The 57,671-nt window shown below is 39.9% G+C and carries 50 protein-coding genes, 2 tRNA genes, 1 other RNA gene and 1 other annotated feature (1 of these 54 running past the window's edge); of the genes, 9 read left to right on the forward strand and 44 right to left on the reverse strand.

What is annotated here, in order from left to right:
* Positions 1–71 precede the first annotated feature (71 nt).
* The 4 genes from I1J71_RS04870 to I1J71_RS04885 form a co-directional block, all read right to left on the reverse strand.
* Positions 72–2,357: a DNA translocase FtsK gene (locus I1J71_RS04870; protein ID WP_324248682.1), complete on the reverse strand. Its 2,286-nt coding sequence runs from the start codon at positions 2,355–2,357 to the stop codon at positions 72–74.
* A 140-nt stretch (positions 2,358–2,497) separates the two neighbouring features.
* Positions 2,498–4,453, reverse strand: coding sequence for a fructose-specific PTS transporter subunit EIIC (locus I1J71_RS04875; RefSeq protein ID WP_195183922.1), 1,956 nt, complete (start codon positions 4,451–4,453; stop codon positions 2,498–2,500).
* Positions 4,450–5,361 (reverse strand): 1-phosphofructokinase, encoded by a 912-nt coding sequence (gene pfkB / locus I1J71_RS04880; RefSeq protein WP_195183923.1) that lies wholly within the window; start codon positions 5,359–5,361, stop codon positions 4,450–4,452. Before pfkB ends, I1J71_RS04875 begins: the two co-directional genes overlap by 4 nt.
* Complete coding sequence (locus I1J71_RS04885; protein WP_006152490.1) at positions 5,358–6,098, reverse strand: DeoR/GlpR family DNA-binding transcription regulator; 741 nt, start codon at positions 6,096–6,098, stop codon at positions 5,358–5,360. Before I1J71_RS04885 ends, pfkB begins: the two co-directional genes overlap by 4 nt.
* Positions 6,099–6,259: 161 nt before the next feature.
* Here I1J71_RS04885 and I1J71_RS04890 point away from each other — a divergent pair.
* Positions 6,260–6,347, forward strand: a tRNA-Ser gene (locus I1J71_RS04890).
* A gap of 80 nt (positions 6,348–6,427) precedes the next feature.
* Here the strand turns inward: I1J71_RS04890 and I1J71_RS04895 are convergent.
* From I1J71_RS04895 to I1J71_RS04915, 5 genes are all read right to left on the reverse strand, one after another.
* Positions 6,428–7,762, reverse strand: coding sequence for an Nramp family divalent metal transporter (locus I1J71_RS04895; RefSeq protein WP_195183924.1), 1,335 nt, complete (start codon positions 7,760–7,762; stop codon positions 6,428–6,430).
* A gap of 327 nt (positions 7,763–8,089) precedes the next feature.
* Positions 8,090–8,437: a transfer-messenger RNA gene (ssrA, locus tag I1J71_RS04900) on the reverse strand.
* A 60-nt stretch (positions 8,438–8,497) separates the two neighbouring features.
* Positions 8,498–9,133: an SGNH/GDSL hydrolase family protein gene (locus tag I1J71_RS04905; RefSeq protein WP_195183925.1), complete on the reverse strand. Its 636-nt coding sequence runs from the start codon at positions 9,131–9,133 to the stop codon at positions 8,498–8,500.
* A gap of 1 nt (position 9,134) precedes the next feature.
* Positions 9,135–9,962, reverse strand: coding sequence for an HAD family hydrolase (locus I1J71_RS04910; protein ID WP_195183926.1), 828 nt, complete (start codon positions 9,960–9,962; stop codon positions 9,135–9,137).
* Between the two features lie 24 nt (positions 9,963–9,986).
* Positions 9,987–11,306, reverse strand: a complete 1,320-nt coding sequence (locus tag I1J71_RS04915) for a CapA family protein (protein WP_195183927.1) — start codon at positions 11,304–11,306, stop codon at positions 9,987–9,989.
* Between the two features lie 147 nt (positions 11,307–11,453).
* Here I1J71_RS04915 and def point away from each other — a divergent pair, with 147 nt between their 5' ends.
* Both def and rlmB read left to right on the forward strand, forming a co-directional pair.
* A complete protein-coding gene (gene def / locus I1J71_RS04920; protein WP_195183928.1) occupies positions 11,454–12,065 on the forward strand; it encodes a peptide deformylase in 612 nt (203 codons plus the stop codon).
* Between the two features lie 44 nt (positions 12,066–12,109).
* A complete protein-coding gene (rlmB, locus tag I1J71_RS04925) occupies positions 12,110–12,838 on the forward strand; it encodes a 23S rRNA (guanosine(2251)-2'-O)-methyltransferase RlmB (RefSeq protein ID WP_195183929.1) in 729 nt (242 codons plus the stop codon).
* A 179-nt stretch (positions 12,839–13,017) separates the two neighbouring features.
* Here the strand turns inward: rlmB and trxB are convergent, their stop codons facing one another.
* The 7 genes from trxB to I1J71_RS04960 all read right to left on the reverse strand — a co-directional run bounded on the left by trxB (position 13,018) and on the right by I1J71_RS04960 (position 17,373).
* On the reverse strand, positions 13,018–13,929 hold the full coding sequence (gene trxB / locus I1J71_RS04930; protein WP_195183930.1) for a thioredoxin-disulfide reductase: 912 nt from the start codon (positions 13,927–13,929) through the stop codon (positions 13,018–13,020).
* Between the two features lie 65 nt (positions 13,930–13,994).
* The gene (locus I1J71_RS04935) at positions 13,995–14,219 is read right to left on the reverse strand and encodes a DUF4059 family protein (RefSeq protein ID WP_195183931.1); all 225 of its coding nucleotides are present in this window, start codon (positions 14,217–14,219) and stop codon (positions 13,995–13,997) included.
* A 79-nt stretch (positions 14,220–14,298) separates the two neighbouring features.
* Positions 14,299–15,042, reverse strand: coding sequence for an amino acid ABC transporter ATP-binding protein (locus I1J71_RS04940; protein ID WP_195183932.1), 744 nt, complete (start codon positions 15,040–15,042; stop codon positions 14,299–14,301).
* Entirely contained in the window at positions 15,042–15,842 is an 801-nt protein-coding gene (locus tag I1J71_RS04945) for an amino acid ABC transporter permease (protein ID WP_195183933.1), read from the reverse strand. The genes I1J71_RS04940 and I1J71_RS04945 overlap by 1 nt, the downstream gene beginning before the upstream one ends.
* A gap of 156 nt (positions 15,843–15,998) precedes the next feature.
* Positions 15,999–16,355, reverse strand: a complete 357-nt coding sequence (locus I1J71_RS04950; RefSeq protein ID WP_006148818.1) for a Spx/MgsR family RNA polymerase-binding regulatory protein — start codon at positions 16,353–16,355, stop codon at positions 15,999–16,001.
* Between the two features lie 12 nt (positions 16,356–16,367).
* Positions 16,368–16,859 (reverse strand): methylated-DNA--[protein]-cysteine S-methyltransferase, encoded by a 492-nt coding sequence (locus tag I1J71_RS04955; protein ID WP_195183934.1) that lies wholly within the window; start codon positions 16,857–16,859, stop codon positions 16,368–16,370.
* A gap of 13 nt (positions 16,860–16,872) precedes the next feature.
* Positions 16,873–17,373 (reverse strand): GNAT family N-acetyltransferase, encoded by a 501-nt coding sequence (locus I1J71_RS04960; protein ID WP_195183966.1) that lies wholly within the window; start codon positions 17,371–17,373, stop codon positions 16,873–16,875.
* Between the two features lie 133 nt (positions 17,374–17,506).
* On the opposite strand from I1J71_RS04960, the gene I1J71_RS04965 reads away from it, so the two are divergent.
* Both I1J71_RS04965 and trhA read left to right on the forward strand, forming a co-directional pair.
* Entirely contained in the window at positions 17,507–17,962 is a 456-nt protein-coding gene (locus I1J71_RS04965; RefSeq protein WP_195183935.1) for a DUF1836 domain-containing protein, read from the forward strand.
* The gene (trhA, locus tag I1J71_RS04970; RefSeq protein WP_195183936.1) at positions 17,952–18,599 is read left to right on the forward strand and encodes a PAQR family membrane homeostasis protein TrhA; all 648 of its coding nucleotides are present in this window, start codon (positions 17,952–17,954) and stop codon (positions 18,597–18,599) included. The genes I1J71_RS04965 and trhA overlap by 11 nt, the downstream gene beginning before the upstream one ends.
* A 33-nt stretch (positions 18,600–18,632) precedes the next feature.
* On the opposite strand, the gene pdxT is transcribed toward trhA, so the two are convergent.
* From pdxT to I1J71_RS05000, 6 genes are all read right to left on the reverse strand, one after another.
* Positions 18,633–19,205 carry a pyridoxal 5'-phosphate synthase glutaminase subunit PdxT gene (gene pdxT, locus I1J71_RS04975; RefSeq protein WP_195183937.1) on the reverse strand — a complete coding sequence of 191 codons (573 nt, stop codon included), beginning with the start codon at positions 19,203–19,205 and terminating at the stop codon, positions 18,633–18,635.
* Positions 19,206–20,081, reverse strand: coding sequence for a pyridoxal 5'-phosphate synthase lyase subunit PdxS (gene pdxS / locus I1J71_RS04980; RefSeq protein ID WP_006153788.1), 876 nt, complete (start codon positions 20,079–20,081; stop codon positions 19,206–19,208).
* Between the two features lie 137 nt (positions 20,082–20,218).
* Positions 20,219–20,851, reverse strand: a complete 633-nt coding sequence (locus tag I1J71_RS04985; RefSeq protein WP_195183938.1) for a Pr6Pr family membrane protein — start codon at positions 20,849–20,851, stop codon at positions 20,219–20,221.
* A 2-nt stretch (positions 20,852–20,853) separates the two neighbouring features.
* The gene (locus I1J71_RS04990) at positions 20,854–21,192 is read right to left on the reverse strand and encodes a zinc ribbon domain-containing protein YjdM (protein WP_004253903.1); all 339 of its coding nucleotides are present in this window, start codon (positions 21,190–21,192) and stop codon (positions 20,854–20,856) included.
* Between the two features lie 138 nt (positions 21,193–21,330).
* Positions 21,331–22,002, reverse strand: a complete 672-nt coding sequence (gene cmk / locus I1J71_RS04995) for a (d)CMP kinase (protein ID WP_006148832.1) — start codon at positions 22,000–22,002, stop codon at positions 21,331–21,333.
* Between the two features lie 8 nt (positions 22,003–22,010).
* Positions 22,011–22,502 (reverse strand): SAG1386/EF1546 family surface-associated protein, encoded by a 492-nt coding sequence (locus I1J71_RS05000; protein WP_195183939.1) that lies wholly within the window; start codon positions 22,500–22,502, stop codon positions 22,011–22,013.
* 45 nt (positions 22,503–22,547) lie between these two features.
* On the opposite strand from I1J71_RS05000, the gene I1J71_RS05005 reads away from it, so the two are divergent.
* On the forward strand, positions 22,548–22,751 hold the full coding sequence (locus I1J71_RS05005; protein ID WP_195183940.1) for a ferredoxin: 204 nt from the start codon (positions 22,548–22,550) through the stop codon (positions 22,749–22,751).
* A gap of 251 nt (positions 22,752–23,002) precedes the next feature.
* Here I1J71_RS05005 and galE read toward each other — a convergent pair whose 3' ends face one another.
* The 5 genes from galE to I1J71_RS05030 form a co-directional block, all read right to left on the reverse strand.
* Positions 23,003–24,022, reverse strand: coding sequence for a UDP-glucose 4-epimerase GalE (galE, locus tag I1J71_RS05010; RefSeq protein ID WP_195183941.1), 1,020 nt, complete (start codon positions 24,020–24,022; stop codon positions 23,003–23,005).
* Positions 24,023–24,122: 100 nt separating this feature from the next.
* The gene (locus I1J71_RS05015) at positions 24,123–25,223 is read right to left on the reverse strand and encodes an NAD(P)/FAD-dependent oxidoreductase (protein WP_195183942.1); all 1,101 of its coding nucleotides are present in this window, start codon (positions 25,221–25,223) and stop codon (positions 24,123–24,125) included.
* Between the two features lie 15 nt (positions 25,224–25,238).
* A complete protein-coding gene (locus I1J71_RS05020) occupies positions 25,239–26,036 on the reverse strand; it encodes a Nif3-like dinuclear metal center hexameric protein (protein ID WP_195183943.1) in 798 nt (265 codons plus the stop codon).
* Entirely contained in the window at positions 26,023–26,700 is a 678-nt protein-coding gene (locus I1J71_RS05025; RefSeq protein ID WP_195183944.1) for a tRNA (adenine(22)-N(1))-methyltransferase, read from the reverse strand. Before I1J71_RS05025 ends, I1J71_RS05020 begins: the two co-directional genes overlap by 14 nt.
* Before the next feature lie 101 nt (positions 26,701–26,801).
* On the reverse strand, positions 26,802–29,138 hold the full coding sequence (locus tag I1J71_RS05030) for a cation-translocating P-type ATPase (RefSeq protein ID WP_195183945.1): 2,337 nt from the start codon (positions 29,136–29,138) through the stop codon (positions 26,802–26,804).
* Between the two features lie 131 nt (positions 29,139–29,269).
* On the opposite strand from I1J71_RS05030, the gene I1J71_RS05035 reads away from it, so the two are divergent.
* Entirely contained in the window at positions 29,270–30,019 is a 750-nt protein-coding gene (locus I1J71_RS05035; protein WP_229026647.1) for a lysophospholipid acyltransferase family protein, read from the forward strand.
* A 106-nt stretch (positions 30,020–30,125) separates the two neighbouring features.
* Positions 30,126–30,198, forward strand: a tRNA-Thr gene (locus I1J71_RS05040).
* Between the two features lie 306 nt (positions 30,199–30,504).
* Here I1J71_RS05040 and pyk read toward each other — a convergent pair.
* The 15 genes from pyk to I1J71_RS05115 all read right to left on the reverse strand — a co-directional run bounded on the left by pyk (position 30,505) and on the right by I1J71_RS05115 (position 49,129).
* The gene (gene pyk, locus I1J71_RS05045) at positions 30,505–32,010 is read right to left on the reverse strand and encodes a pyruvate kinase (RefSeq protein WP_195183947.1); all 1,506 of its coding nucleotides are present in this window, start codon (positions 32,008–32,010) and stop codon (positions 30,505–30,507) included.
* A gap of 65 nt (positions 32,011–32,075) precedes the next feature.
* Positions 32,076–33,083: a 6-phosphofructokinase gene (gene pfkA, locus I1J71_RS05050; protein ID WP_049494870.1), complete on the reverse strand. Its 1,008-nt coding sequence runs from the start codon at positions 33,081–33,083 to the stop codon at positions 32,076–32,078.
* Positions 33,084–33,164: 81 nt separating this feature from the next.
* Positions 33,165–36,266 carry a DNA polymerase III subunit alpha gene (locus tag I1J71_RS05055; protein WP_195183948.1) on the reverse strand — a complete coding sequence of 1,034 codons (3,102 nt, stop codon included), beginning with the start codon at positions 36,264–36,266 and terminating at the stop codon, positions 33,165–33,167.
* Positions 36,267–36,422: 156 nt separating this feature from the next.
* The gene (locus I1J71_RS05060; RefSeq protein WP_195183949.1) at positions 36,423–36,854 is read right to left on the reverse strand and encodes a hypothetical protein; all 432 of its coding nucleotides are present in this window, start codon (positions 36,852–36,854) and stop codon (positions 36,423–36,425) included.
* A 209-nt stretch (positions 36,855–37,063) separates the two neighbouring features.
* A complete protein-coding gene (locus tag I1J71_RS05065) occupies positions 37,064–37,444 on the reverse strand; it encodes a VOC family protein (RefSeq protein WP_195183950.1) in 381 nt (126 codons plus the stop codon).
* A 56-nt stretch (positions 37,445–37,500) separates the two neighbouring features.
* Positions 37,501–37,860: a 50S ribosomal protein L20 gene (gene rplT / locus I1J71_RS05070; protein ID WP_000124834.1), complete on the reverse strand. Its 360-nt coding sequence runs from the start codon at positions 37,858–37,860 to the stop codon at positions 37,501–37,503.
* A gap of 49 nt (positions 37,861–37,909) precedes the next feature.
* Positions 37,910–38,110: a 50S ribosomal protein L35 gene (gene rpmI / locus I1J71_RS05075; RefSeq protein WP_003003453.1), complete on the reverse strand. Its 201-nt coding sequence runs from the start codon at positions 38,108–38,110 to the stop codon at positions 37,910–37,912.
* Between the two features lie 33 nt (positions 38,111–38,143).
* Positions 38,144–38,674 (reverse strand): translation initiation factor IF-3, encoded by a 531-nt coding sequence (gene infC, locus I1J71_RS05080; RefSeq protein WP_006149857.1) that lies wholly within the window; start codon positions 38,672–38,674, stop codon positions 38,144–38,146.
* A gap of 15 nt (positions 38,675–38,689) precedes the next feature.
* Positions 38,690–38,820 (reverse strand) — a sequence feature (ribosomal protein L20 leader region).
* A gap of 88 nt (positions 38,821–38,908) precedes the next feature.
* Positions 38,909–40,303 (reverse strand): peptidoglycan-N-acetylglucosamine deacetylase PgdA, encoded by a 1,395-nt coding sequence (pgdA, locus tag I1J71_RS05085; protein ID WP_195183951.1) that lies wholly within the window; start codon positions 40,301–40,303, stop codon positions 38,909–38,911.
* Between the two features lie 115 nt (positions 40,304–40,418).
* Positions 40,419–42,146, reverse strand: a complete 1,728-nt coding sequence (gene ezrA, locus I1J71_RS05090; RefSeq protein ID WP_195183952.1) for a septation ring formation regulator EzrA — start codon at positions 42,144–42,146, stop codon at positions 40,419–40,421.
* Positions 42,147–42,226: 80 nt separating this feature from the next.
* Positions 42,227–44,173, reverse strand: a complete 1,947-nt coding sequence (gene gyrB / locus I1J71_RS05095; protein ID WP_195183953.1) for a DNA topoisomerase (ATP-hydrolyzing) subunit B — start codon at positions 44,171–44,173, stop codon at positions 42,227–42,229.
* 14 nt (positions 44,174–44,187) lie between these two features.
* On the reverse strand, positions 44,188–44,751 hold the full coding sequence (locus I1J71_RS05100; protein ID WP_324248680.1) for an HAD family hydrolase: 564 nt from the start codon (positions 44,749–44,751) through the stop codon (positions 44,188–44,190).
* A 111-nt stretch (positions 44,752–44,862) separates the two neighbouring features.
* Positions 44,863–45,411 (reverse strand): DJ-1 family glyoxalase III, encoded by a 549-nt coding sequence (locus tag I1J71_RS05105; RefSeq protein WP_195183954.1) that lies wholly within the window; start codon positions 45,409–45,411, stop codon positions 44,863–44,865.
* A 10-nt stretch (positions 45,412–45,421) separates the two neighbouring features.
* Entirely contained in the window at positions 45,422–46,645 is a 1,224-nt protein-coding gene (locus I1J71_RS05110) for an FtsW/RodA/SpoVE family cell cycle protein (protein WP_195183955.1), read from the reverse strand.
* A 33-nt stretch (positions 46,646–46,678) separates the two neighbouring features.
* Positions 46,679–49,129 (reverse strand): bifunctional DnaQ family exonuclease/ATP-dependent helicase, encoded by a 2,451-nt coding sequence (locus I1J71_RS05115; RefSeq protein ID WP_195183956.1) that lies wholly within the window; start codon positions 49,127–49,129, stop codon positions 46,679–46,681.
* 120 nt (positions 49,130–49,249) lie between these two features.
* On the opposite strand from I1J71_RS05115, the gene I1J71_RS05120 reads away from it, so the two are divergent.
* A complete protein-coding gene (locus I1J71_RS05120; RefSeq protein WP_195183957.1) occupies positions 49,250–49,435 on the forward strand; it encodes a hypothetical protein in 186 nt (61 codons plus the stop codon).
* 23 nt (positions 49,436–49,458) lie between these two features.
* Here the strand turns inward: I1J71_RS05120 and I1J71_RS05125 are convergent, their stop codons facing one another.
* Together I1J71_RS05125 and I1J71_RS05130 are read right to left on the reverse strand one after the other, a co-directional pair.
* Positions 49,459–50,307 carry an NAD(P)H-hydrate dehydratase gene (locus tag I1J71_RS05125; RefSeq protein ID WP_195183958.1) on the reverse strand — a complete coding sequence of 283 codons (849 nt, stop codon included), beginning with the start codon at positions 50,305–50,307 and terminating at the stop codon, positions 49,459–49,461.
* Positions 50,308–50,437: 130 nt separating this feature from the next.
* A protein-coding gene (locus I1J71_RS05130) for an SIALI-17 repeat-containing surface protein (RefSeq protein WP_195183959.1) crosses the window boundary here: on the reverse strand, positions 50,438–57,671 show its 3' portion. Its footprint extends 56 nt past the window's final position; 7,234 of the gene's 7,290 nt are visible here — the last part of the coding sequence; its start codon lies beyond the right edge, outside the window; it ends in the stop codon at positions 50,438–50,440.

The following is a 57,671-nucleotide window of genomic DNA, read 5'->3' on the forward strand; positions in this document are numbered from 1 at the left end:
CGAAAAAATAGAGTAGATTATCCCAATTTCGAAAGGTAATTTCTTGAATTTTTATTCTATTTTCAAACAATTTATTGTTGTAAAACTTTACGAGGTTTTGTTCCTTCAGCAGGTCCAATAACACCTGCCATCTCTAATTCTTCCATCAATCGAGTGGCTCGGTTAAATCCAACCGAAAGACGGCGCTGGATCATGGATGCACTTGCTTTTTGAGTTTCAATAACTAATGCCTTGGCTTCTTCAAAGAGTGGATCCCCGCCCTCATCGCCAGAGCCAGAATCACCATCAGTCTCAGATACTTCTCCTGGGTCAAAACTGTCATCATAATCCGCATCAGCTTGAGCCTTAATGAAATTTACGATGCGTTCCACATCATCATCTGAGATAAAGGAACCTTGCAAGCGAACAGGATGGTTTTCATCAATTGGTTTAAAGAGCATATCCCCTCGGCCGAGTAATTTCTCCGCACCATTTTCATCCAAAATCGTACGTGAATCTGTTCCTGAAGAAACAGCGAATGCTACACGTGACGGCACATTTGCCTTAATCAAACCAGAGATAACATCCACTGAAGGACGCTGGGTTGCAAGAATCATGTGAATACCAGCCGCACGCGCCTTCTGTCCAAGTCGGATAATGGCATCTTCTACTTCCTTACTAGCAACCATCATGAGGTCAGCCAACTCATCCACAATCACGATGATTAAAGGTAGAGGTACTTGTTTGTACTCTGATTGAGCGTTGAATTCCTCAACCTTAGCATTAAAACCAGCAATATTTCGAACTCCAACTTTGGCGAAAAGCTCATAGCGATTTTCCATCTCATCAACGACTTTTTGAAGGGCCTTGCTGGCCTTACGAGGGTTGGTCACAACTGGAATCAAGAGATGAGGGATATCGTTGTAAACGGATAACTCGACCATCTTAGGGTCCACCATCATAAACTTAACTTGATCAGGACGAGCCTTCATGAGAATACTTGCGATGATTCCGTTGACTGCAACGGATTTACCAGAACCAGTCGAACCAGCTACAAGTAAGTGAGGCATTTTAGCCAAATCAAAACTACGAGCCTTACCATTGACTGCTTTCCCAAGAGGAATTTCTAATAGATTTTCAGGTTTTGTTTGTGATTGTTCCCAAAGTTCACGGAAGGATACCGTTGCAATTTCAGAGTTTGGAACTTCGATACCGACCAAGGATTTTCCTGGAATTGGTGCCTCAATACGGACGTCCTTTGCAGCCAAGGCTAGAGCCAAGTCGTCTGCTAGATTGGAAATACGGTTGACACGGACACCAACTGCAGGTTTAACCTCATACTTGGTCACCGACGGACCGATTTCTGCTCTTTCTACAGTCACTTTAATACCAAAACTTGCGAAGGTCTCTTCCAAAATTTTGATATTTTCTCGTACGATTTTCTTTTCCTTGGACTGGTCTTTGGGCTTATCTGGTGCAAAGAGTTGCAAGCTTGGAAGCTTATACTCCAAGGCCTTTTTAGCAGAAAAATCTACTTCTACCTCTTCATCATCATCATCTTCTTCAGAGAAAACTTCTTCCTCTGGATAGTCTCCTTCTTCAGGGTAATCAAAATCAGCTTGCGGGAGAATAATCTCAGGTTCCACCCATTCCTCCTCTGGAAGCGGAGGAAATTCTTGCAGTGGTTCGTCTGATAAGATTTCTCCTGTTTCCATATCTACAGGCTGCATGCCAAGCAAAGCCTGCTCTTCTCTTTCTTTTTCAAGTCTTGCTTGCTCTTCTGCCTCTCTTCGTGCCTTCTCCTCTTCACGCTTGATAAAGCGTTCTTGTTTTTTCTGTTCACGGCGTTCCATCCAGATAGCAAATCGAGCTGAAAGAAAATCAGCAATATCATAGATAGACCATGGACTCATTAAAAGAGCCCCGATTAGGATTAAGATTGCCCCTATGAAATAGGTACCGATGTTTGAGAACAAAAAGGCTACCGGAATGTAGAGACCTACCCCTAACAAGCCTCCCCCTGCAAAACTGGTTACTTGAAAACTGGTTAAATCTTTAAAGATTTGTCCAATCGTTCCTTGAAAAACAGCATTTGCCATGCTAAGCTTCCAGACAAGATAAGCTTGAAAGATGAGGAGCAAGCCTGCAAAAATAAAGAAGAAACCTGCTAGCAAGCCTTCTTGTTTATGAATCCATTTAAAGAAGAATAGATAAATCAAGAGAGAGAAAATAGCTAAGTATGCTAAACTCCCTACGAGTAAGCGAATCAGGTTATAAACAGTGATTCCGACAGCTCCCCATTTTAGAGCTGCAAAAATTAAACAGATAGCCAAAGCTAAGGAAATCAGCATTCGTTGAATCGCTTGTTTTCTTTCCAATTCTGCTTTAGACGGTCTTCGTCTTGTTTTAGTTGTATTCTTGTTTGCCATGCTTCTATTATATCATATTTCAGAAACTTTTCGAGGGGTTAAAAAATGACTGCCCACTTTCGTGTTCAGTCATTTGAATGTGTTTGTGATTATTTTTCTAATGGTTTACGAAGGTAACCGTAAACGACACCACTGACAATTGCTCCTACCAAGACAAAGGCAAGGTAAAGAAGAGCATTTGAAGTAAGGGCGATAACGAAGATTCCTCCATGAGGAGCCATGAGTTTGATATTTGCAAGACCAACAAGTCCACCTGCTACTGCTGAACCAAGGATAAAGCTTGGAATAGCACGAGCAGGGTCTGCTGCACCGAACGGAATCGCACCTTCAGTGATGAATGACAAGCCCATAACGATATTTGTCAAACCAGAGTTACGTTCTTCTTTAGTAAATTTATCTTTGAAAAGAAGAGTTGCCACAAAGATTGCTAGTGGTGGAACCATCCCTCCAGCCATAACTGCTGCCATGGCTACTGAACCACCTGTTGCCACTGTTGCTGCAAGAGTACCAGTACCAAAGACGTAGGCTGCTTTATTGACAGGTCCACCCATATCGACAGCCATCATTCCTCCAAGAACGACTCCAAGAAGAACAGCTGATCCACCTTCAAGACCACCAAGGAAGTTGTTCATACCAGTGTTGATTGCGGCCATTGGGATGTTAACAGCAAGCATGACAAATCCTGTCAAGACTGTTCCAAGAAGTGGCAAGAGAAGGATTGATTTTGCACCTTCAAGTGAGCGAGGAACCTTCACGTATTTTTTAACTAAGAGTACCAAGGCACCTGCGATAAATCCACCAACAAGAGCTCCAAGGAAACCTGATGATACTCCTGCAAGAGCTGAAGTTGCTTCACCGCCCTGAGCGTAAGGGATTTTACCAAAGGCATAACCTTCTTTAGCGATAGCACCAGCTACGAAACCGGCTACCAAACCTGGTTTTTCAGCGATTGAGTAAGCAACATATCCAGCAAAGACTGGAAGCATCAAACCAAAGGCTGATCCACCGATTTTCATGAACATCGAAGCGAGTTCATGGTAAGAACCAAGATTTCCAAGGCTCTCATTAGGCACACCCATAGCACCATCAATCAAGAAGGCGAGGGCAATCATGATACCACCACCAATAACGAATGGCAACATTTGAGATACACCACTCATCAAGTGTTTGTAGAAGGCACCACCGATGCTTTGTTTTTCATTAGATGCTGTTGAAGCTTGCACTCCATTAGCAGCACGGTAAACTTCAGCATTTCCAGAAAGAGCCAAGTTGATCAACTCTTCTGTCTTACGAATACCGTCTGCTACTGGACGATTTACCAATGGTTTGCCATCGAAACGATCCATTTCAACTGCTTTATCTGCAGCGATAATTACAGCTTTAGCCTTACGGATATCTTCTGCTGTCAATTTGTTGCCAACACCGCTGGCACCATTAGTTTCAACCTTGATACCAACACCCATTTCTGCAGCCACTTTTTGAAGTGCTTCTTGGGCCATGTATGTGTGGGCAATTCCTGTTGTACAAGCTGTAACTGCTACGATAAAGTCACCAGATTCATTTGCAGAAGCTTGAACTGGTTCCTCAGCTTTTTCTGAAGCTTGGTCAAAGAGTTCAATGACTTGATCAGCTGATGTTACTTGACGAAGCTTATCAGCAAATCCGTCTTTCATCAAATATTGTGACAATTCTGCTAAGGCAGCCAAGTGAGTATCATTGGCACCTTCTGGAGCAGCAATCATAAAGAAGAGGTCAGTTGCTTGCCCGTCTAAACTTTCGTAGTCAACACCCTTGTTTGACTTAGCAAAGAGAACAGTTGCTTCTTTAACTGCAGCATTTTTGCTGTGTGGCATAGCGATACCGTCGCCCAAGCCTGTAGAAGTCAAAGCTTCACGCGCTAAAATTCCTTCTTTAAAGGTTTCAAAATCTGTCACGTATCCATGCTCCACCAAGCTATGAATCATTTCTTCGATAGCTGCTGTTTTTTCAGTTGCTTGCAAATCAAGTAACATGACATCTTTTCTCAATAAATCTTGAATTTTCATCTTTTTTCTACCTCAACTTTTTCATAAGTTTCTTTAATAAATGCTGCAGTTGCTAAATCATCTGAGAAGGTAGTTGCTGTTCCACAAGCCACTCCCCACTTGAAGGCTTCTACTGCATCTTTTGATTTGACAAACTCACCCGTAAATCCAGCAACCATAGAGTCACCAGCCCCCACTGAGTTTTTCACTGTTCCCTTGATTGGTTTAGCAAAGTATGCTCCATCTGATGTTACCAGAAGGGCACCATCACCAGCCATAGAGATAATCACGTTTTGAGCACCCTTAGCCAGCAATTCTCGAGCGTATTTCTCTATTTCATCAAGGCTTTCAAGCTTGACTCCAAAGATAGCTCCCAGTTCATGATTATTTGGTTTGACCAAAAGTGGTTGATAATCCAAACTATCAATCAAGGTTTGACCTTCAAAGTCACAGACTACTTGTGCGCCTGTCTGACGGGTCAAGGCAATCAAATCCTTATAGATGACATTACCCAAGTTTTTAGCACTCGAACCTGCAAATACAACTGTATCTTCTGCTGTGAGACTTGAAAGAATGGCTTTTAACTCTTCAAGTTGTTCGGGCTCAACATTAGGACCTGTCCCATTGATTTCAGTTTCTTGGTCTGCTTTGATCTTGACATTAATACGCGTATCTTCTGCCACTTGGACAAATTGCGTTTCAATTTGTTCTTCAGTTAAAGTATCTGTGATAAATTTTCCAGTAAAGCCTCCGATGAAACCTGTCGCTGTATTTGGAATATCCAAACGCTTCAAGACACGGCTAACATTGATACCTTTACCGCCAGCAAACTTATCATCACTATCCATACGATTAACACTACCAACTTCCACTTTGTCCAAACGGACAATGTAGTCTATAGATGGATTGAGTGTGACTGTATAAATCATACTTCTATTACCTCCGTTTTCTCTTTGATAGCTGACAAGAGCTCGTGACCCTTGCTTGTAATGACAATAGCACGTTTTATAGGAGCTACCTTAGCGAAACAAGACTGACCAATCTTGGATGAATCTGCTAGAACATATGTCTGTTTAGAATTTTCTAAGATAGCACGCTTGACGGCGCCCTCCTCCATATCTGGAGTTGTAAAGTAACCTTCATCTACACCGTTCATACCAATAAAGGCACGATCAAAGTGCAGTTGGTTAATCTGATTGAGAGCTACTCCTCCGATACTGGCATCAGTTGTCATCTTGACTCCACCACCGATAATGACTGTTGGAATTTGCTTATCCACTAATTGAACCGCATGGTGAATGGAATTAGTTACTACTGTAATGTCTTTTCGCTCCAATTCTTTAATGAGAAATGCTGTCGTACTTCCTGCATCCACAAAGATAACATCTTTTTCTTTGATGAGGGAAGATGCTCTTTGAGCAATCAACTTTTTCTCTTGAAGGTTTTTGACAGATTTTTCTTGAATGGTTTCTTCTTCTTGCAAGGAGTGAGGCAACTCTGCTCCTCCATGCACTCGACGAAGTTTATTTTCAGACTCCAATTCATCTAAATCACGTCTGACCGTTGATTCTGAAGTATCTAACAAGCCTACCAATTTCTCTAGAGAGACGATTTTATGCTGTTTCAATTCTTCTAAAATCAACTTTTTTCTCTCACTTTTTAGCATTGGTTTACCTCCTGTTAACGATTACATTATTCATTTTATCATAAAAAAAATCAAAGTCAAGCATTTTTTGTCACTTTCTTTCATTTTCTATCGCTGACTCCTCAACTTTAAATAAATTTGCAAGAAAGTAGGCTTTGTGGTAGACTAGGTTAGTAACTATTGGAAGATTACTCAAGAGGCTTAAGAGGCCGTGTTGGAAACGCGGTAGGCGTGTTAAAGCGTGCGTGGGTTCGAATCCCATGTCTTCCGTTTATTTTCTAAAAAAGATACCCAAGAAATCTTGGGTATCTTTTTTCTTATATGTTTGTTTTCTAACTTGGGTGAATTTCTTAGAAAATATCAAATAACAATTTCACATTGAGAATTGTTAAGATAATGGAAACAATATAACCAAGGATGGTATTCCATTTAGCATTGGTAAATTCGCCCATCAGTGATTTCTTAGAAGTTAGATAAATCAAAGGGAAGATTGAAAATGGAAGAGCGATTGAAAGAAAGACCTGCGAATAAACCAATAACTGATCCAAGGTTTTTTCCTGATGACCAAACACAACTGCTACAATCATGACAGGCAACAAGGCAAAGAGACGAGTTGCCAAACGAATGAACCATTGAGGCAATCTCATATGCAAGAAACCTTCCATAACGATTTGTCCAGTCAAGGTACCCGTAATTGTCGAATTCTGACCACTGGCTAATAAAGCCAAGGCAAACAAGGTTGATAAGGTTGAGCTAGCTATAGCTCCTGCAATAGTAGAATCCTGCAAGGCATTATACATTTGAGAGAAGGCAGAAATCTCGGATGCATGGCCGAAAAAGAGAGCCGCCCCGAGAATTAATAGAAGGGAGTTAACGATAAAGGCCAAGGACAGTTGAAGATTTGAATCCCAGGTCATAAAGCGCACGGCTTTTCGAACATCATTCTTGTCCTTGTGATTGATTTTCCGAGTTTGAGACAAGGAAGAATGCAAATAGAGGTTATGGGGCATCACTGTCGCACCCACGATACCTAACGCCAAGGTTAATTGACTTTCATGCCCTGGCAAAGGACTTTCAAATAAGGTTGCATTCGGTAGATAACCCTCAACGATTCCTTGGAAGCTTGGATGTGACAAAGCTACCAGATAAGTAAAGATTGCTAAAATCGTTAAAATCAGTGTTGTCACAATAGCTTCAATCTTCTTAAAGCCAAATTTCATCAAAAGCAATAAGAGAAAGACATCTAGAACCGTCAAAAGGATGGCTATCATAATCGGAATCTTAAAGAGAAGATTGAGAGCAATCGCTGAACCTAGAACTTCTGCCAGATCTGTCGCCATCAAGGCTAATTCTAAAATCACCCATAGACTATAACGAAGCCATTTAGGTGAATGATGAGCCGTTGCTTGAGCCAGGTCCATCTGGGTTACAATACCAAGCTTTCCTGCCATCTGCTGAAGTTGCATGGCAATGAGAGATGAAATCAAGATAACAAACAAGAGACTATACTTATAGGAAGCACCACCGACTACACTGGTAATCCAGTTTCCTGGATCCATATAACCAACTGCGACAAGAGCACCCGGACCTAAAAAGGCCTTTAAATTTTGCCAGAAATGATTGTTATTTGGAGTATCGATAGATTGATTAATCTCAGAGAGTGACATTTTTTTATGAGAAAACATAGATACTTACCTCTTTCTAAACCTACTTTTTCATTATTTTCTATTAGAGAAAAATAAGATTGACTTTAAACTATTAAAACAATGAAAACTATATGAAAAACATTTAGTTTTTTCATTATTTTTCTTAAGGCACCTTAATATTTTTCTTAAGGCACCTTAATTATAACAGAAAATATGATAAAAACTTAAGAAAATTCAGGACTTGATTTAATATTTAGGATACAACAAAATGTTGTATTCTTTTTTTGCAAAAGAATACCAAAGAATAAAATAAAAAACGTTGTAAAAACAACGTTTTAGAAAGATTTACAAAACAATGTAAATTATCAATGGAGCCGGTGGGAGTCGAACCCACGTCCAAACACCTGCTAACATATTTGTCTACAACCATAGGTTATGTATTGTTTTAACAATCCCTCGACACATAACTCAAGCCTAGGAACTGCGAGTCTATAAATCTCTTACCAAACTGCTAGACAAAGCTTGATCGTATCTCGCTAATAATAAGACCTGTCATCAGACACGAGCAATCCGAATCGGGTCACGCCTGCTGGTTTTTAGGCAGCTAGAGCGTAAGAAGTGTTATTTTTTGCAGTTATATTTAACTGAGCGTTTACGTCGCCACACGAGTCGCAAAATATGCCTCATAATGCCTGTCGAATCCGTAACGACCCCAAAGACTATAAAGATATTATACCTTATCTAGGTTAAAAAAGCAAAAATGCAAGTAGATGTCTAGAAAAGTCTAGTTTTCAAGGTTTCTGATAGAGCCTGATAGCCAGAAACGCTAAGGTGAAGCCCATCTGTTGTATAGTCAGATTTGAGTTGCCCTTCCTGATCGAGTAGCTCTTCAAAAGCAGACACATATTCTACCTGCATGTATGCAGAAGCTAGCTCTTGATAGGCTTGGTTCCAGGCCTTGATTTTCTCATTTGTGCGAATATAAACTGTCTGTTTGTATTCTTCCCCTTGATGAACTGGCATAATAGAAACTAGCTTAATCTGTGACAGCGGATAGTCACGAGAAATACTTTGAATTACACTTTCAAGATTCGTTAATGCTTGACTCATTGGAACATCTTTCCCGATGTCATTGGTCCCAATCAAAATCACAATTTGATCCACTGCATCACCATAGAGGTGGGCATCAAGGTTATCTAGTAAAAGTCCAGTTTGATAGCCTCGAATACCTCGGTTCACAATGGTCTTTGTTGTCCCTAGTAATTCTTGCAAGGGATAATACTCAACAATAGAATCTCCAATAAAGATGATATCTGGTTCAATTACAGAAATCTGGTTGAGTTCACGATACTTGGTTTGGATTTTCTCCTGCTCTTTTAAGAGCCAATTTTCTAATAGCTGTACTGCCAAGTTATTCTCCTCTTTCTAGCCAGTTCTCTAAAACTTTGTAAACACCCGCCTGACTGTTGGCTGGAGCTACTTTTGTCGCAACTCTCTTAACAGCCTCTTCTGCATTTTCCATAGCGTATGAAATTCCTGCCAACTCTAACATTTCAATGTCATTTTCACTATCACCGAAGGCCATGATTTGTTCAGGTTTTAAGTTCCAACGTTTGAGTAATTCTACTAGCCCCCACGCTTTATGAATCCCATCTTGTAAGATATCAATACAGCCATAACCGCTGGAAACAGCTCGCACATGCCCATCAAATAGGTCATTAATTTCCTGTAAAACCGAATCCAATCGCTCTTCACCAACTACCATGCTCATCTTGAGAACACCACCGAAGAGATTAGAGTCAAATTCATCGACAAAGTTCATTCGTTGATAGAGCTTCTCAATCATCTCTGGAGTCATAAATTTATCAAGTTCTGTAAAAACAGTACCTTTCTTTACAAAACCACCATTCATCGCAGTTACGACAAACTGATTCTGACATTCTCTACCTTTAAAATGAGCTAAAGCCCTATCAACCATGGCATCATCCCAAGTTTGTGCTTGAATCAATTCATTATTTTCGAATATCCGAGCACCATTAGCAACTACCAGAACGACTCTTTCTGCTAGATGTCCCAGTAATTGTCGCATACGATGAACTTCATTTCCAGTCGCAATGACAAACCGAACGCCACGGTGGTCCAGCTTATCTAAAATTTTCTCTAAGCGAGGAAGGTCTAGTTGACCTCTTGGATCTAACAAAGTACCATCCATATCCGTTGCTACTATCTTAATTTCCATTTTGTCTCCTTGAGATTCGAATCACTACCACTTCAAACCTACATGTTCATTCATTTCTTTATAGGCTGTATCAATCCGTTCCTTGGTAGCCTCGTCTAACTGACTACGGTATTTCCCACCCTCAATAAAGTCTTCCAGGATATAAGTTTGGTAAAGATAGAGTGGGTATCCTTCTGGAGAATAGCCTCCCTTTGGAGTACGACTCACCCAGCTTGGATGGGCTTGGGCAGTTTCGATAGTCGTTTTACCGGATTTCTTCTTAATGGTCACATCCATGAGAACTCCACGTTCCGTCCACTTGGCATTTTCAACATCCTGCATGGTTTCAATCCGTTGATTTGAGATGAAATTCCCCATAGAGTAAATGATAAGCTTTTTATCACCTTCTTTTTCAACCGTTTCAGCTGGTTCAACAACATGAGGATGACCACCAAAGATAATATCAGCACCCCAATCAATCATTTTATGGTAAAGTTTCTTTTGCTCCTCAGTCGGCTCAATTTGATACTCAACTCCCATCTGAGGCATGATAATTGTAATATCTGCCTCTTTCTCTGCTCGCTCAATTTCAGCCTTCATTTTATCTTCATCTAAGTCTGAAAGATAGCGATTATAATCCTCTTGAGAAATGCTTTGTTCAATGCCATTAAAACCATAGGAATAGGCTAAAATAGCAACTTTAATTCCATTGACTTCCTTGATAACTAAAGGCGCCTCACTTCTAGATTCATGAGTATAAACCCCGACTGGTGTCATTCCTGCCTTTTCAATAGCATCCGCAGTTGATACTACTCCCTCAATCTGAGAATCCAAGATATGATTGTGAGCCAAGTCTAGCACTTGATAGCCTGCATCTTTTATAGCATTCATAACTTCACCAGGTGCATTAAACAAAGGATAACCTGCAAGATAGTGGTCTTTATTTACGGTTCCTTCAAAATCACCAAGAACTAAGTCAGCTTGCTTCAGCCAAGGTTTTACGTATTCAAAGTTTTCATGAAAATCGTAGGTACCGTCTGCCTTTTTTGCTGAAATGTAGATGATGTCATGGTAAAGCAAATCACCATTTGCCATGATGCGAGCACTTGTTTCCTGTTCCGTTACAGTAGTTTTCTCCTTAGAATCAGCACTCTGACTCACTGTAGTTACACTACTATTCACTAATGGAACTCCCTTAATTCCTTGAGCTAATAAAGTCAAAGCCATCGAAATCGCAACAACAATCAACAACACAACAACAAAGGTTTTATTACTCCATTGGCGATAGTTTCTAAAAAAACGAATAAATTTTCTGACAAGTCCTAAGACAGGATCTTTTTGATTTCTACTACTGCGTTTTTCCATCTTTTCTCTCCTTGCTTTTTAATGCAAGTCTCCTTACTTTATTATACCACAGACAAATTGGTATTTCCTTTTATTAGCAACTTCTGTGACTTTCTTTCTCAACTATTTTGTGTTATCATGGAATTGTAATGGAAGGAAGGAGAGAAGATGTCTGCTATAGAACGTATTACAAAAGCTTCACATTTAATCGATATGAAAGATATTATCCGCGAGGGCAATCCAACCCTACGTGCAGTTGCCGAGGAAGTCAGTTTCCCATTGAGCAATCAAGATATCATCCTTGGTGAGAAAATGATGCAATTTTTGAAACATTCACAAGACCCAGTTATGGCTGAAAAGTTAGGGCTACGTGGAGGAGTCGGACTTGCTGCACCACAACTAGATATCTCAAAACGCATCATTACTGTTTTAGTTCCTAATATCACCGAGGAAGGTGAAACACCTCAAGAAGCCTATGACTTACAAGCTGTTATGTACAATCCTAAGATTGTCTCACACTCAGTCCAAGACGCTGCTCTAGGAGAGGGAGAAGGTTGCCTATCAGTCGATCGTGCTGTCCCAGGTTATGTTATCCGCCATGCTCGAGTAACTGTCGACTACTTTGATAAGGACGGTGAAAAACATCGCATCAAGCTAAAAGGCTACAACTCCATCGTTGTCCAACATGAAATTGACCACTTAAATGGTATTATGTTTTACGATCGAATTAACGAAAAAGACCCCTTTGAAATCAAAGAAGGCCTACTCATTCTGGAATAAAGAAAATCCCGTTGCAAGACGGGGTTTTATGTTATAATAGAGCCATGAGAATAAATGATATTGTCTATGGCGTTCACGCCGTTACCGAAGCACTGTTAGCAAATACTGGAAACAAACTCTATCTCCAGGATGATTTACGAGGTAAGAATGTAGAAAAAGTCAAGGAACTGGCAACTGAAAAGAAAGTGTCCATTTCTTGGACTTCAAAAAAATCTCTTTCCGAAATGACTGAAGGAGCTGTTCACCAGGGCTTCGTGTTACGTGTTTCTGAATTTGCCTATACTGAACTTGAGCAGATTCTTGCTCAGACTCGCCAAGAAGAAAACCCACTAGTATTGATCCTCGATGGACTAACTGACCCTCATAACTTAGGTTCTATCCTAAGAACAGCCGATGCAACCAACGTTTCAGGTGTCATTATTCCCAAACACCGAGCTGTCGGCGTCACTCCAGTTGTTGCTAAAACAGCGACTGGTGCTATCGAGCACGTTCCTATCGCTCGTGTGACCAATCTCAGCCAAACCTTGGATAAACTTAAAGAAGAAGGTTTTTGGACTTTTGGGACCGATATGAATGGAACTCCTTGCCATAAATGGAACACAAGTGGCAAAGTCGCTCTTATTATCGGAAATGAAGGAAAAGGTATCTCAAGCAACATCAAAAAGCAAGTGGACGAGATGGTCACTATTCCAATGAATGGTCACGTACAAAGTCTCAATGCCAGTGTCGCAGCTGCTATCCTCATGTACGAAGTCTTCCGCAATCGATTATAAAAAAGTGAGGTTGGGACAAAAGATCCCGACCTCACTTTTTATTAGCAATCAAACTTTGACGCGGTAGCTGATTGAACTTTTTGTTCGTCTTTTAGACTCCAAAAAGCTCCTAATCATCCTCGCGGGGCTGGGACTACGAAATCGAGACTTTGTCTATCGATTTCTGTCCCACCGCCTTTTTAACTATGTTCAGTAATATATTTATAGGCTTCTTGACCTGCAATAGCCCCATCTCCAACTGCTGTTGTAACTTGGCGAAGGTCTTTCTGACGAACATCTCCAACTGCAAAGACACCTGCAACACTTGTCTTCATATGGTCATCTGTCACAATCCAACCTGACTCATCTTGGATTTGTAAATCTTTTGTAAAATCGCTGACTGGATCTAAACCAACATAGATAAAGACACCACCAAAGGCATGTTCAGTCACTTGATTTGTTTTAACATTTTCAATGACAACTGACTCCACACGATTTTCACCTTTGATTTCTTTAACAACAGAATCCCAAATGAACTTGATTTTTTCATTGGCAAAGGCGCGATCTTGCAAGACTTTTTGAGCACGAAGTTCATCACGACGGTGAACGATGGTTACTGATTTTGCAAACTGTGTTAAGAAGATTGCTTCCTCAACTGCTGAGTCACCACCACCTACAACTAACAAATCTTGGTCACGGAAAAAAGCTCCATCACAGACCGCACAGTAAGAAACACCACGGCTATTGAGTTCTTCTTCACCTGGAACTCCCAAGAGACGGTGCTTAGAACCTGTCGCTACGATAACTGTGCGAGTTTCATAAACTTGGTCGTCTGTTACGACTTTTTTAAATTCGCCATGGTCCTCAACATTTTCAACAAAGCCATAAAGATGCTCAACACCAAGATTTTCAAGTGGTTCAAACATCTTTTCAGCTAATTCTGGACCACTGATATTGGCATAGCCTGGATAGTTTTCAATATCAGAAGTGTTATTCATCTGACCACCTGGAAGACCACCTTCGATCAAAGCAACTTCCAGATTACTGCGTGCTGCATACAAGGCTGCAGTCATCCCAGCAGGACCTGCACCGATAATAATCGTATCGTACATTCTATTTCCTTCTTTCTTGTTGTAACTATTCTTATTCTAACGGATAAAATCCTATTTGACAACTATTAAGCCTTGAGAACCAGCAAAATACTCATGGTTGCAAAAGACAATACTGGAATTGTTAGAACTCCAATCATAATCATATCATAGAGGTGAGCCTGACGCTCCTTAGCAGTTTTGTCCACACCTGATAGAGCTCTCAAACCAATCCAAAGCCCTAAGACAACCAAGACTAGTAAAATCGTCAAAACCAAACTCTCTAAATACAAAGCAAATAGCTGAACTAGCATGCTCTCTCTCATTTCTATTATTTTTAAAGAGCAAACCCAGTTAGCTTAGCCAACTGAGTTTTTCTTATCTTCTATTATATCAGATATAGGTTCGTTTGTAACTAGCAAAGAATTCTTTTGTTCGTTCTTCTTTAGGATGGTTGATAATCTCATCCGGTGTTCCAGATTCAATAATCTTTCCTTTATCCAAGAATAAAACCTTATCAGCCACTTGAGCAACAAATGACATATCATGACTAACCAAAACCATGGTTTGACCTGATTTTGCAGCATTGGCAATCGATCTTTCTACCTCACCAACCAATTCTGGGTCCAGTGCTGAAGTTGGTTCATCCAAGAGTAAGACGTCTGGTTTCATGGCTAGAGCACGCGCTATAGCGACCCGTTGTTTTTGCCCCCCTGACAAGTGACGCGGATAATGCTGTTCACGATCAGAAAGCCCAACCTTAGCTAGCTCTTCCTTAGCAATTTCAGTCGCTTCTTCGTTCGATAGTTTTTTAACGACAACCAAGCCTTCTTTAACATTATCTAGCGCTGTTCTACGCTCAAATAAATTAAACTGTTGGAAAACCATCGATAGTTTACGACGAAGAGTCAGAATTTCTTCTTGCGTAATTTGAGAAAAATCAACTTTGAAATCATCAATCTGAATACTTCCACTATCAGGAGTTTCTAGATAGTTTAGGCTACGAAGAAAAGTTGATTTCCCAGCTCCTGAAGAACCAATTAAGGCAACAACTTCTCCTTTTTGAATATCTAAATTCAGATGATCCAAAACGGTTTGACCTGAAAAGGATTTGCTTAAATTTGAAATTTTAATCATCAGCGAAGCTCTCCTTTCACATCTGTCTCAACATTATCTGGTGCTGTAATAGCCATTTTTCTTTCAATGAAACGGCCAATATTTTCAATAACGATATTTACCACCCAATAGACGAGAGCTACTGAGATGAAACGTTCAAAGTAACGATAGTCTGCACCACCCAAAATCTGAGCTTGGGCAAAGACTTCTACAACACCTGCACTGAAGGCTAGGGAAGTCCCCTTGGTCAAGCCAATCAAGGAGTTAATCAAGGTTGGTGTTGCAACTACTGCTGCATTGGGAATAATCACTCGACGATAAACTTGCGCACGTGTCATACCAAGACTACGAGCAGCTTCAATCTCACCTGGATTTACAGAAAGAATTGCCGCACGAATGGTTTCACTAGCATAGGCTGCCTCGTTAAAAGCAAAAGCCACAATCGCAAATGTTGCTGCTGGAATAGCATTAATGTTCAGAGAAGTTCCCCATTGTTGATTCAAGGCTTTCAAAGCCAATGGAATTCCATAATAAGTCAACATCAGTTGAACTAAAATTGGAGTTCCTTTTAGGAAACTTACAAAAAAGGCTTGTAATGGGTATATAAATCTAACTCGGTTGATTTTCACGATAGCAAAGACTAGGGCTAGCATGATACCAAAAAAGGCACCAAATACTGTTAACATCAAAGTTGTAGGTAATTGCTGTACAATTCTTGGAATCCCATCAAAGACAGAACGCCAACTAAAAAGTTTGCCATCTGGAATATATTGCATCAAATTTTGATACCAATCAGATGCTAAAATCGTTGTAACATTCATAGAAACATCCTCTCAAGATAATGATTCATTCTATCATACTTATGCTCTAATTAAAAATATTTGCTACGAGCATATCGGATTTCATCTACCTTCTAGTGTATCATACTTTAAAAGTGGGAGGTTATATATTTTATCTATCAAGGAGATAGAAAAAAACTAATTCAAATCCAAGTTATTGTATGATTTACGATAGCCAATTTGTTTTACAAGACCATTTTCAACTAGTATTGGACGTTTTAACAGCATACCATCACTGGCCAAGAGTTTGGCTGCTTCTTTGTTTGACAATGTTCCAACCTTATCTTTCAATCCGAGTTCACGATATTTGATTCCACTAGTATTGAAAAATTGCTTCAATTCAAATCCCGAAGTTTCGAGCCAGTTTAAAATGACCTTTTCACTCGGAGTCTCTTCAACGATATGAACGTCTTTATATTCTAGTCCGAGTTGATCTAATTCTTTCTTAGCTTTTTTACAAGTTGTACATTTTGGATATTCGATAAATTCTAACATTTTCTTCTCTTTCTATTTTTTATTTTCTTGATAACTTGCACCTTCATGCCTCAAAAGCCAAGCCTTCTTTTCGAGTCCCCAAGCATAGCCTGTCAGACGTCCTCCAGCACCTAGCACACGGTGACAGGGTACAAGGATAGACCAAGGATTGCGACCTACTGCTCCTCCGACTGCTTGAGCAGAAGCCACCTGCAGGTCCTTAGCTATTTGCCCATAAGTAACTGTCTGACCAAAAGGAATTCCTCGCAAGTAGTTCCAGACTCTTTTTTCAAAATCACTACCGACAGGAGCTAAAGGTAATCCAGATAAGTCTTGATCTTGCCCCTTAAAATAAGTTTCTAAATAGGAAGTAATTTGATTTAAAATGGGATGACTCTCAACAACAGTCACATCATTTTCAGATAATCCCTTCTCAAAATCGCTCTCTTCTTCAATCCATATCCCAAACAAAAAATGGTCATCTGCTACCAGAGATAGGGGGCCAATCGGTGACTTGTATAGCATCTTTACATACTTCTTAGGCATTTGATTTTAATTTTTGATAGGCCAAGCGTTCCCCGTCTACTGGAACTTTACCAACCTGTTTGAAGCCAAGTTTTTCAAAGATATGCTGCATGGCTATGTTTTTAGCGTGCGTATCTGAACGAAAATCTAGGTAATCGAAGCCTTCAACCAAGCCTTCTAAAAAGGTCTGAGCAACACCTTGACCTTGCGAGTCTCTAGCAACAGCAATACGGTGAAATACTAAGTATTCTGCTTCATTTCCCTCCCAGTTGCCATCATAAATTGCTTCATAAGCTTTTTCTGGGCTCTTAGTCACTGCTGCATAGGCTAAGAGGTCCCCTTCGTCTAGGGCTACATAAGCTTGACCAGAGACGATGTCTTCAATAATGGTATCTGCATCTGGGTAGCCGTTTTGCCACTGAGTGCTGCCAGCTTCTGCCAAACATTTCTTGGCTCCCTCAATCACTTGCATAATTGCATCAACTTCGTTTGGAAAGGCTAAGCGAATCTCCATCATTTATCCTCTTTTCATACTATTTCTCTCATCATAGCATAAATTATTTCTTTCTACAAGCACTTGAAACTTGACTTATTATTTCTAATATTTTATAATCTAGTTATTAAAACTAGATAAAAAGGAGTTGAAAATGAATACTACTTTTTCCTATCCAAAATGGGAAGAAATTCCAAGTATCAATCTCTATCTGGACCAGGTTCTGCTTTATGTCAATCAAATCTGTCCTCCTGCTTCTCCTGACAAGGAGAAAGGTTTGACAGCATCCATGGTGAACAACTATGTCAAACACGGTTATATCAGTAAACCTGAAAAGAAAAAATATCAACGCAAACAAATCGCACGATTGATTGCTATTACCACTCTCAAGTCTGTTTTTTCTATCCAAGAAATTGCTCAAACCCTAAACACCCTACACACAGAGACTAACTCACAAGAACTTTACAATGCTTTTGTGGACTATATGAATGAAGATATTGATCCAGCTAATCCCATTATCCAAGCAAGCTGCCAAACGGTCAAACTCTATCATCAAACTCTTGCACAAGTCTATACAGAAACCCCAGAGGAGGAAATAAATGAATACTAGTTTCAAACTTAGTAAACGACTTAGTTTTGGAGAAGAAATTGCCAACAGTGTCACCCATGCTGTTGGAGCCTTTATCATGCTGATTTTACTTCCTATCTCTTCCACTTACAGCTATGAGGCTCATGGTCTTTTATCCTCTGTAGGTGTCTCCATTTTTGTCATTAGCCTCTTTCTCATGTTCTTATCATCAACTATTTATCATTCTATGGCTTATGGTTCAACTCATAAATATGTGTTACGAATTATTGACCATTCTATGATTTATGTTGCGATTGCAGGTTCTTATACCCCGGTGGTTTTAACCCTGATGAATAATTGGTTTGGTTACCTCATTATTGCTATCCAATGGGGGACAACTATTTTCGGTATTCTTTATAAAATCTTTGCCAAGAAGGTCAATGAAAAATTTAGTCTCATCCTTTACCTCATCATGGGGTGGCTTGTATTGGCTATCTTACCAGCAATCATCAGTCAGACAAGTCCAATGTTTTGGAGTCTTATGGTATCGGGTGGCCTTTGCTATACAGTTGGCGCTGGATTCTACGCTAAAAAGAAACCATACTTCCATATGATTTGGCATCTCTTCATTCTAGCAGCCTCTGCTCTCCAATATATTGCTATTGTTTATTACATGTAAAAAAGAAGTTGGGAAAAATCCCAACCTCTTTTTTTATTTACACATATTCATAAAGTACTGATGCAAACGAAGATCATTTGTCAATTCAGGATGAAAGGAGGTTACCAGCATATTCTTTTCTTGTGCAGCTACGATTTGATTGTTCACAATCGCTAGAATATCAACACTGTCACCAACACTACTGATAATCGGGCCACGGATAAAGGTCATTGGAATTTTACCAATGCCCTTGCAGTCAGCTTCTGTATAAAAGCTTCCTAGCTGACGTCCATAGGCATTGCGCTCTACTACTATGTCCATGGTCGCTAGATGGCTTTCCTCTTGAGAAGTGATTTGTTTTGCTAGCAAAATTAAACCCGCACAAGTTCCAAAGACTGGTAAACCATTGAGAATAGCCTCTCTTAGAGGAATGAGCATCTGCTGATCTCGCAACAGTTTCCCCATGGCCGTTGACTCACCTCCTGGCAAAATCAAACCTGATAGCTCACTTCGATGTTGCTGAAAATCTTCTAGGTTTCGCAGTTCAATACTTTCAACTCCTAGTTGAGCAAGCATTTTCTCGTGTTCTGCAAAGGCACCTTGCAAGGCCAAGATTCCAATTTTCATCTATTTTCCTCGCTCAGCCATGAGAATTTGGATTTCATTCTCATTGATACCTACCATGGCTTCTCCCAAGTCTTCCGAGATTTGAGCTAGAATTTGAGGATTCTGATAGTTTGTAACTGCCTTAACAATTGCTGCGGCACGTTTAACAGGATCACCTGATTTGAAAATCCCTGAGCCAACAAAGACGCCTTCTGCACCAAGCTGCATCATAAGAGCAGCATCCGCTGGTGTTGCAACCCCTCCAGCCGCAAAGTTGACAACTGGCAATTTCCCATGTTCGTGAACGTATTGAACTAATTCTACAGGTACTTGGAGTTCTTTTGCAGCAACATATAACTCGTCCTCACGGAGGTTTTGAATGCGGCGAATTTCTTGATTCATCATACGCATATGACGAACCGCCTGAACAATATCTCCTGTTCCTGGTTCCCCTTTTGTACGGATCATAGAAGCTCCTTCAGCGATACGGCGCAAGGCTTCTCCTAGGTCTTTAGCACCACAGACAAAAGGAACTTGAAATTCTTTCTTGTCCACATGAAAACGGTCATCAGCTGGAGATAGAACTTCGCTCTCATCGATATAGTCAATTTCGATGGCCTCTAAAATCTGTGCTTCAACAAAATGCCCAATTCGAACCTTAGCCATAACTGGAATGCTGACCGCTTCTTGGATTTCCTTAATCATCTTTGGATCGCTCATGCGAGAAACTCCACCAGCCGCACGAATGTCAGCTGGAATTCGCTCCAAGGCCATAACTGCTGCCGCACCTGCAGCCTCAGCAATTCTTGCTTGTTCAGGATTTTGAACATCCATGATGACGCCACCTTTAAGCATCTGTGCCAAATTCTTATTTAATTCATAACGATTTTCAGTCATTTTTTTCATCCTCAATAGTTGTATTGGTAGCTACATTTTTATTGTAAGGTATTTAAGACTGCATAACAAGATAAAATAAATCGATTTGTCCGGGTACAATTATCTCTATAACAAAAAAGCACCCACATTGGGTACTTTTATTTCTTAGATTTTTTTATACTTTTTACAAGATAAAAGAGATATCCTGAAACCATGTAGGCAACAAAGATAGTTGCTGCCCATTTAAAGACAAAACCCCAACCATGTTTGGTAGCATTCAAAAAGAAATAAGGGAAGGGACTATCCTTAGCATTAGGGACATCCATCTTTAGAACAAAACCGTTTAAGAGGGCAAAAATCATATAAAGCAAAGGAAGGCTAGTCCAAAGCATGGGATCAACTAACTTATATTGACGACTCTTATCAAAAATAACTGTATCTGCTAAAAACCAGAGAGGGACAATATAATGGCAAAGGAAATTTTCCAAACGGTAAAAATCTGTCGTCAAGGGAGCTAGCATGAAATGATAGATGACACAAGTAATCATAATACTCATAGTGACGCCACCTTTGAGACGTAGAATACCAGGACTCTGCCAACTATCACCACCACTACGCATCTTTATCAAAAGATAGCCTGTAAAAAGTACAACCAGAAGGTTAGAAAGGACTGTATAGTAGAGTAACATCCCTAAACCACCGCGTTTTGTAATCTCCAAGTATACACCAGTAAAGGCTGCTATAAATAAAAAGATACGACTATAAAATATTACTTTTTCATTTTTAATCATGATTAAATCTTCTTCACAAATTCTGATTTTAGCTTCATAGCTCCAAACCCATCAATCTTACAATCGATGTTGTGGTCACCCTCTACAATACGAATGTTTTTAACTCGTGTACCTTGCTTAAGATCTTTTGGCGCTCCTTTAACCTTCAAATCTTTAATCAAGGTTACTGTATCTCCATCGGCTAATTTGTTACCATTTGCATCAATAGCAACAATGCCTTCTTCAACTTCTGCTTGTTCAGCAGGATTCCACTCGTAAGCACATTCTGGACAAACTAGAAGTGCGCCATCTTCATATACATATTCTGAATTACATTTTGGGCAATTTGGTAATTGACTCATGTTATCTCCTTAAAAAAATTTATGATTATTTGATTGTCAAATTTTCTTCAACAGCAACTATTATACCTTAAAACAGACTATTTGACAAATTATGATAAAAAACGACAAACCGAAATTCAGTTCATCGTTTTATAGTTCTTATAAATGTTTTTGAGCTTCTGATTTAATTTTTTCAACAACTTCTAAAATAGAGAGACCAGTCGTATCCAAATAGATTGCATCCTCAGCTTGCTTGAGAGGTGAAGTTTCACGATGACTATCTTTATAATCACGCGCAGCAATCTCTTCTTTCAAAGTTTCCAAATCTGTTTCGATTCCCTTTGAAAGATTTTCCTTGTAACGACGTTCCGCACGCTCATCTACAGATGCTACTAGAAAAATTTTCAATTCAGCCTGAGGCAAGACTACTGTTCCAATATCGCGGCCATCCATAACGATACCACCTTGTCGGGCAATTTCTTGCTGGAGGGCTACTAATTTTTCACGAACAGCTGGAATCGCCGCAAAGGCAGAAACAGCATTAGTTACTTCATTTTCACGGATTGGATTTGTTACATCAACATCTCCAACAAAAACAAGCTGTTCTCCTGTTTCAGCGCGGCCAAAACTAATCGGGTATTGTTCCAATAATTCAAGAAGTTGAGATGGCTCATCTGGGCTAATTTGGTTTTTCAATGCGATGTAAGTCGCTGCACGATACATAGCGCCCGTATCCAGATAAGTATAGCCAAAGTCCTTAGCAATAATCTTAGCTACTGTACTCTTACCACTGGAAGCTGGTCCATCAATAGCAATCTGAATTGTTTTCATTGTCACTCCTATCTTGTCTTAAGGACATCACCAGGATTTGCAAACCAAGTTCCTGAAGACATATGACCAGGATTCAAGGCTTCAAGTTGAGCAATAGAGATTCCAGCGCGAGCCGCAATGGCTGCTTCCCCTTCTCCTGGTAAGACTGTGATTGTTCCTTCAGAGTCAGTATGCGCCTCTGTATGCTCTTGTTGGTTTGTTTTTGCTTCAGTTGACTCTGTTAACTGAGTAGTTGTAGCCACTGTTGTAATTTCTTCTACTTTTGGAGCTGAAGAATCATAAAAATCTTTCAGAGCTGAAGTACGGTCGCTTCCACCTGATGACAAGTAGACTAATACAACTACCATACCAACAACAATGACAAAGAAAAGAACAGCCAAAACAGTTAAAATACGATTGGCCACGACACCTGAACCATTTTTGTTTCGTTGACGACGCTCTGTTCTTGATTCCTCTTCTTGGTTTTCATAAATATCTTCTTGCCACGGTTCCTTTTCCATACCTTACTCCTTGAGTTTTTTTTAGTTTCTTATTACAATATAAATATGAAGATTAGACTTGTACCTGAACGTTGCATCGCTTGTGGGCTCTGCCAAACTTATTCAGAATTATTTGATTACCATGATAATGGTATCGTCCATTTTTACGATGAATCTGAGCAATTAGAGCGAGAAATTGCTTGCAACGACGACATTTTAGAAGCCGTTAAAAATTGCCCTACTCGTGCTCTGATTATAGATAAATCTTAAATTTTAGTGGAACATAAATCTCCATTTTCCACTCCTTCTAGTTTAGCATATTTTTCTAGAAAATTATAGTCTTTTGCTAGCTATTTTTATACAATTTTTCTTTTATTTGTTCCAGCATTTCAATAATAAATAAACCGTTCTTTTAAGACATTTTTCTATCACTTAAGCACTAATCAAATTTTTTATTTCAACCACATATAAAGTTATAAAAAAAGAGGAATTACTTCCTCTTTTTTTGTTTAATCAAACGATTAGTCTTCAAATCCATTTGGATGTTTGCTTTGCCAACGCCAGGCATCTTCACACATTTCTGTAATACCAAGTCCTGCTTCCCATCCTAGCTCTTCCTTAGCTTTTGCTGGGTCTGAGTAGCAAGCTGCAATATCACCAGGGCGACGTTCAACAATACGGTATGGAATTGGGCGTCCAACAGCTTTTTCCATATTTTGGATAATTTCAAGAACTGAGTAGCCTTTTCCAGTCCCAAGGTTATACACATTGAGTCCTGAGCCTTTTTGAAGCTTCTTAAGGGCGGCAACGTGCCCTTTGGCCAGGTCAACGACGTGGATATAGTCACGAACACCTGTTCCATCTTCAGTATCGTAGTCATCTCCGAAGACTTGAACTTGTTCTAATTTGCCAACTGCGACTTGTGTCACATACGGTAGAAGGTTGTTTGGAATACCGTTTGGATTTTCACCTAAATCACCACTCTCATGCGCACCAATTGGGTTGAAGTAACGAAGTAAGACAACGTTCCACTCTGAATCTGCTTTATGGATATCTGTCAAGATTTCTTCCAGCATAAGCTTGGTACGGCCATAAGGGTTGGTAGCTGAAAGTGGGAAATCTTCTAGGATTGGAACAGTATGTGGATCTCCATAAACTGTTGCTGAAGAACTGAAGATAATGTTCTTACAGTTGTTTTCTTCCATTGCCTTCAAAAGGCTAACTGTACCGGCAATATTGTTATCATAGTAGGCAAGAGGGATACGAGTTGACTCACCAACTGCCTTCAAACCTGCAAAATGGATGACTCCTGTTGGTTCTTCATGTTTGAAAATATCACAAAGTGTATCTGTATCACGAATATCTGCTTCGTAGAAAGGAATTTCTACGCCTGTGATTCTTTCAACTACTTCAAGACTTTTACGACTACTATTGACCAAATTATCCACGACAACAACTTGGTGTCCGGCTTGAACCAGTTCAATGACAGTGTGACTTCCAATAAAACCTGCTCCACCCGTTACCAGAATTTTTTCTTGCATTTTATTTCCTCAATTCTTGGATTATTTTTTTCATTTTACCATTTTTGATAGAGAAAGTCATTTACTTTCCTAATACTACCGTAAAAACTAAGTAAAAGATTTACGATTGTTTCTTTTTAATATATCTTTCAGTCGGATAATCTGCTGGATCTAATTCTCCACTTCTCCCCTGAAGCATTTGAGCTAAATGATAGCCTATAATAGGGCCGGTCGTTAAGCCTGAAGATCCTAGACCACTTGCTGTATAGACTCCTGATAAGTTTGGAACCTGTCCAAAGAATGGAGAGAAATCACTTGTATAGGCACGAATCCCCACGCGCTCACCACTTATCATTGTATCTTTTAAGTTAGGATAAAATGGACTCGCTGCCTCAGCCATTTGCTGAAGCAAATTTTCATCAACTGTTAGGTCAAATCCCATATCATTTTCATGGGTAGCCCCTAGAGACAACTTCCCACCTGGAAATGGAATCAAATCCCACTCCCCTTCAGGCATAACTACAGGGTAGGCTCCCATGTCTTGTGGCACTTGGTAATCTCGGAGTTGCCCCTTTTGAGGACGAACATCAACCTCATAGCCTAAAGGCTCCAAAATGTGTCCAAGCCAAGCTCCCGTGGACAAGATAACTTGGTCAAACATTTGGTTGTCTATTTGATAACCCGATGCTAAGGGATTTAGACTGACCTCTTTCTTTATCACCTTCACTTGACTGGCTTCAAGCAAGCGACTAACTAAAAGTTGTCCATCTACTCGAGCCCCTCCAGAAGCATAGAGCAATCTCTCAAATCCCTCCAATCCAGGGAATAGACTGCTTGCAGCAGCTTGGTACAAAATGGCTAATTCGCCAATTAAAGGAGATTCATCTCTACGTTGCAAGGCTAAGTCATAGAGTTCCTCGAGCTTGGAATCATCTTTTTTGAGAAGTAAGACTCCTGAGCGCTGGTAGAAATCAACCTTTTGACCCGATTTTTCCAAGTCAGCCAATAAATCTACATAAAAATCCGCTCCCAAGCGCGCCATCTTGTACCAAGCTTTATTACGTCGTTTAGAGAACCAAGGACTGATGATTCCTGCAGCTGCCTTGGTCGCTTGGCCGTATCCATGATCAAAGACAATTACTTCGACATCTGCTTCTTTAGAGAGATAGTAGGCGGCTGTTGCCCCTACAATCCCTGCTCCTACAATGGCAACTTTTTTCATTTTTATACCTTCTAATTAGATATGGTGGAAAGGATTGGTCGATGCCTGACTTGCGATAACTTCGAGAGACCAAGCATTCTCTTTCTTCCATTCGTTCAAGAGCTCTGCAATTTTTTCGATAAAAAGCACTTCGATATAGTGTCCCGGATCTAGAGCTAACAAACCATCTGACAGCATATCTTGGGCAGTGTGGTAGTATATGTCTCCAGTAATGTAGACATCCGCTCCTTTTGCTAAAGCATCAGGATAGAATGATTGACCACTTCCACCACAGATAGCCACTCTTGAGATGGTTTTTTGCAAATCGCTCTCTTTATAATACACCATACGGAGACTATCTAGACCAAAAACTTCCTTAACATAGTCAGCAAATTCCTTAAATGTTTGAGGTCTAATAGCTCCAATACGGCCAATCCCACGTTCAGGACCTGTTTCCTGCAGATAAGTTGTATCCTCAATACCCAATAGTTGGCAGAACCAATCATTAAGACCATTTTCAACAATATCGATATTAGTATGACTGACGTAGACGGCAATATCGTGCTTGATGAGATTGATGTAAATCTGATTTTGAGGACGACTAGCTACCAAATCCTTGATCGGACGAAAGATAGGGGCGTGCTTAACGATAATCAAATCAACACCCATTTCAATAGCTTCAGCAACTGTCTCTTCACGGATATCAAGAGCAACCATGATTTTTTGGATATCCTTATCTAGAGTGCCAATTTGCAGACCACGACTATCACCTTCCATAGAAAATTCTTGTGGGCAATAGGCTTCATAACGCTTAATCACTTCACTTGCTTTCATGGAGCACCTCCTTGATGGCTTGAATTTTATCTGCTAGAACCTGACGTTCTTCTTGATTTTTTTCTGGAATTTGACTAAGGGCAAACTCAAGCTTAACAGCTTCTTTTTTCCATTTTTGGATGAAGACTGGACTGCCTTCTTTGGACAAGAAGGGGCCAAACCGAACATCAGTGGCTGATAGCTTCATTTCGCCAGCTTCTGCAACTATGATCTCATAGAATTTCCCAGCTTCTTCTAGGATACTTTCTGCTATGATTTGAAAACCATGCTCTTGTAGCCAACTACGTAACTCGTCTTCACGATTATTCGGTTGAAGAATCAAACGCTCAACATTGGCTAGTTTGTCAAAGCCCTTTTCTAATATCGTAGCAATCAAGCGGCCTCCCATCCCAGCAATAGTGATAACAGAGACCTGGTCACTTTCTTCGAAAGCTGCTAAACCATTGGCTAAACGAACCTGGATTTTATCAGCTAAGCCATGACTTTCAACATTTTTAACTGCAGATTGATAGGGTCCCTCTACAACTTCACCCGCGATGGCAGCTTCAATATGACCTTTTTCAACTAATTCAATAGGTAAATAAGCATGGTCGCTACCGACATCCAGTAAAACAGCTCCTTTGGGAACAAAAGAAGCTACTGTTTCTAATCTCTTTGAAATCATCTTCTCTCACTTTCAAAAACTCTATTTCCCTTTATTATACCATATTTTATCTGGCAATCCTGCACCTAAAAAAGACCGCAATCATGGATTGCAGTCTTTCTTTATCTTTTAACTTGATAACGACTTGTAAGTATGAAAATCACAATAAAGACGAGCATCATAATGCCATAGACAGGCAATGTTTGACCTGTAAGTGTTGAAATTTCAAGCAATTTTTGGATTCTTGGGAATAGAGCTGTTCCAAGGAAACCTCCAACTGACCAAATAATCAATAGCACACGCCACAGACTAAATGGCAAGCAAGCTCTAACTACAGACATGAAACCAATCGATGCCAGTAGATAATATAGAAGTGTCGAAATTTCAATAGCTGACCAGCCTTGACTTGTTCCAAAAATTTTAACAAAGAGAACACTAAAGACTACCATCAAGGCACTTGGTAGTGCACGAAGCATGGATTTTCTGAGGAAGTTTTGTTCCACAGGTTTGATATTTCGTTCAAAGGTCAATACGAACGGCGGGAAACCTTCCACAAACTGGTCAATCATAGTAATCTGAATCGGAATAAATGGGAAAATCAAAATCCATTCAGTACGACCTAACAATGCACTTGCAATACAGATGATTGCCAACAAGAAGGAATAGATGGTCTTAATCAAGAAAATTGGAGCAATGTGAGCAATATTATTAACTACACGACGCCCCTCAAAGAGTATCTCAGGAACATCATTAAAGTCTGAGTTCAAGAGGACCAGATTTGCAATCTGACGAGTCGCTGGATCTCCTTCAGCCATCACGATGGAACAATCTGCCTCACGGAGGGCAAGGATATCATTGACACCATCTCCTGTCATAGCAGTCGTATGACCTGCTTTTTTCAGAGTTTGGATAATCAGTTTCTTTTGATGAGGAGAGACACGTCCAAAAATCGCTGTTTCCTCAGCCATAGCAATCAATTCCTCGTCCGTGATTTTTGAACAATCTACATAGCTATGATAATCTGCAAAACCTGCTTTTTGAGCAATACTTGAAACGGTAACTGGATTATCACCAGAGATAATTTTCAGCCCTACTTCCTGAGAACGTAGATAGTCTAAAGTTTCAGCAGCCCCTTCTCGGATAGGATCTAAAATCTCAAGCAGAGCCAAGGATTGCATATCCGATGGTTTCTGCGGTTTGTGGTGGTCAAGTTTTCCTTGACTTAGAGCCAGAACTAAGACACGAGACCCTCGTTCAAGAGCTTCCCTAGCTTCAGGAACTTCAGCATCCAACAACATCTCAGGTGCACCTAGGAAAATAGTTCCGAGACCTTCCAATTCCATCGCTCCCCATTTTCGATCACTAGAAAATGGAAGACTAGAAATCATCGGATAAACTACCTCTCCCGCAAAACGCTTTCGAATAGCTTGGGCAGTTGGATTTTTATCCTCACTGTGTGCTATATAGCTGGTTAATATTTTGTCAATGGCATCTTTATCATAAGCCTGGGTCAGAGGAAGAACTGTCTCAACCTGCATCTTTCCTTGAGTAATGGTTCCTGTCTTATCCAAACAGAGCATATCCACACGTGCCAAGGTCTCAACAGAATACATCTCCTGCACCAAAACCTTTTTCAACCCAAGCTTGATAACAGCAGTTAAGAGAGAGGTAATGGTCAAAAGGGCGATTCCCTTAGGCAACATCCCCAAAAGAGCTGTAGAGGAATTAACTACAGAAGATTTAAGGGGTAAACCTTTTAAGACCAAAGCTTCAAGCAAGAGAGCAATTCCAAAAGGAATGATAATTTTCCCAGTAAAGCCTGCAAGTTGATCAAGTGATTTCATGATACGGGAATTGATTGGTTTAACGGTCTTAGCTTCAAGCATGAGTTTAGCAGCATAGTTGTCTGCTCCAACATGATGAACCTGTGCTAAGACAGACCCACTTGCAAGAAAGCTTCCTGACAGCATCAAGTCTTCTACTTCTTTTTGTACCAAGTCACTCTCGCCTGTTAACATGGCCTCATTGACTTCAGCAAAGCCTTCTAATACAACTGCATCACTTGGAATCTGATCCCCTGCAGACAAGCGAATCACATCATCCAAAACAAGCTCTTCTGGGTCTAAAGCAATCTCCTGTCCATCACGAATAGTCGTAATCTTTTCTTTATTCAAGAGATTGAGTTTATCAACCATATGCTTGGCACGTAATTCAGTTACAATTCCTGAAAAAGCATTAAAACAGATAACCGCAAAGAAAACTAGGTTGCTCCAGGCTTGAACAAAAGCGAGTGCTAAGGCGATGGCAAAGTTTAATGCATTGAATAAAGTAAAGACATTTCGCTTTACAATCTGCCAGGTACTGGTACTAGCTGAAGCTTTGAAATCATTGACCTGTCCCTGTTTCTGACGATCTTTAACTTCTGATTGGCTTAAGCCCATAATTTTATTTTTATCCATAAATTCTATCATATCATTTTTTTTTCAATAATTCTAATTTCAAATAAAAAGCTTTTCCGACTATACAAAAAACATTTGCCTGTCCTACTATGATAAGGTATAATAAAAGAAAGAAAACTGAAGGAGACACCATGTTTTATACTTATCTACGTGGGCTAGTTATGTTGATTTTATGGTCGATCAATGGAAATGCTCACTTTCACAATACTGAAAAAATTCCAAGTTTAGATGAAAATTATATCCTTGTAGCCCCACACCGTACTTGGTGGGATCCAGTCTACATGGCTTTTGCGACCAAACCGAAACAATTTGTCTTTATGGCCAAAAAAGAACTCTTTTCAAATCGTATCTTTGGTTGGTGGATTCGCATGTGTGGTGCCTTCCCGATTGACCGTGAAAATCCAAATTCTTCTGCCATCAAGTATCCAATCAATGTTCTTAAAAAAAGTAATCGTTCACTGATTATGTTTCCAAGCGGTAGTCGTCATTCCAATGATGTTAAGGGTGGTGTAGCTCTCATTGCAAAGATGGCCAAGGTTCGCATCATGCCTGTTACCTATACTGGTCCTATGACTCTAAAAGGGCTTGTCAGCCGTGAACGCATTGATATGAACTTCGGAAATCCTATCGATATCTCGGACATTAAAAAGATGAATGATGAGGGAATTGAGATGGTTGCAGACCGCATCCAAACTGAATTCCAGCGTCTAGATGAAGAAACAAAACAATGGCACAATAACAAAAAACCAAATCCACTCTGGTGGTTCATCCGTATCCCTGCCTTGATTCTCGCAATTGTTATCGGAATTCTAACAATTCTCTTTACCTTTGTAGCAAGTTTTGTTTGGGACCCAGATAAAAAGAGAAAACAACTACAATAATCCAATCTTCACAAGCCTAAGTGGATTACTTGGGCTTTTTCTAGTTGTTTAGAGACTCATTCACATATTGACAAAAGGCTAAATCTATAGTATACTTTCTAGGTAAGCTGATTTAGCTCAGTAGGCAGAGCGCATCCATGGTAAGGATGAGGTCGCCGGTTCGATCCCGGCAATTAGCATTATTCGTCAGCTCCTTTTTAGGAACTGTTTTTTTCTTGACAAAGTATTGTCCCTATAGTACAATAAAATCTGCGATGAGTCGATATGTAGCGAGAGCTACAATTGCGCAAAGGAGGTCATTAACGCAGGAGCGGACCTTGAGAAATTGTGTGAACCAGTTTCTCACATGGAGATGCCTCTCACACTCTCTGGAAAACCAGAGAGTTTTTTCTTTTCTTAAACGAATAGGGTCTGGACCTTATGAAACAAAAAAAGACCTATCATACAAGCTATAAAGCCTGATATGATAGGTTTTTAATGTTAGATTAACGTACAGTGCGGATACGCATTGTGTTTGTACGAACTGCTTCACCAAGTGGCACACCTGCAACGATAACAATATCGTCACCAGATTGTACAAGACCTGCTTCAACTGCTTTACGTTCAGCAATTTCAAACATGTCATCAGTTGATGATGGAGCTTCTGTCAACATTGGGATAACACCCCAGTTCAACATCAATCCACGTTCTGTCAATTCGTCAAATGTCAATGCCAAGATATCAGCATTTGGACGGTATTTAGAGATCAAACGTGCTGTGTGACCAGTCTTAGTAAGAGTTACAACCAATTTGATGTCCATTGAATTTGTAGCATCTTTAACTGCTGAAGCCATAACTTCTGTCTTAGAGTTACGTTCAAATGAATCTGAGTTCAAACGTCCGTATTCGTTAAGAAGAGTTTGAGCGTTCTTGTCAATTGTAGCCATTGTTGTAACTGACTCAAGTGGGTATTTACCATTTGCAGACTCACCTGAAAGCATTGTAGCGTCAGTTCCGTCGATAACAGCGTTGAATACGTCTGATACTTCTGAACGAGTTGCACGTGGTTTTTCAGTCATTGTTTCAAGCATGTTTGTTGCAGTGATAACAACTTTACCAGCAGCATTTACTTTAGTGATGATCATTTTTTGGTAAACTGGAACCATTTCGAATGGTACTTCGATACCCATGTCACCACGAGCGATCATGATACCGTCAGCAGCTTCAATGATTTCGTCCAAGTTATCGATACCTTGTTGGTTTTCGATTTTAGCGAACAATTGAACGTGACCGTTACCAGTTTCTTCACAGATAGCACGAACTTCGTTTACGTCTTTTGCAGTACGTACGAATGAGATCGCAATAAAGTTAATACCTTGTTCCAAACCGAAACGAATATCGTCGTTATCACGTTCAGCAAGAGCTGGGAAAGGAATTTTAGTGTTAGGGATGTTCACACCTTTTTGTTTAGCGATCACACCGTCGTTTTCAACTTCAACGACAAATTCACGAGTTGCATCATCTTTTTCTACAACGCGAAGACCCAATTTACCATCGTCAACCAATACTTGGCGACCAACTTCAACGTCATCATAGATGTCAAGCGCACCTGCAACGTTCAAAGCAATCACTTCACGAGTTGATTTGATTCCTTGTTTAGTTGCAACACGGATTTTTTCACCAGTTTTGTATGAATACTCTTTAGCTTCACCTTCGAACAATTCAGTACGAATTTCTGGTCCTTTAGTATCAAGAAGGAAACCAACTTTTTTACCTGCAAGTTTTTCTGCAAGTTTAACAGTTGCCATACGTTCACCTTGTTCTTGGTGGTCACCGTGTGAGAAGTTGAAACGGAAAGTGTTAGCTCCTGCTTCAATCAATTGAGCAATGTTTTTAGCTGATGCTTCAACGTCAAGTTTTTCACCCCAGTATCCGTCATCACCGAATTTTTTACCACCACGGATTTCTACCGCAGGACCTAAGGTTGCAACGATTTTTACACGTTTGTTCATGATTTTGTGACTCCTTTTTATAATTCGACCTTTTATGGTCATTTTACCAGATTAGTTAAAGTTGTTTATGACAAGCTCTTGTTCAAGTCAGAAAGTTCAATATCAGCTTTGTGAGGGTTATTGACAACAATCTTACCATCAGCTGTTAAGCTAAACAAAGCTCCCTCTTCTGCTGTTCCAAGAATTGGATTTTCAACCATTTTCTCATTACGAATACCGACAGCAACACCACCGATTCCTTGTTTAAGGAGTTTAACAGCGTGTGCGCCCATACGAGATGCCAATACACGGTCACGAGCAGTTGGTGAACCACCACGTTGGATGTGACCAAGTTCTGTAACACGAAGGTCACTTGTATCGCCAGCTTCTTTTAGTTTTTGACCAAATTCAGCTGCTGACATGACACCTTCTGCTAAAACGATAATGTTGTGTTTCTTACCGTGTTCATATCCAGCTTTGATGCTTGCTACGATATCTTCAAATTTGAAGTCTTCTTCAGGGATGATGATTTCGTCAGCACCTGTTGCAATACCTGCCCAAAGAGCGATATCACCTGCGTTACGTCCCATTACTTCAACAACGAAAGTACGACGGTGACTTGATGATGTATCACGAATTTTATCGATTGCATCCATTGCAGTTGTTACTGCAGTGTCAAATCCGATTGTAAAGTCAGTACCTACGATATCGTTATCGATTGTTCCAGGAAGTCCAATAGCAGGGAATCCATGCTCAGTCAGGCGCATAGCTCCATGATAAGAACCGTCACCACCGATAACCACGACACCTTCGATACCGTGTTTTTTCAATTGCTCAATCCCTTTAAGTTGACCTTCGAGTTTTGCAAACTCAGGGTAACGAGCTGAGTGAAGGAAAGTACCACCACGTGAAATAATGTCTCCTACTGAAGCAGCATCAAGTGGATAAATTTCACCAGCAACCATACCAGCGTATCCATCATAGATACCAAAAACTTCCATTCCTTCTGAGATTGCTTGACGAACAACTGCACGAATGGCAGCATTCATACCAGGGGCGTCCCCACCACTAGTCAAAACAGCAATACGTTTCATTTGGTTTTGCTCCTTTTTCTTTTAACATTCTAACTGATTATACCATATTTAAAGTTAAAATTCTTTTATTTTCATTAATTTTTAACGATAAATCGTTTTCATGACAATCTGTTTTAAAGATTCTTGTAAGCCAACGTCTTTTGCAACTAAATAACCAGGCAAAAGAATATTTTTTTGTTCATTTTCATAACGAATGACAACAGGAATTTGTCCCTTGTACTGATCTAAAATATGATAAATTTCAGCATCGTGGTCATGATTGGGAACTTGAATCCAAAAACGCTCACTCACTGCCTCTTTTAAATTATTTAAAACTAATTGAAGACGTCCGTCCCTAGCCTGAACTTTCCCATTTAGGTAATAGAAACTTCCTTCGTGCAAGAGATTTTTAAATTGGCGGTACTGTTCAGAAAAAACAGTGATCTCAAGACTTGTTTTACTATCAGTAACTTTCAAAAAGGCCATGTTTTCACCTTTTTTAGTTCGAATCACTCGGATAGACTGAATCTCAACGAGCACTGTAGCTGTCTGTCCCTCGAAAAGCTCAGATAAACTCACGATTGGATACAAAGGATTCTTCGCTAAAACTAGCAATGGGTGTTGGCTAATTCCAACGCCTAACCAATCTTGCTCTTTTTGAAATTTTTCAATATTTGAAAAGTCCTCTGTATCTGTCCAACTATAGCTAGAATCCCCAAAGAGGCTACCTAATTCTTCTACAAAGATAAATAGAGTTGGTAGATTGGTTAAGATTTTTTGACGATTTTTATCAAATCCGTCAAAAAGTCCTACTTCCACTAAAGGGGTTAAGAGGCTAATCTTTTGATAATTTTTGGGTAATCGTGTGATAAAATCTTCAACACTGCTAAAAGGACGATTCTCGATTATCCAATAAGCAAAGTCGCGAGGTATTCCCTTAATACTTTTAAGACCCAAATAAACCGTCTTATCCTTTAATTTATCCTGATATGGAATTGTATTGATCGAAAGCGGTACTAGTTCAAATCCCATTTCAAGTGCATCGAGAATATAATCTCCACTCGCATAATTGAGCATGACTTGATAAAAAATGGCTGGAAAATGTGTCTTAAAGTAAGCAAGTTGAAAAGCTAAAGCCGCATAAGCACAAGCATGCGAACGGTTGAAGCCATAACCGGCGAATTTCTCCATTACGGAAAAAACTTCTTGCGCCTGTTCTTTGCTATGTCCTTTTTCGAGTGCACCTTGGATGAAACTTTCTTCCATTCGGTGCATCTCAGCTGCGTTCTTTTTCCCCATAGCACGACGTAAAATATCGGCCTTCCCAAGGCTAAAACCAGCATATCGCTGAGCTACTTGCATGACCTGTTCTTGGTAAAGCATAATGCCATAAGTTGGAGCTAGAATATCTTCCAAAACTGGGTCCAGAACTGTTACCTTTTCTTTACCATGTTTTCGAGCCACAAAGTTATCGATGTAGTCACTCGCCCCCGGTCTGTTGAGGGAAGTCGTTGCCACTACTTCTTCAAAGCTTTCTGGTTTCACGCGCTTCAATAAGCGAATGGCACCAGGTTGTTCAAACTGAAAGATTCCCTTGGTCTTACCTGCAGCAAAGAGAGATAAAGTTTCTTTATCCTCAAGGTCTATATCCTCAATCCTTAGCTGAATTCCTTGAGTTTCATATAAGAGCTCCTGCATTTTTTGAGCGAAGGTTAGGTTTCGAAGACCCAAGAAGTCCATCTTAAGCAAGCCATTTCCTTCAACTCCATGGGCATCATACTGGGTAATCAGCATATCCTCTCCATACTTGAGAGGAATATAATCTGTTAGATTTTTATCACTGATAACGACACCAGCTGCATGGATAGAAGTCTGTCGTGGATAGCCTTCTATCTTCTTAGCAATTTCAAAAGCCTTTTGGTACTCCATCTTACTCTGAATAAGTTGTCTAAAACCTAGATTGCCTTCATAGGCTGTCGTAAGAGTATCTTTAGAGCCTATTTTTTTCGTAATAGCCGTCAATTCATACTCAGGAACACCATACCGTTTAAAAACATCTCGGATAGCCTGCTTGGCACCAAAGGTCGAGTAAGTAACAATCTGCGCAGCATGGATACTACCATATCGATCACGAACGTAGCGAATAAACTCTGGACGATAGATATCAGGAATATCAATATCAATATCGGGCATGGTATAGCGTTCACGATTCAAGAAGCGTTCAAAGATGAGATTTTTTGCTACAGGATCAATTCCTGTAATATCTAGAGCGTAGGCTACTAGACTTCCAACTGCAGAACCACGTCCCATTCCCATGTAATATCCCTGAGACCGACCAAAACGCAATAGGTCCCAGACAACCAAGAAATAGTCATCGAATCCCATATCATGAATCACAGACAGTTCTTCTTCTAAACGAACCTGATAAACCCGATTCCATAACCCTTTCTCTTCCAAGCCCTTGATAGCTCTTTCCCTTAGTTCTTCAACAGCAGGTCTCTCTGGATTGAAACGAGGAAGCTTAAGACTACTATCAATCTCGTAGGAAGTACCCTTGGTCAATCTTGCTAGGTTTTCGAGTGCTTGTGGAAACTTCTCTACAAAAACCTGTTCTAGACGGTCAGCAGGCAAAAACAAACCCTGTTGAGATTGAACATCAACCTCTCGCAAGGTCACATTTTCCTTGATCGCCCTGAGCATTTGAAGAGTTTCTAAATCCTCAGATTCGAAAGAATTAACTCGATAAAGAGGGAGAATTGGTCGAGAAAAATTGGATTGCGGTGTATCTGGATACACTCCGATATGGTAGTTGTGTCCTAAATCCAATCCATTCATCCCAGAATAATATGGAACAATAACACAAATATCCTCTAGGTAAGAAGAAAAATCAGTCCATTCTTTTTTACCTGTCATCTTTAAAGACGACAACTTCATCAGGTTTTGATAACCTCGGTTTGACAGGGCTAAAAAACGTAGATTGATCCATTCATCTTGATGATGAACAGTCATCTCAAGACCTAATAAAGGCTGAATCTCCTGTTTCTGGCATTCTTTGATAAAGTAATAGGCCCCGTAGAGATTGTCTTCATCCATGATTCCAAGTGATGAATAGCCATATTCCTTCCCTTGGCTGACATATCTCTTAATTGAAACCATACTCTCCATAAAACTATAGACAGTTTTTGTATCCAGTTGGGCAATCATTCTTTCTCACCTCCCTTATTCTTTCTCTATTATACCATTTTAAAAAATAGAAACACAATTTCTTTCTAATCATTAAACTAAAAAACCACAGCCTTAAAGGCTATGGTTTTATGATATGAAATAAGTTCGAAGAAGAGTTGCGCCTAGCTTTTTAATTTAGTTACTTGTATCTTTCGTTAAAAATATCCCGATTAAAACTAGAGCTAGGGAGAGATAAGGAAAAACCCTAAACATCTGCCAATCCGGGTCGAATGCTAAAAGTCCGGAAAGCAAATAAAATCCTGCACTTGCATACAAGAAATTTCTATTTACTTTCTTGATTCCTATCCTAGTTAAAAAAGTTGCTATAGCGTAAGCAATTAAATTAGGACCTAGAAAAATCAAGAATACAATTCCCCATGGAGCAGTAACTAAAGCAAGAGTTATAAATAGAAGAATATAGGTAAGTGCCAAATAAAATGAGAAAGATAGAAGAGCCGAAGGTTTCTTGACAGCTTTTGGACAATTCTGCATATCTTTCACCGAATTATTTTCTACAATTAGTTTATCTTCTTTGTTTAGCTCTACATTTGGATTTTGGTCTGACATTTTTTTCTCCCACTAATTTGTTAAGTTATTTTTATTATATCCCAATTTGTCACATTAAGCTAGATAGAAAAAGCCATCTATGTTAGACTCAGATAAACGCTCACATTTGTCTGAAAGAAACTAACATAAATGACCTACACTACTCCGTATCAAGTTTTTCTGAGTCAGGTGAAATTATTTAACTCAATTTGACAAATGAGGAGTTTTTATTATTTTTCACGAATCACTTCTACCTTGTATCCATCTGGATCTTTGACAAAGTAATAGTTTGGTTGAGTACCTGGAAGTCCCTTAGGTTCCGTTACTTCATAACCTTTTTCGCTATGTTCTATGTGAAGAGCTTCAAGGTCAGGTGTACTTAGAGCGATGTGAGCAAAGCCATCACCAACAACATAAGGCCCATGATCATAGTTGTAAGTCAACTCCAATTCATAGTCATCACCGTCAAGACCTAGATAAACAATGGTAAAAGCATGTTCTGGAAAATCCTTGCGACGCAATTCCTTAAATCCAAAAGCATCTTGATAAAAAGCAATTGATTTTTCGAGATTTTCTACTCGCAAGCAAGTGTGTAACATTTTTGAAGCCATTTTTTCTCCTTTGTTTAAAAAAGACTGGAACAAACTTGCACCAGTCTTATGAATAATTATTTACCAAGTTTTGCTTTAGCTGCATCTGCAAGAGCTGTGAAAGCTGCTGCATCGTTAACAGCCAAGTCAGCAAGCATTTTACGGTTAACTTCGATCTCAGCCAATTTCAAACCATGCATCAATTGTGAGTATGAAAGTCCGTTCATACGAGCTGCCGCATTGATACGTGTGATCCACAATTTGCGGAAGTCACGTTTCTTTTGACGACGGTCACGGTATGCATAGTAGTAAGAGTTCATTACTTGTTCTTTTGCAGTACGGAACAAAATGTGTTTAGCTCCATAGTAACCTTTTGCTAATTTTAAAATACGTTTACGACGTTTGCGTGATACAACGCCACCTTTAACACGTGCCATTTATATTTCCTCCAATATTTCCTAGAATTGTTAACTTACAAATACGCGATTATTTCAAGCGAGTAAGCATTGCTTTTATACGTTTGAAATCTCCTGCATGCACCATAGATGCTTTACGAAGATGACGACGTTGTTTTTTAGTTTTTCCGTGGAAACGGTGAGATGTATAAGCACGGAAACGTTTAAGTCCACCAGAACCTGTACGTTTGAAACGTTTAGCTGATGCGCGGTGTGTTTTTTGTTTTGGCATGATTTTTTCTCCTTTTTTTAACTTTCTGACAGATTATTTCTTGTCAGTTGCTGGTGCCAACTGCATGAACATTTGACGACCATCCATTTTAGCGCGTTGTTCGATGATAGCAATATCTTGAGTTGCTTCAGCGAAGTCGGCTAAAACTTTTGCACCAATCTCTTTATGGGTAATCATACGTCCCTTAAAGCGAATAGATACCTTTACTTTGTTTCCTTTTTCAAGGAACTTGCGAGCATTGCGAAGTTTAGTTTCGAAGTCACCCTTATCGATAACTGGGCTCAAACGAACTTCTTTCACGGTAACAACGCTTTGTTTTTTGCGTTGTTCTTTTTGCTTCTTCTGGTACTCAAATTTGAACTTACCGTAGTCCATAATTTTCGCAACAGGAGGTTTAGCTTGAGGTTGAATGAGAACCAAGTCCACATTAGCTTCATCCGCAAGTGCTTGCGCTTCGCTTAGTGGTTTGATACCCAATTGCTCACCTTCAAGACCGATTAAGCGAACTTCGCGTACACGAATTTCATCATTGATGAATAAGTCTTGCTTTGCTATGGTTTTCACCTCTTTTTTTAGTTTAGAGAAAAACAAGAGCGGACTTGCTAACGCAAATCCGCACTACATGATTATATTTCATTTCTGAAACTTGATCTGTAGGGGCCAGACAACGTTAGTCGCAAGGCGAGAAGTTCTCACTTCTGCTTTTCTCATCTTGTATATAATATCAAGTTTTCCCCTACTTGTCAAGATAAAAATAATGTTTTTTAATTTTTTTCTAATATTTGAATTTAATTTCAACTATTGGTTACGAGAATAGTATATCTCATGTGGTTTTACATGATTCCCTAGTAACTCAGAGACTGTAACAAAGCTATACCCTTGTCCCTGCAAATATTCAATAACTTTTGGCAATGAGTTAACAGATGTTTGATGGATATCGTGCATAAGGATAATAGAACCATCAGTCGTTTGACGTTGAATTTCTGTTAAAATAGCAGCTTCGTTTTTACTCTTCCAGTCTAAGCTATCTACATCCCACATGATAAAGCTCAAATCAAGGCTATTACGAATATCATCCGAAATAGCACCATATGGCGGACGCATCAATTTTGTACTCTTCCCGAGCACACTAGTGATTGCTGATTCTGTATCCGTAATTTGTTTCTTAGCATCTTCTAATGAGAGTTGTGTTAAAACTGGATGGTTCCAACTATGATTTCCTACTTCATGTCCCTCAGCCTGCATACGTTTGAGGATAGCTTCATTCCCACTGATATTTTGACCCATTACAAAGAAGGTTGCTTTGATTTTGTACTTAGCTAAGATATCTAAGGCTTGTGGAGTTGTTGTTGCATTTGGTCCATCATCAAAGGTTAAGGCTACAACTTTTTTATGTTTTTCTGCTTGAACTTTTTTATAAAGTTCAGCATCTTTCTCTGTTAGATAGGATGTTTGAATATAATCAAAGAAATCAGAAATAGGCATTGCTATTTCTTCTACATTAGTCATTGCTTTGACTGGATATAGAAGCAATTGACTATCTTTGTAAGCAAACTTCCAGCTTGACAATTCTGCAACTGAGAAATCAGCTGAAACTTGGTCAACAACTGATTGCTCTATTTTTTTATCTTGGAGATCTGACTTAACAGCCTCAAGGATTTTTTCCTTGGCTGTGGATGGGTCTGTAAAGAGTTGATCCAAGGTAAAGATAGAACCATCCTCTTTCAGATACAGCTGGTCTAAAGTAGTATTTTCTAATTCGACTACATTAGAATTTGCCAAGTCATAGGCTTGTTTTTTTATCAAACGATTTTCAATCCCAGTTAAAGAGGATTCCCCTTTTTCTGAGTAATAAAAAATTAACTGTTCTTTACCTTCTACTTTGTCAGTGATGTCTTTTACGATGATATCTTTGACAGAGGAAATAAGGCTGTCTCCTACTAGTGGATAATAGGTGATGATTTCCGATTTCTCTTTGCGGAAATGTTCTTTTTGACTTCCTTGGGAGTAGGCTTCATCTTTTTCCTTCTTGAGACTCTCAATCTTCTGTTCAAAGGCTTGCTTGTTCAACACTTTATAGGTAATCACACTACCGAGTGCTAGCATTGTGAAAAACAAAAGCAAGACAAGAATGCCAAGTTTTTTATTGTTTTTCTTCTTTACTTTATTCTGGGGTAATCTCTTTTTTGTCATAGTCTTATCATATCAAATATGAGCTATAATTTCAATGAAAACATGGCACAAAAAGATTTAAAATAGGTAAAGAAAAGTAAAAGAACCCTAGAAAAATCTAGGATTCTTTTATAAATTAGAAACGAATACTTTCTCTTGTTTTTTCATAAGAAGTAACGAAGCGATTGGTAACACCAGGCTCAGCAACTTCTAATGCTTGAGAGATTTTTTCGAAAGATGCTTGATAATCAAATGTTGTTTCAAAGATATTCAAAGCTTCTTGGAAAGCTTGTTGAATACGATCATCAAATGATCTGTAACGGTTCGAATATTGAAGCAATTGTTCTGTCAATGTTGCATTTTGAACGATACTGTATGTTTCTTCTTCTAACATATTCATATCATTTGTCGCAATCTCAAGGATGCGATTCACAGATTCGATATTCACTTGCGCTTGTTCCAGCTCAGCCATCAAGTCTTCTGTACTGTGACTTGCATCAAAGAAGAGCTTCAAGAATTTTTGTGGAATTCCTGGAAGATTTCTCTTCTCCATGTAGCGTTTAATCGTATGCAGACGGTTGACATATACATTTGCTTTTTGACGAGCATTGATGTCATCTTTTTCAATTTGAACGAGACGCTCACTAACACCGATTTGGTTATCTTCAATATCTTTTAATGTAGATTGAAGATTTTCCAAACGTTCTTGTAAGACAGAATATGCTTCTGAAACTTCTGACTCTGCATTATTCATTTCTTCAATAGTAGCATTCAATGCTGAGATATCAGCTTGAAGACGACGAACTCGATTCACATCGCTTTCTGAAATCAAATAGGTTTTCCCAAGACGTTCGATATCTTTAACTAGTACCTGATTGTTTTCTTTCAAGTGTTTAAGATAGGTAGGAAGGGTAGTTACCAATTTCTCAAAAGCTTTATGGGCCGCAATTTCACGAGTGAAAATATCATAAAGTGCATTGATTTCTTCTTGGATTTGAGTATTTTCATACTCTGCATTATCCAACTCCAATGTACGGATATTTTCGTGATTATTCTTCAAGGCTTCATAGAGAAGTTGAAGGCGAGATTCGATATCAGTTTCTACAAAATGGTAGTTTTCATCTAAAAGCTTGCGGTAACCAGCTTCTAAATCTTCAAGTTGTTCTGGCAATTCAGTAGTAAGCTTAGTGACAATCGCTGGAATTCTTTCAACGATATGTGTCAAAGCTAAAATATGATTTTCAACGTTATCTAAAATGCCTGCTGCTTCAACCGGATCCCCTGAAGAATTCAAGGTTACAAATTGAGAAAACTCAGATTGGATGTTCTCCAATTGTTTTTCAATTTCCGGAAGAGCTTGACCATATTTTTCAGAATCTTCAGCTACCGTATTTTGTAGTTTTTCGAATAAATCTAGGGCATGCAGAACACGTCCGCTATTTTTTGATTCTTGTTTTTCCAAATCAGACAAGGCATTACGAATTGCTGCAATATCCTCTTCAACAAGTTCAATCTGACTTTCAATTTGATCAATCTGGTGCTTAGCTTTCAAGAAACGGAATGAGTTATTGTATCCTTCAGCTTCAAAGAGATTATTCTCAATATCTGCAAAAGAGTTCAGAGATAAATCTACCCATTTTTGGTTCCATTCTCTAAAAGCAACCTGACTTTGACCAATCAGATGCATATTTTTAACAACCTCTACCTCATCATTAACAGGAAGGTTATATAATTCTTCTTTTCTTTCTTCTAACGCTGCAAGTCTACTCTCATTACGTTTACGCAGCAAAATAGCCACTGCAAAGGCAATAAGAAGCAGGACAGCAATTCCAATCAAAGTAATAATCAACTGATTATTTGACATATCAAACTCCTTTTATACATGACACAATTGTAATGATTATATCATATTTTTCAAACCTTGGGAACTATTTCCCAATATTTTTATACGTCAAGAGTACTGTAAACAGCGTTTTCTTCGATAAATTCTCGACGTGGTTCTACTCGATCACCCATGAGCATATCAAAAATCTTATCTGCTTCTGCAGCGTCGTCTACTGATACACGAGCCATGAGACGATGGTCAGGATTCATGGTAGTTTCCCAAAGTTGGTGGTCATCCATCTCTCCAAGACCTTTATAACGTTGGATGGTTGGTTTGGAACGACCTTCACTGTAGCGAGCCAAGGCTTCTTGTAGGCGGACTTCTTGGTCTGCGCCAGGTTGAATATATTCTTTAATCTCACTACCGACTTTGACACCGTAAATTGGTGGCTGAGCGATATAAACATAACCTGCCTCTAGAACGGGTTTCATATAACGATAAATCAGAGTTAACAAAAGAGTACGGATATGGGCTCCATCGACATCGGCATCTGTCATGATAACCAGTTTTTGATAGCGAGCTTTGCTGACATCAAACTCAGCGCCAAATCCTGTTCCCATAGCTGTGAAAAGACTGCGGATCTCCTCATTAGCTAAAATCTTATCCATGCTCGCTTTTTCAACGTTAAGGATTTTACCACGAATTGGTAAGATGGCTTGGAACTCACGATTACGTCCTGATTTTGCAGAACCTCCTGCAGAGTCTCCTTCGACGATGAAAAGTTCAGTTTCAGCTGGATTGTTTGATGAACAGTCCGCTAACTTCCCTGGAAGATTTGAAATTTCTAAACCAGATTTCTTACGTGTAACTTCACGCGCACGCTTGGCAGCAACACGAGCTTTGGCAGCCAAAATCCCTTTTTCAACGATGCGCTTAGCAATCTGTGGATTTTCCAAAAGGAAGTCAGAAAATGCATCGCTGAAGAGGCGATTGGTAATCTTCACTACTTCACTATTTCCTAGTTTGGTCTTAGTTTGTCCTTCAAACTGAGGGTTTGGATGCTTCACAGAGATAACAGCTGTCAATCCTTCACGGACATCCTCACCTGTTAGGTTATCTTCGTTATCTTTTAGAAGTTTGTTTTTACGAGCATAGTCATTGATAACACGAGTTAAGGCTGTACGGAAACCTTGCTCATGTGTTCCACCTTCATGGGTATGAATATTGTTAGCGAAACTCATGACATTCTCGTGGTAGCCCGTTGTGTACTGCATAGCAACTTCTACTGTAATGTCATCCATTTCACCATCTGTGTAGATTGGTGTATCAAAGATAACATCCTTGTTTTCGTTGATGTACTCAACGTAGCTCGCAATCCCGCCTTCGTAGTGATAATGCTTGGTTTGTTCAAGTCCTTCACGTTTGTCAGTAATAGAAATTTGAAGCCCGCGATTCAAAAAGGCTAACTCTTGAACACGTTTATTTAATTTGTCAAAATCAAATTCTGTTGTCTCAGTAAAAATTTCTGGGTCTGGAGTAAAGTGAACGATTGTCCCTGTTTTATCTGTGTCTCCAATCACCTCGAGATCAGCAACAACTTGTCCACGACGGTATTCTTGGTAGTGAATCTTTCCATTTTTATGAACGCGAACATCCAACTGTGTTGAAAGAGCATTTACAACTGATGACCCTACACCATGGAGTCCACCAGATACTTTGTATCCGCCACCACCGAATTTCCCTCCGGCGTGAAGAACAGTAAAGACTGTTTCAACGGCAGGACGTCCTGTTTTTTCTTGGATATCAACTGGAATTCCACGACCATCATCGATAACTGTAATGGAATCATCCGGTTCAATAAAGACCTCGATATGACTAGCAAATCCTGCCAAGGCCTCATCGATAGAATTATCTACAATTTCCCAGACTAGGTGGTGAAGACCCTCTTTGGCAGTTGAACCAATATACATCCCTGGACGCATACGAACAGCTTCCAGACCTTCCAAAACTTGAATTTGACTGGCATCATAATCTTGTGCCTGTTGGTTTTTAATATCTTCTGTCATTTTTCCCCTTTTTCTTACATGTCTATTGCTTGTTTTAAGGACACAACATCCTCAAAGAGATAGGCATCTAAGCCTGCAGCATGTCCTGCTTCTACATCAATGGCACGGTCACCAATGACTAGACCTGACGTTATATGATACTTATCACGTAAATAAATCATCGATTCAGGATCAGGTTTGCGTTTAAAACCTGAACTAGCCGTCACTACTTCTGTAAAGTAAGGAGCTATCTCAGTTTTCGCTAGAATCTCCAATACCTGATCGTTTCGATGAGAAACCAAGAAGTTACGGCCACCTTGGTCTGAAATATTTTCTAAAAGAGTAGGAATCCCATCAAACAAAACTGGGTGTTCCAACTCACGGGCTTCATTTTCCTTATATTTTTCAAGAAAGTTTTCAATACCTGGAGCATACTTTTCAATGGCAAAGGCAGTCGAAACCTTCAAAGCTTCGTAAACACTATCGTGTTCCTGCTCAATCCCGAACTCTGCTAATGTTTCTACAAAAGCTGCTGTAGAAGTTTCATAATTATCAAGCAGGGTTCCACCTAAATCCCAGATGTAATCGTGATATTTCATACCCTTCATTATACCATTTTTTATAAAAAAAAGCGATGTTTACCTTGGTTTTTGCCATTAAAAAAAGAGAAGAATCTTCTCCATCATGAAAGATTCTCCTCCGTTTGCTCATTATTTTTCAAATAGGTCTGTGTAGAGCATGCCATTTCTTAGAGACTCAGCATCTCCGCCCAGTGTTTCAACCAAGTGGTAAGCAAAGGCTAAAGCAGTTGCTGGTCCACGGCTCGTAATGATATTTCCATCCACTACGACTGTTTCTTTGTGGTAGTGACCGTCAGCAATTTGTTCTTGGACTCCATCATAGCAGGTGAAGTTTCTTCCTTCTAGGAGGCCAGCTCGATTCAAAGCAATTGGAGCAGCACAGATGGCTGCTACTTTTTTACCGGTTTCCTCAAATCTTTGAAGCTCAGAGACCAATTGCTCATTGTCCCTCAAGTGGGCAGCACCAGGCATACCTCCTGGAAGGACTATCATGTCATACTCTGATAAATTACCATCAAACACTCGATCAGTTTGAACTTGAATAGCATGTGAACCTGTCACTTTATCTTCAAATCCTACCATATGGCAGGTGATATTTGCGCGGCGCATGACGTCTACAACCGTCAAGGCTTCAATTTCTTCGAAACCATTTGCTAGGATAACTGCAACTTTAGGCATAGCGACCTCCTTATTTCACTTTTTTCAACACAACTTTTTTACGTTTGAATCTTGTTCGACCACTCTTTTCATCAGCCAAATGGGTTTGGTAGCTCATCGATAACAGCAAACCGACACCAATTAGATTACTGATAATAGCGGATCCCCCTTGGGAAATAAAGGGCAAAGGAATCCCTGTCAGAGGAAGAAGACCAGTAACCGCACCAATATTTTCAAAGATATGGAACAAGAGCATCATGATAAATCCAGTTGAGATGTAGGTATAAAATTGATTATTGGATTTTAGGGTAATCTTTAACATGCGATAGATGAGCAGTAGATAGAGTGCAACCACAACAACTGAACCAATAAATCCAAAATCTTCCGCAATTACTGTGAAAATCATGTCACTCTCTCGAACTGGAATGAGAAGATTGGACACATTAAATCCTTGACCAAAAATTCCACCGCTACCGATCGCGATTTGACCCTGTGCCTGTTGATAGGTAGTTGTTTGGGCATAATCAAACGGATTGAGCCAAGCTAGGATACGATTTATCTGATAAGTTGGCATCCCAATCTGATGCATAAAAGCACGCCCATCTTTTGTGATAAAGATTGCTAGGAAGCCTGTAATGGCTGATACAACTGTTACAAATACTGGAATAATAATCTTCCAAGAAACACCAGACAATAAGACAAGTCCTGCAAAGATTGCAACAAAAACCATAGCTGTTCCAAGGTCACTTTGCAAGGCTAGCAAAACCATAACAGGCATTGTGAATATAATCATCCACAAAATTAATAAAAAATCTAAACCAATCGTTCGTTCTTTGTCTTTATGTTTCTTGGTAAAGGTTACGATAACGTATGCCAGCATCAAAATATAGGATATCTTCATGAATTCGGAAGGTTGAAAGAGTGTATAACCACCGATTGACACCCAGTTTTTCGCACCAGTTGCAGCTACTAAACTCGGGTTGTAGAAGACTAAAGGCAAGACCATCAAGGCTAGACCGAGTCCATATAAATAAGGTGTGGACTGCCAGAGAAATTTTGTGTTAAAAAACATGACTATGAAGCTAAAAACAATCCCTAACGATATCCAAGCCAGTTGTTGTCCAAGTATGGGCCAAACATTGTTTGGGTAGTCATGACTAACTGCTATATAAATAGCTACAACTCCAATCACCAACAAACAAAATACTGGTAATATTAAACTATAATCGACCCTAGAGTCGAGAGAACGTTTCATAAAAGGCCTCCTTCATTCTTTCAGGTATTCATTTCATTGTTTATTTAAAAATTCTTGAACTTTTGAGAATACTTGCTCTCGGCTAATGACTCTAACACGATTGCTTCGAGCCAAAGACTTGCTGATTTGCTTACCATAGCGTTTACTTGCCATGCGGCTATCTAGAATCAAAACTGCAGAGCGTTGTCCCACTCGACGCATGGTTCGTCCAATCGCTTGCTTAAGACGAATAATAGCCATAGGAAGCTGGTAATCGTAAAAAGGATTTTTTCCTTCCAAACGAAGTTCTTGATTCATCTTTTTAGTAAAGGGATCTTCTGGATTTTGGAAAGGCAAACGAGTCACCACTTCAATAACCCGCGGATGTCTTGAAAAATCGACACCTTCCCAAAAACTTCCCGCCCCAAGCAAGAGCTCCCGCTCGCCTCTTTCAAAGCGTTTTTTTAACTGGGCAGGTTCTCCGTGCTTGTACTGGGCCAGATGGGGAACCCTCAAAGCATCTGAAACTTGCAACAATAAATCTTTTGCAGTAAATAAGACTAGAATGGGTTCTTCAAACTGGAATAGTTCTTCTAGAACTTCCACAATTGCTTGTGCATATTCCTCAGATGAAATTTCTGTCACCAACGGAAAATCATTCAGCAACAAGATTTCCTGATTTTCCTGAAACTGTTCGTCCATGCAGTAAAAGGCAGCTTGAGGAAAACCTAACAATTCTGGTAAAGAAACCCTACTACTAATTTCAAGGGTTGCAGAGATTCCTAATAGCTGACAGGTTTCTGGGAAAATCTGAGAAAAGAGCAAACGATGATTGCGACTAGAAGTGATTTCAACCTTCTTACTAGACACATCTGAAGTCGATAACCAAAATTCTCCCTCAGATGTAAAAAATCTCTGATAGTCTTTAAATTCTGGTAAGTTCAACTCAGAAAAATCTTGTCGGAGCTTGTTAATGCTACTAGCTGGACACATCCTCCGTTTACCAGATAAGAACTGATCGAGTAGGTAAGAAACTTCAAAACGAATACTTTCTAGCAAGCGTCTTTGAAGCATACCTTCTTCCCTCGATAGAGCTTGATCTAGTTGATCTAGCAAATCTGTTAGCAAATAAGTTTTACGAGAAAGATTTTCCAATGTCAACAAGATTTTCTGGGCTTCATCTAAAATCAAGAGACGCCCTTCTAAAAGACTCGGATCATCTTCAAGTCGAGTAACGAGGTAAGCATGATTGGTCACAAGCAACTTACAAGAACGAGCCTTGTCCTGACCTCGTTTCCAAAAATCCTCTAGCCAAAAGAGAGAGTCTTTGTGAAGGTTGCCATCATGAACCAAGTTTGGTAAAAACTGCTGGTAGCGATATAGCTGACCAATCTCGTCTAAATCTCCTGTATCTGTTTCAGTCAACCAAACTAGAAGTTGCATCTTGAATCGTGTATACAGACGATTGGACTCTTCTTCCTCTAGAACTGTATGAAAGGCATCTAGCTTCAAGTAATTCTGAGGACCTTTAAGACTCTGAATAGAGATATGGAAAATCTCTTCTAGTCTTTTAGCCTCCTCTTGTATCACCTGATTTTGAAGGATTTTAGTCGGAACACTGAGTAGGATTCCCCCTTCATTCTCAAGTGACAAGGCCGGTAGCAGGTAACCATAGGTTTTCCCAATTCCTGTTTGAGCCTGAATAAAGGAAATGACTTCCCCTTGTAAAAACTCTTGAACCTTTTGGGCAAATTCTTCTTGTTGACTTCTCTCCTCCAAACCTAGCAAGGCAATATTAGTTTGGAAATCTTTTGAGAGTTTGCGTGGAGAAAGGACTGGCTTCTCTTTTCTTAAGAATAAGCCTTGTACTTCTACCAAATCATGCTCAACGAGGAGAGACTGTTTCTGATAAACTTCCTCGATGACTAGGTAAGATTCATAGAGTAAGCTGTCTGATAAACTCAATAAGCGCTCCAACAACCCTTTTGGCAGTCCAAACATCTTTTGTCTCATACAAAGAAAGAGTTCTGCTGTTGCTTGAGCATCAGATAGGGCTGAATGGGCTTGCTCTAGAGGAATCCCCAACTCTTGGCAAAGAATACCGAGATTATACTTCTCAAGCTGAGGGTAAAAGACTTGAGCCAACTCCACTGTATCGATACGAGGCGTGCGCAATTCATAACCCTCAAAAAAGAGGAATTCTGCCAATAAATTAGCATCGAATTGAACATTGTGCGCAACAAAAATACCGTCTTTGACCAGTTCAAAAATCTTTCCAGCCACCTGAGAAAACTCTGGAGCCTTTGCCAAACGTTTATCAGTCAAACCCGTTAATTCTTTGATATGAGAATCCAAGTGTTCATGAGGGTTGACATCAGTCGCATACTGCTCAACAATCTCACCATCTTCAATGACTACAATTCCCACTTGGATGATTTTTGCCTTGCTTCCGGTACTTGTAGCTTCTAAATCTACAACCACATACCGATTATTTCTAAAATTCATCACTAAAAATTATATCAAAATTTGCACCATTTGACACCCCTGAACTTTATTTGAAGAGTCAAGTTTCTTGCAAGATTTGAAAAAAATGATTGAATAGAATTTTAGAAAAGGAGGGAACTCATGAACCCAGTAGATTTGTTTAATCAAGTAAAGGAACTCATTGAGAACAAAGATTTTTCTGCAACAAAAACATTTGTTGAAGAAAACAAGGACCAACTCGGTGAGTACCTAAGCCAAGCACAAGCTTTGGTCTCAGGATCAGAAGGACTTGACGGTCTTGTAGATAAGGTCAAAGGCCTCTTCTAATCATCAAAAGACACCTGATATTTTCAGGTGTCTTTTTGTATTTTTTTCATGAATACAGGAATATGTTGACTAATCGTGGTTGGCAGAACTACAAAGTTGTCCTCAGCTAGTTCTTGGGCAATTGCTGAATGTAGATAGGTCGCTACCGTCACTCTTTCATAGACACTAACTTGTGGGAATTGACCAGCAAAACCAGCAATCATCCCAGCTAAGGTATCTCCCATTCCCCCAGTCGCCTGATAAGGACCACCAACACCCAGCTGATAACAATCAGCTTGAGCTGCTTGCCAGATTCGAGTCGCAGGGCCTTTTTGAACTAGAATTGTTCCTGAAGGAAATCTCTTCAAAGTCTCTCCTGTTTCCTCAGTTCCTTGGGAAGTCAAATCAAATCCTGACAAGACTTGCCATTCCCTTTGGTGTGGAGTTAAAACAAGCTGAGCCTTAGGAAATTTCATTCCCGTCTTCGCTAAAATAGATAGGGCGCCACCATCCAGTATGAGGGTCTGATCTTGATTTGAATGATGAAAGACTGTTTGGAGAAGCTCTTCTCCACGCTCATCATCCACTAGTCCAGGTCCGACCAAGACAACACTTGCTTTCTGTAACTGTTGCTCAAGTAATTGCTTATCGTCAAGAGCAAAAGCCATAGCCTCCGGCAGATGGCTATGCAGAGCTGGAATATTCTCTTTATCCGTTGCTACTGTCACCAAGCCTGCACCACTTCTAACAGCCCCTAAAGCAGCCATAATAATGGCTCCCCCATAAGGATACGTTCCCCCAATCAAGAGAAGACGACCGTAGTCTCCTTTATGACTAGAACGAGGACGCTCGATGATTACTTTTTTCAGTAGAGCTTGATCAATGACTTTCATAAGCTACTCCTTCATGCTTTCTCTTACTTTCATTATACACCTCACTACCCAATTAATAAAGGAGAAGACTATGTAGTCTTCTCCTTTTTTTATAATAATCATCCTTTTGAGAATAGTGAGTTATGAATCATTATTCTTCCTTGCGTTTCCCATTTAGGAAGGCTGCTGATAAAGCTAGACTGAGACCTGCTAGGAAAATAGCTGTATCTGATAGACTTTCCCCAGTTTCTGGAAGTCTTGCTAAGTCTGCTTTTTCCGAAGCATTTCCAAGAACTTGTGAACCCTGAGTCTGCTCAGCAGAAGCCTGAGTTTCTGAAGGTTTATCAGATAATCCTCGAATATCTGCAACTGGTTTATCGATTGTTGGAGCGGCTTGGTCTCCTGCTGTTCCTAGAGTTCCTGTATATTCTGGGAGTTCGTTCTTGTCTGCTTGCACAGCATTGACTCCACCCTTGAATTCAGGTACTTCATTTTTAGCAGCTTCAACCCAATTAGCTCCGCCCTTGAACTCTGGAACTTCATTTGTAGCAGCTTCAACCCAGTTAGCTCCGCCTTTAAACTCTGGTACTTCATTTGTAGCAGCTTCAACCCAATTAGCTCCGCCTTTAAACTCTGGTACTTCAACAATTGGGGTTGCTTGGTCTCCTGCAGTACCGATAGAGTTGCTATATTCTGGGACTTCTACTATTGGGGCTGGCTCCTCACCTACAGTTCCAATAGGGTCCGTATACTCTGGAATTTCAAGAACAGGAGCCGGCTCATCACCCTTGCTACTTGTAACAAGTGCTTTTACTCCTACTTCAACAATTTGATCTTTTGCATCACTTGTTTCAGTGTGAACAATTTTACGACTTGTTCCTAAAACTTCGACATAGTCTACTTTTTCTCCATTTTTGCCTTCTGATACGATACGACGTTCATCTTTAGCTAAATCACTATTCTCACGAATAATTTCCTTAAATGGAATGACAGATTTCTCAACTTCCAGACTTGGACGATCTAAGACAAGAGCTTGATCATCTACTGCATGACTAGCTTCAGAACCAGCTTGGAAGTATAGACGATATTCTTTAACGAGACTACCATCTTTAGCAAGAAGTCGAACAAGTGTTGGAAGATTGTCTTGGCTTGACTCAACGACAGTCGCTACAGCATGACCACTTGTTTGGACAGTCACTTTTGGTTTCGCTCCATTTGAAGTCAATCGATATTCTGAAACAGTAGGATCAAAGTTTTCCAATGCTTTTCCAGCAACTGAAATAGTCACTGCAGGTGTTTTTGAATCACTTGCTTTAGCTGGAGAATAAGCACTAAACTCAACCATTGCGAGGCCATTAGTGGTTGATTTGCGAGTCATACGTGCGCGAATAGCGGTTGTCTGTATTGGATCAAAGGTAAATTCGATTGGTTTACCAGCCTCGATTGCGCTAGATGCCTTATAAGGAATTTCTTGCCAATTATCTGCCTTGTTAAACGGATGATCCGCATTTTCCTCATAACGTGAAATAGTGCTTGGTTCAGAATAAGTTGGTCCAACGTATCTTTCGAGTACCATTGTCGCTGGTGCATCTGTTCCACTGTCTTTGAAGAATTGGATTGCTACTTTTCCAACAGACTGAGGTGTAATCTGACCGTTCTTCTTAAAGAGAACTCCCACGGACACTTCTTGATCTTTTGGAGTCCGAGACCAGTTTGTCCAACGATTATCCTCATTAAATCGACCATCGTTGATATAGAAGATTTTATCATTAGAAGCGGCATCGGTATCGTTTGTAGTAGAGGCAAAGGCTTTAGAGTCAGTCGCATTATTGCTTGCATTCTCAGAGATAACTTGATTTCCTCTTGCCAGAACGGTTACTTGCATCTTAGTTGTCAGGTCTGTTCCTAGGATATGACCAAGCACTTCAAAGGTGCCTTCCTGGTCTGTCGCATGTTCAGCCACTGCATCCCATTCTACGGCTAGTTTATCTGTCGTCCAATCTGTTTGTGATGGATAATAGACTGTCAATTCTGTAGGTAATTGAAGCTTATCGCCAACACTCAATGTCATGGCAGCATTTTCGGCAGCTACTGGTTGTGTAGATTCTTTTTTACCATCACGGAAAATGCGATACTCTTTCAAGATGCTTCCGTCTTCTGCCTTCAAAATGAGGCGTGTTGCTCCTTCTGGGCTTGTAGCAGGGACAATCGTTACCACACCATTGTCGCTTGCTGTTGCAGTAATCACTTTGCTAGCTTGAGGAATATGATAGTCTGTCTTAGCTGGATTGAAATGTTCAAGGCTCTTGCCATCTACTTGGATAGAAATCTCTGAACTTGAAGCACTTGGAACTTTATTTCCTAAGATAGTGATTTCGGTCAAACCGACACCAGCCGTACCATTTGCTTTCTTCATGCGAATACGAACTGCATAGGTCTCAACCTTATCAAATGTAAAGTGGTTAGTTTGGCTTGCAGATAATTGTCCTGGAGCTTTGAGATGTTCAACCTCTTTCCAGTTGGTAGCATTGTTAAATGGATGCTTGGCATCTCCTTGAGCATGATTGACATCAGTTGGCAAATCTGGAATTTCTTGACCAACGTAGTATTCAATAACATACTCTTTTGGGAGTCCAATCGCACCATCTGTATAGAAATCAACTGAAAGATTGTCTACAAAGCGCTTGGTCAAATCGCCTGAGTTACCAAACAAGATAGATGCCCAGTCATTATCTGTATTTGTTTGCCATGTTGTCCATCGATTTTTGACATCTGTATTGGCTCTTGAAACTGTCAAGTCATTCAGAGTATTGGCCGAATCATCTCCACCAGTATTGGATACGATAGCTGCTGGCAATTGTGAACCTGTCCATTGTTTAGAGATATTATTTCCCGCAACAACCTGACTGGAAACACGAACATGAGCCTTGGTAGTTAGAGAGCTACCAACCAATTGACCTTTGATTTCAAAGATTCCTTCAGTTTGACTAAAGTTAGCTGGCACCTTATCCCAAACGACATCATTATAGACAGTTGTTCCATTAGAATGGTAGGCACGAACGTTAGCTGGTAATTGAACCGTTTCACCCTTAGGAAGAGTTAGGCTGATTTCTTCTGCGACCTGCAAACCTTCAACAGTCACATTTGCCACAGCTTCAATATCTGTGCCTTCTACATGACCTTTAAGGGTAAAGCTATGATAGCTAGCAAGTTCATGTTCATCTACCTTGTCCCAAGTTACAGCTAGCTTACGAGGCAAGCCTTTGTCAAATTCTGCTCCGATTTGGTCAGGCAAATTCGGTTGCTGATTGATATCTGTAGAGATTGAAACAGGATGAAGCTTAACAATTTTCTTGGCTACTTTGTTTTCTTTAATGACTACTACAGTGGCTACAGATTGTGTCTTCTCTGTTTGGTGTTCAATACGAGGAGTGAGCGTTACACTACCTTTAGTGTAAAGAAGCAAGTTCTGTCCGTTTACTTCAAGATGTCCACCATCAGTAGAGCTAGCATCCAAGTGAATATCTGATGCTGAAAATTCAGTCTGTGAACCATCTTCGTAATGCCCAATGACATGATAAGGGAGAACTTGGTCTTCTGTTGCAGTCTCTTTTCCTTCAACGCTTACTTCCAAGCGTGTCAAGGCAGGGGCTTCTTTCACAAATTGAATCAAGTAAGTTTGAACCAAATCACCCTTCTGGTCACTCAAGAATACAGAAGCCTGATAATCATTAGCTGCTGAAGCCTGTTGAACTGTCACCTGATAGCCTCTTGTCTGTGCTCCGACACTTGGAATCTCAGCACTATAAGGAAGGGATACTCGGTAGTAGGTCTTTCCAGGCTCAAAGTTTTCAAGAGACTTATCTCCAACCGTGAGACCTGTAACAGTGTTTACTGTTTCCTTGTCACTTGCGATAAAGGTTGCTGTCACCTCGTAGTCATTACCTACCAATTTACCAGTTGCTTCAGTTCGTCCACCTTCTTTTGACAAAGCAGCAGGATCTTTCAAGGTCCAAGAAACGACATCCGCATCAACCAAGTTGCCATCTGATAAAACTGCCGTTACAGTTTTATCCAAATCTTCTACAGCTGTACCAACTGGAACAGTTGCAACTTTAGGCAACCACTTATCAAGAGCAATGACCTTAACAAGGGCTTCAGCCTTGGCTTCGAGACCTTCCACACTACCAAGAACTTTTTTCTCACCAGCACTTGTAAGGAGATCATCTGGGATTGCCCAAACCACAGCTTTTTCTTCGACACTACCATCGCTATAAATAGCTGTCACAGTTTCCGGCAATTTAGGATTTTCGCTGACATCAGTAGTCGCCTTAACAGGGGCAAAAGCGATAAAATGACGATTTTCTTTTTTGCCTGAAACGGTTGTAACCGTCGCCTGATCAGAAGCTAAACCTGCAGAATCCGCATATAGGGTGAATTTCCCTTCTTTTTCAGTGGATTTAACAATGACAACACCTTTACCATTGAAGGCTTTTCTTTGCCATGTGCCATCTTTCTGAGCTTTATAACGTTCACGGCTAGCTTGTTCCCCATTATCCACACCGACGATCTGCCCTTGCCCGTGAAGATTGAAATGAACAAGATTATTGGCAGTTGGTACAACATTGCCGTCTTCATCAACAATTTCATAATGGATATAAGACAAATCTTTACCGTCTGCAGTGATAACATGTTCTTCCTTGGTGAGACGAACTCTAGCTGGCTCCCCTGCTGTTGTTACACTGTCACGCGCAATCTCTTTGCCATTTTCGTCACGAGCAATAGCTGTTAAGGTACCTGGTTTATAGTCAACCAACCACTCAAGATACAATTCACTTGGTTTAGCTCCCTCGTGATAAGAGCGCCCATCTTCAGTTGTTTTCTTAACAAATTCTTTCTTACCAAGGGACTCGTTATTCAAGAACAATTCTACGCTAGAGGCATTTGAGAAGGTTCTCACAGGAACCTTACCATTGACTAGCATATTACGTTCCTTGAGCGTTTCTTCTGTCCAATTCCAGTGAGGCATGATGCGAACAGTTGGTTTTTCTTTGGCACTATACCATTCACTACGGTAAAGATAGAAATCATTCTTAGGCAAGCCTGCCATATCAATAATACCAAAGTAAGAGCTTTTCACTGGTGTGTTATCTTGGTTATGCCAAGGTGTAGGCTCACCGATATAGTCGAAACCAGTCCAGATGAACTGACCTGCATAACCAGCACGATCACGGTCAAAGGTCCAAGATTCAGTAGCTGTTCTACCCCAGGCTACACGGTCATTACCATAGTCTGACTGTTCATAATGACGATTTGGACGATTGTCGTGCCAGAGTAAATGAGCAGGATCAAAATAAGAATCTCGAGTTCGAGTCGCTGAAGAAGTTTCAGAACCATAAATCAACCAGTCTGGATGGGCTTTACGAACAGCGTCGTAAAAACGCTCTCCATAGTTCATACCTACAGCATCCATGATTGCTGCTAATTCTAAAAACAAGCCTGTAGAAGCACGACTGAATTTATTTTCACCCATGGTCACATAGCGCTCTGTATCAATTGCTTTGATAACAGCTTTCAAACGCTTGGCTGTTTCTAGTGAACGTTTTCCACCATCAGCCTCATCCACTTCGTTACCGAGTGACCACATGATGATTGAAGGATTATTTTTATCTCGTTCAACCATAGTTCTCAGATCAAAATCAGACCACTTCTCACCCTTCTTGGCTTCTGGGTGAGTTGCATCTTGGTCAAAGAAACGTCCATAGTCATACGTTTTTTTGCCACGATACCAAGTATCAAAGGCTTCTTCTTGGACCAAGAGTCCTAGACTAGCAGCAGCATCTAGCAACTGTGGACTTGCTGGATTGTGAGTCGTACGGATAGAGTTAACTCCCATATCTTTCAGGAGTTTTAATTTACGGTAGGTTGCCTTATAGTTTTCTTCTGCCCCCAAGGCACCATTATCATGGTGGATACTAACCCCGTGGAATTTCATTCTCTCACCGTTAAGAGAGAATCCCTCCTTAGCTGTCCAGTTGAAATAACGATAACCAAAAGTATCTTCTGTCACATCAACTAGCTGACCTTCATTATAAACCTTGGTTTTTAGAACATAGAGCTGAGGATGGTAGCTTTTTGTTGTCCAGAGAGTTGGCTTGTTAACCAAGATCGTTTGTTTAAAGTCTGCTGTCTCATTTCCTGATAGAGTCTTAGTTACAGAACGAACTAAATCTGAAACAGCTTGACCTTCCTTAGTAAAAATCTGTTGCTCCACAAATACCTTGGCTAGAGTCTTGGCAGTATTTTTAATCTTGCTTTGGATTTGAGTTTCAACATTGCCATCTTTTTGTTCAGCTAATTTTGGAGTTGTAATATGATTTCCATTTTCAGACACCTGCACCTTGTCACGATAGCTAAGCGTCACATCACGATAGATACCACTTCCTGAGTACCAACGACTACTTGGTTGCTTATTGGTAACTTGAACAGCAATAGTATTCTCACTGCCATCTTTATTTAAAAATTCAGTGATGTCGTATGAAAAATGATTGTAACCACTTGGATAATGACCTACAAATTTGCCATTGACATAGACCTTAGAGTCCATGTAAACTCCATCAAAGTTGATACGGACGTCTTTGTCCTTGGCAGCTTCGTCTACAGTAAAGGTTTTACGATACCAGGCAGTCCCACCATTTAATTGACCACCCTCATTTCGAGCAGGAGATTTGTGATCAAAATCAAAATAAATACTCCAATCATGAGGAAGGTTCAACTTAGACCAGTCATGAACATCTACATCTTTCTTAGAAAAATCACCCTGAGTATTTAATTTAAAATACCAGTCTTTATTGAAATTTTGTTTTCTTTCCTGTAAAAGTTGGTCTTCTTTTTGTTTCTCTTTAGTAACTTGAGGTAATTCTGTTGCAGAAGTATTTTCTTCCTTAACTTTATCACTAGTTACTGGTTTATTCTGATTAGCTTCAGTAGCATGTTCTTCCAAAACTGCTGGCTTTTCAGAACTAGCTTCTGAAACTGTAGGCGCTTTTTCAGCCACTTCAGCAGCTGGTTTTTCAGCTTTATCTTCCTTAGGACTAACTACTTCCGCTTTCTTTTCTTCCTTAGGACTTGTTACCTCAGGCTCTTTTTCTTCCGTTGCTGGTTTTGCGGGTTCAACCGCATCATTTTCTTCTTTTTCAGTAGCCTTATCTTGTGGGCCATTTTGCTCAGCTTTTGCAATGGCTGCAGCTAGATCATCTGGAAGTTTATCTAAAGGTTGAACTTGATGAACTGTTTCTTCGCTAGGACTAGCTGTTTCTGCTTCAGCTGCTTGCGCTACCTGAAGGCCAAATATACTGGCTCCAATCATAACTGAAGCTGCACCA

The sequence above is a fragment of the Streptococcus infantis genome, assembly GCF_015546995.1.
Classification (GTDB): Bacteria; Bacillota; Bacilli; order Lactobacillales; family Streptococcaceae; genus Streptococcus; species Streptococcus infantis_J.

Bases quoted from the DNA above. Each gene is read 5' to 3' on its own strand.
- I1J71_RS04875 (WP_195183922.1), bottom strand. From the start codon at position 4,453: ATGAAAATTCAAGATTTATTGAGAAAAGATGTCATGTTACTTGATTTG.
- pfkB (WP_195183923.1), bottom strand. From the start codon at position 5,361: ATGATTTATACAGTCACACTCAATCCATCTATAGACTACATTGTCCGT.
- I1J71_RS04885 (WP_006152490.1), bottom strand. From the start codon at position 6,098: ATGCTAAAAAGTGAGAGAAAAAAGTTGATTTTAGAAGAATTGAAACAG.
- I1J71_RS04895 (WP_195183924.1), bottom strand. From the start codon at position 7,762: ATGTTTTCTCATAAAAAAATGTCACTCTCTGAGATTAATCAATCTATC.
- I1J71_RS04910 (WP_195183926.1), bottom strand. From the start codon at position 9,962: ATGGAAATTAAGATAGTAGCAACGGATATGGATGGTACTTTGTTAGAT.
- I1J71_RS04915 (WP_195183927.1), bottom strand. From the start codon at position 11,306: ATGGAAAAACGCAGTAGTAGAAATCAAAAAGATCCTGTCTTAGGACTT.
- def (WP_195183928.1), top strand. From the start codon at position 11,454: ATGTCTGCTATAGAACGTATTACAAAAGCTTCACATTTAATCGATATG.
- rlmB (WP_195183929.1), top strand. From the start codon at position 12,110: ATGAGAATAAATGATATTGTCTATGGCGTTCACGCCGTTACCGAAGCA.
- trxB (WP_195183930.1), bottom strand. From the start codon at position 13,929: ATGTACGATACGATTATTATCGGTGCAGGTCCTGCTGGGATGACTGCA.
- I1J71_RS04935 (WP_195183931.1), bottom strand. From the start codon at position 14,219: ATGCTAGTTCAGCTATTTGCTTTGTATTTAGAGAGTTTGGTTTTGACG.
- I1J71_RS04940 (WP_195183932.1), bottom strand. From the start codon at position 15,042: ATGATTAAAATTTCAAATTTAAGCAAATCCTTTTCAGGTCAAACCGTT.
- I1J71_RS04945 (WP_195183933.1), bottom strand. From the start codon at position 15,842: ATGAATGTTACAACGATTTTAGCATCTGATTGGTATCAAAATTTGATG.
- I1J71_RS04950 (WP_006148818.1), bottom strand. From the start codon at position 16,355: ATGTTAGAATTTATCGAATATCCAAAATGTACAACTTGTAAAAAAGCT.
- I1J71_RS04955 (WP_195183934.1), bottom strand. From the start codon at position 16,859: ATGCTATACAAGTCACCGATTGGCCCCCTATCTCTGGTAGCAGATGAC.
- I1J71_RS04960 (WP_195183966.1), bottom strand. From the start codon at position 17,373: ATGGAGATTCGCTTAGCCTTTCCAAACGAAGTTGATGCAATTATGCAA.
- I1J71_RS04965 (WP_195183935.1), top strand. From the start codon at position 17,507: ATGAATACTACTTTTTCCTATCCAAAATGGGAAGAAATTCCAAGTATC.
- trhA (WP_195183936.1), top strand. From the start codon at position 17,952: ATGAATACTAGTTTCAAACTTAGTAAACGACTTAGTTTTGGAGAAGAA.
- pdxT (WP_195183937.1), bottom strand. From the start codon at position 19,205: ATGAAAATTGGAATCTTGGCCTTGCAAGGTGCCTTTGCAGAACACGAG.
- pdxS (WP_006153788.1), bottom strand. From the start codon at position 20,081: ATGACTGAAAATCGTTATGAATTAAATAAGAATTTGGCACAGATGCTT.
- I1J71_RS04985 (WP_195183938.1), bottom strand. From the start codon at position 20,851: ATGATTAAAAATGAAAAAGTAATATTTTATAGTCGTATCTTTTTATTT.
- I1J71_RS04990 (WP_004253903.1), bottom strand. From the start codon at position 21,192: ATGAGTCAATTACCAAATTGCCCAAAATGTAATTCAGAATATGTATAT.
- cmk (WP_006148832.1), bottom strand. From the start codon at position 22,002: ATGAAAACAATTCAGATTGCTATTGATGGACCAGCTTCCAGTGGTAAG.
- I1J71_RS05000 (WP_195183939.1), bottom strand. From the start codon at position 22,502: ATGGAAAAGGAACCGTGGCAAGAAGATATTTATGAAAACCAAGAAGAG.
- I1J71_RS05005 (WP_195183940.1), top strand. From the start codon at position 22,548: ATGAAGATTAGACTTGTACCTGAACGTTGCATCGCTTGTGGGCTCTGC.
- galE (WP_195183941.1), bottom strand. From the start codon at position 24,022: ATGCAAGAAAAAATTCTGGTAACGGGTGGAGCAGGTTTTATTGGAAGT.
- I1J71_RS05015 (WP_195183942.1), bottom strand. From the start codon at position 25,223: ATGAAAAAAGTTGCCATTGTAGGAGCAGGGATTGTAGGGGCAACAGCC.
- I1J71_RS05020 (WP_195183943.1), bottom strand. From the start codon at position 26,036: ATGAAAGCAAGTGAAGTGATTAAGCGTTATGAAGCCTATTGCCCACAA.
- I1J71_RS05025 (WP_195183944.1), bottom strand. From the start codon at position 26,700: ATGATTTCAAAGAGATTAGAAACAGTAGCTTCTTTTGTTCCCAAAGGA.
- I1J71_RS05030 (WP_195183945.1), bottom strand. From the start codon at position 29,138: ATGGATAAAAATAAAATTATGGGCTTAAGCCAATCAGAAGTTAAAGAT.
- I1J71_RS05035 (WP_229026647.1), top strand. From the start codon at position 29,270: ATGTTTTATACTTATCTACGTGGGCTAGTTATGTTGATTTTATGGTCG.
- pyk (WP_195183947.1), bottom strand. From the start codon at position 32,010: ATGAACAAACGTGTAAAAATCGTTGCAACCTTAGGTCCTGCGGTAGAA.
- pfkA (WP_049494870.1), bottom strand. From the start codon at position 33,083: ATGAAACGTATTGCTGTTTTGACTAGTGGTGGGGACGCCCCTGGTATG.
- I1J71_RS05055 (WP_195183948.1), bottom strand. From the start codon at position 36,266: ATGATTGCCCAACTGGATACAAAAACTGTCTATAGTTTTATGGAGAGT.
- I1J71_RS05060 (WP_195183949.1), bottom strand. From the start codon at position 36,854: ATGTCAGACCAAAATCCAAATGTAGAGCTAAACAAAGAAGATAAACTA.
- I1J71_RS05065 (WP_195183950.1), bottom strand. From the start codon at position 37,444: ATGGCTTCAAAAATGTTACACACTTGCTTGCGAGTAGAAAATCTCGAA.
- rplT (WP_000124834.1), bottom strand. From the start codon at position 37,860: ATGGCACGTGTTAAAGGTGGCGTTGTATCACGCAAACGTCGTAAACGT.
- rpmI (WP_003003453.1), bottom strand. From the start codon at position 38,110: ATGCCAAAACAAAAAACACACCGCGCATCAGCTAAACGTTTCAAACGT.
- pgdA (WP_195183951.1), bottom strand. From the start codon at position 40,303: ATGACAAAAAAGAGATTACCCCAGAATAAAGTAAAGAAGAAAAACAAT.
- ezrA (WP_195183952.1), bottom strand. From the start codon at position 42,146: ATGTCAAATAATCAGTTGATTATTACTTTGATTGGAATTGCTGTCCTG.
- gyrB (WP_195183953.1), bottom strand. From the start codon at position 44,173: ATGACAGAAGATATTAAAAACCAACAGGCACAAGATTATGATGCCAGT.
- I1J71_RS05100 (WP_324248680.1), bottom strand. From the start codon at position 44,751: ATGAAATATCACGATTACATCTGGGATTTAGGTGGAACCCTGCTTGAT.
- I1J71_RS05105 (WP_195183954.1), bottom strand. From the start codon at position 45,411: ATGCCTAAAGTTGCAGTTATCCTAGCAAATGGTTTCGAAGAAATTGAA.
- I1J71_RS05110 (WP_195183955.1), bottom strand. From the start codon at position 46,645: ATGAAACGTTCTCTCGACTCTAGGGTCGATTATAGTTTAATATTACCA.
- I1J71_RS05115 (WP_195183956.1), bottom strand. From the start codon at position 49,129: ATGAATTTTAGAAATAATCGGTATGTGGTTGTAGATTTAGAAGCTACA.
- I1J71_RS05120 (WP_195183957.1), top strand. From the start codon at position 49,250: ATGAACCCAGTAGATTTGTTTAATCAAGTAAAGGAACTCATTGAGAAC.
- I1J71_RS05125 (WP_195183958.1), bottom strand. From the start codon at position 50,307: ATGAAAGTCATTGATCAAGCTCTACTGAAAAAAGTAATCATCGAGCGT.